Annotated in this window: 53 protein-coding genes (1 of these 53 only partly in view); 46 read left to right on the forward strand and 7 right to left on the reverse strand. The window is 67.6% G+C overall.

What is annotated here, in order from left to right; genetic code table 11:
- The 4 genes in view from ACFFQA_RS15280 to ACFFQA_RS15295 are tightly spaced (at most 30 nt apart) and all read left to right on the forward strand, a layout consistent with a single transcriptional unit that may run on beyond the window.
- Nucleotides 1-275: the 3' portion of an MCE family protein gene (locus ACFFQA_RS15280; RefSeq protein WP_377852596.1), read on the forward strand. Its footprint begins 943 nt before the window's first position; only the last 275 of its 1,218 coding nucleotides appear in the window; its start codon lies beyond the left edge, outside the window; it ends in the stop codon at nucleotides 273-275.
- A complete protein-coding gene (locus tag ACFFQA_RS15285; RefSeq protein ID WP_377852597.1) occupies nucleotides 276-1,538 on the forward strand; it encodes an MCE family protein in 1,263 nt (420 codons plus the stop codon).
- 30 nt (nucleotides 1,539-1,568) lie between these two features.
- Nucleotides 1,569-2,132, forward strand: a complete 564-nt coding sequence (locus ACFFQA_RS15290; RefSeq protein ID WP_377852598.1) for an Rv1363c family protein — start codon at nucleotides 1,569-1,571, stop codon at nucleotides 2,130-2,132.
- The gene (locus ACFFQA_RS15295) at nucleotides 2,129-2,959 is read left to right on the forward strand and encodes a hypothetical protein (RefSeq protein WP_377852599.1); all 831 of its coding nucleotides are present in this window, start codon (nucleotides 2,129-2,131) and stop codon (nucleotides 2,957-2,959) included. Before ACFFQA_RS15290 ends, ACFFQA_RS15295 begins: the two co-directional genes overlap by 4 nt.
- 6 nt (nucleotides 2,960-2,965) lie before the next feature.
- Here ACFFQA_RS15295 and ACFFQA_RS15300 read toward each other — a convergent pair whose 3' ends face one another.
- Nucleotides 2,966-3,277 (reverse strand): hypothetical protein, encoded by a 312-nt coding sequence (locus ACFFQA_RS15300; RefSeq protein ID WP_377852600.1) that lies wholly within the window; start codon nucleotides 3,275-3,277, stop codon nucleotides 2,966-2,968.
- A 531-nt stretch (nucleotides 3,278-3,808) separates the two neighbouring features.
- Here ACFFQA_RS15300 and ACFFQA_RS15305 point away from each other — a divergent pair.
- The 4 genes from ACFFQA_RS15305 to ACFFQA_RS15320 all read left to right on the forward strand — a co-directional run bounded on the left by ACFFQA_RS15305 (nucleotide 3,809) and on the right by ACFFQA_RS15320 (nucleotide 12,587).
- On the forward strand, nucleotides 3,809-4,249 hold the full coding sequence (locus ACFFQA_RS15305; RefSeq protein WP_377852601.1) for a hypothetical protein: 441 nt from the start codon (nucleotides 3,809-3,811) through the stop codon (nucleotides 4,247-4,249).
- Between the two features lies 1 nt (nucleotide 4,250).
- The gene (locus ACFFQA_RS15310; protein WP_377852602.1) at nucleotides 4,251-4,640 is read left to right on the forward strand and encodes a hypothetical protein; all 390 of its coding nucleotides are present in this window, start codon (nucleotides 4,251-4,253) and stop codon (nucleotides 4,638-4,640) included.
- A gap of 447 nt (nucleotides 4,641-5,087) precedes the next feature.
- Entirely contained in the window at nucleotides 5,088-8,579 is a 3,492-nt protein-coding gene (gene rpoB / locus ACFFQA_RS15315; RefSeq protein ID WP_377852603.1) for a DNA-directed RNA polymerase subunit beta, read from the forward strand.
- 96 nt (nucleotides 8,580-8,675) lie between these two features.
- Nucleotides 8,676-12,587: a DNA-directed RNA polymerase subunit beta' gene (locus ACFFQA_RS15320; RefSeq protein WP_377852604.1), complete on the forward strand. Its 3,912-nt coding sequence runs from the start codon at nucleotides 8,676-8,678 to the stop codon at nucleotides 12,585-12,587.
- Nucleotides 12,588-12,747: 160 nt separating this feature from the next.
- Here ACFFQA_RS15320 and ACFFQA_RS15325 read toward each other — a convergent pair whose 3' ends face one another.
- From ACFFQA_RS15325 to ACFFQA_RS15335, 3 genes are read right to left on the reverse strand one after another with little or no spacing between them, the layout of a single operon-like run.
- The gene (locus ACFFQA_RS15325) at nucleotides 12,748-13,860 is read right to left on the reverse strand and encodes a hypothetical protein (RefSeq protein ID WP_377852605.1); all 1,113 of its coding nucleotides are present in this window, start codon (nucleotides 13,858-13,860) and stop codon (nucleotides 12,748-12,750) included.
- Between the two features lies 1 nt (nucleotide 13,861).
- Nucleotides 13,862-14,209: a hypothetical protein gene (locus ACFFQA_RS15330; protein WP_377852606.1), complete on the reverse strand. Its 348-nt coding sequence runs from the start codon at nucleotides 14,207-14,209 to the stop codon at nucleotides 13,862-13,864.
- Nucleotides 14,206-14,667 (reverse strand): YbaB/EbfC family nucleoid-associated protein, encoded by a 462-nt coding sequence (locus tag ACFFQA_RS15335; RefSeq protein ID WP_377852607.1) that lies wholly within the window; start codon nucleotides 14,665-14,667, stop codon nucleotides 14,206-14,208. The genes ACFFQA_RS15330 and ACFFQA_RS15335 overlap by 4 nt, the downstream gene beginning before the upstream one ends.
- Nucleotides 14,668-15,181: 514 nt before the next feature.
- Here ACFFQA_RS15335 and rpsL point away from each other — a divergent pair.
- The 37 genes from rpsL to truA all read left to right on the forward strand — a co-directional run bounded on the left by rpsL (nucleotide 15,182) and on the right by truA (nucleotide 37,996).
- Nucleotides 15,182-15,556 carry a 30S ribosomal protein S12 gene (rpsL, locus tag ACFFQA_RS15340; protein WP_030427388.1) on the forward strand — a complete coding sequence of 125 codons (375 nt, stop codon included), beginning with the start codon at nucleotides 15,182-15,184 and terminating at the stop codon, nucleotides 15,554-15,556.
- The gene (gene rpsG, locus ACFFQA_RS15345; RefSeq protein ID WP_030427389.1) at nucleotides 15,556-16,026 is read left to right on the forward strand and encodes a 30S ribosomal protein S7; all 471 of its coding nucleotides are present in this window, start codon (nucleotides 15,556-15,558) and stop codon (nucleotides 16,024-16,026) included. Before rpsL ends, rpsG begins: the two co-directional genes overlap by 1 nt.
- Before the next feature lie 142 nt (nucleotides 16,027-16,168).
- Nucleotides 16,169-18,268, forward strand: a complete 2,100-nt coding sequence (fusA, locus tag ACFFQA_RS15350; RefSeq protein ID WP_377852608.1) for an elongation factor G — start codon at nucleotides 16,169-16,171, stop codon at nucleotides 18,266-18,268.
- 127 nt (nucleotides 18,269-18,395) lie between these two features.
- Entirely contained in the window at nucleotides 18,396-19,589 is a 1,194-nt protein-coding gene (gene tuf / locus ACFFQA_RS15355; protein ID WP_377852609.1) for an elongation factor Tu, read from the forward strand.
- Between the two features lie 405 nt (nucleotides 19,590-19,994).
- Nucleotides 19,995-20,300, forward strand: coding sequence for a 30S ribosomal protein S10 (gene rpsJ, locus ACFFQA_RS15360; protein ID WP_003938093.1), 306 nt, complete (start codon nucleotides 19,995-19,997; stop codon nucleotides 20,298-20,300).
- Nucleotides 20,301-20,329: 29 nt separating this feature from the next.
- A complete protein-coding gene (rplC, locus tag ACFFQA_RS15365; RefSeq protein ID WP_377852610.1) occupies nucleotides 20,330-20,980 on the forward strand; it encodes a 50S ribosomal protein L3 in 651 nt (216 codons plus the stop codon).
- Nucleotides 20,980-21,666, forward strand: coding sequence for a 50S ribosomal protein L4 (gene rplD / locus ACFFQA_RS15370; RefSeq protein WP_377852611.1), 687 nt, complete (start codon nucleotides 20,980-20,982; stop codon nucleotides 21,664-21,666). Before rplC ends, rplD begins: the two co-directional genes overlap by 1 nt.
- On the forward strand, nucleotides 21,663-21,962 hold the full coding sequence (rplW, locus tag ACFFQA_RS15375) for a 50S ribosomal protein L23 (RefSeq protein ID WP_030427394.1): 300 nt from the start codon (nucleotides 21,663-21,665) through the stop codon (nucleotides 21,960-21,962). Before rplD ends, rplW begins: the two co-directional genes overlap by 4 nt.
- A gap of 21 nt (nucleotides 21,963-21,983) precedes the next feature.
- Nucleotides 21,984-22,817 carry a 50S ribosomal protein L2 gene (gene rplB / locus ACFFQA_RS15380; protein WP_377852612.1) on the forward strand — a complete coding sequence of 278 codons (834 nt, stop codon included), beginning with the start codon at nucleotides 21,984-21,986 and terminating at the stop codon, nucleotides 22,815-22,817.
- An 18-nt stretch (nucleotides 22,818-22,835) separates the two neighbouring features.
- On the forward strand, nucleotides 22,836-23,117 hold the full coding sequence (gene rpsS / locus ACFFQA_RS15385) for a 30S ribosomal protein S19 (RefSeq protein WP_033384221.1): 282 nt from the start codon (nucleotides 22,836-22,838) through the stop codon (nucleotides 23,115-23,117).
- A gap of 35 nt (nucleotides 23,118-23,152) precedes the next feature.
- Entirely contained in the window at nucleotides 23,153-23,575 is a 423-nt protein-coding gene (gene rplV, locus ACFFQA_RS15390; RefSeq protein WP_086827456.1) for a 50S ribosomal protein L22, read from the forward strand.
- Nucleotides 23,575-24,417 (forward strand): 30S ribosomal protein S3, encoded by an 843-nt coding sequence (gene rpsC / locus ACFFQA_RS15395; RefSeq protein ID WP_377852613.1) that lies wholly within the window; start codon nucleotides 23,575-23,577, stop codon nucleotides 24,415-24,417. Before rplV ends, rpsC begins: the two co-directional genes overlap by 1 nt.
- A gap of 3 nt (nucleotides 24,418-24,420) precedes the next feature.
- Nucleotides 24,421-24,840 carry a 50S ribosomal protein L16 gene (gene rplP / locus ACFFQA_RS15400; protein WP_030427398.1) on the forward strand — a complete coding sequence of 140 codons (420 nt, stop codon included), beginning with the start codon at nucleotides 24,421-24,423 and terminating at the stop codon, nucleotides 24,838-24,840.
- Nucleotides 24,840-25,091 (forward strand): 50S ribosomal protein L29, encoded by a 252-nt coding sequence (gene rpmC, locus ACFFQA_RS15405; protein WP_377852614.1) that lies wholly within the window; start codon nucleotides 24,840-24,842, stop codon nucleotides 25,089-25,091. The genes rplP and rpmC overlap by 1 nt, the downstream gene beginning before the upstream one ends.
- Entirely contained in the window at nucleotides 25,088-25,360 is a 273-nt protein-coding gene (rpsQ, locus tag ACFFQA_RS15410) for a 30S ribosomal protein S17 (protein WP_254233919.1), read from the forward strand. The genes rpmC and rpsQ overlap by 4 nt, the downstream gene beginning before the upstream one ends.
- A 113-nt stretch (nucleotides 25,361-25,473) precedes the next feature.
- The gene (rplN, locus tag ACFFQA_RS15415; protein WP_086827450.1) at nucleotides 25,474-25,842 is read left to right on the forward strand and encodes a 50S ribosomal protein L14; all 369 of its coding nucleotides are present in this window, start codon (nucleotides 25,474-25,476) and stop codon (nucleotides 25,840-25,842) included.
- A gap of 2 nt (nucleotides 25,843-25,844) precedes the next feature.
- On the forward strand, nucleotides 25,845-26,159 hold the full coding sequence (gene rplX, locus ACFFQA_RS15420; RefSeq protein WP_377852615.1) for a 50S ribosomal protein L24: 315 nt from the start codon (nucleotides 25,845-25,847) through the stop codon (nucleotides 26,157-26,159).
- 2 nt (nucleotides 26,160-26,161) lie between these two features.
- A complete protein-coding gene (gene rplE, locus ACFFQA_RS15425) occupies nucleotides 26,162-26,725 on the forward strand; it encodes a 50S ribosomal protein L5 (RefSeq protein WP_344873335.1) in 564 nt (187 codons plus the stop codon).
- Nucleotides 26,726-26,727: 2 nt separating this feature from the next.
- Nucleotides 26,728-26,913, forward strand: coding sequence for a type Z 30S ribosomal protein S14 (locus tag ACFFQA_RS15430; RefSeq protein WP_030427404.1), 186 nt, complete (start codon nucleotides 26,728-26,730; stop codon nucleotides 26,911-26,913).
- A 113-nt stretch (nucleotides 26,914-27,026) separates the two neighbouring features.
- Nucleotides 27,027-27,425 carry a 30S ribosomal protein S8 gene (rpsH, locus tag ACFFQA_RS15435; protein ID WP_377852616.1) on the forward strand — a complete coding sequence of 133 codons (399 nt, stop codon included), beginning with the start codon at nucleotides 27,027-27,029 and terminating at the stop codon, nucleotides 27,423-27,425.
- Between the two features lie 18 nt (nucleotides 27,426-27,443).
- A complete protein-coding gene (gene rplF / locus ACFFQA_RS15440; protein WP_377852617.1) occupies nucleotides 27,444-27,983 on the forward strand; it encodes a 50S ribosomal protein L6 in 540 nt (179 codons plus the stop codon).
- Nucleotides 27,980-28,384, forward strand: coding sequence for a 50S ribosomal protein L18 (rplR, locus tag ACFFQA_RS15445; protein ID WP_377852618.1), 405 nt, complete (start codon nucleotides 27,980-27,982; stop codon nucleotides 28,382-28,384). The genes rplF and rplR overlap by 4 nt, the downstream gene beginning before the upstream one ends.
- A 49-nt stretch (nucleotides 28,385-28,433) precedes the next feature.
- The gene (gene rpsE, locus ACFFQA_RS15450; RefSeq protein ID WP_377852619.1) at nucleotides 28,434-29,078 is read left to right on the forward strand and encodes a 30S ribosomal protein S5; all 645 of its coding nucleotides are present in this window, start codon (nucleotides 28,434-28,436) and stop codon (nucleotides 29,076-29,078) included.
- Between the two features lie 4 nt (nucleotides 29,079-29,082).
- A complete protein-coding gene (gene rpmD, locus ACFFQA_RS15455) occupies nucleotides 29,083-29,265 on the forward strand; it encodes a 50S ribosomal protein L30 (protein ID WP_030427409.1) in 183 nt (60 codons plus the stop codon).
- Between the two features lie 2 nt (nucleotides 29,266-29,267).
- Entirely contained in the window at nucleotides 29,268-29,711 is a 444-nt protein-coding gene (rplO, locus tag ACFFQA_RS15460; protein ID WP_377852620.1) for a 50S ribosomal protein L15, read from the forward strand.
- A gap of 292 nt (nucleotides 29,712-30,003) precedes the next feature.
- Nucleotides 30,004-31,323, forward strand: coding sequence for a preprotein translocase subunit SecY (gene secY, locus ACFFQA_RS15465; protein WP_377852621.1), 1,320 nt, complete (start codon nucleotides 30,004-30,006; stop codon nucleotides 31,321-31,323).
- Nucleotides 31,323-31,874 carry an adenylate kinase gene (locus ACFFQA_RS15470; protein ID WP_377852622.1) on the forward strand — a complete coding sequence of 184 codons (552 nt, stop codon included), beginning with the start codon at nucleotides 31,323-31,325 and terminating at the stop codon, nucleotides 31,872-31,874. The genes secY and ACFFQA_RS15470 overlap by 1 nt, the downstream gene beginning before the upstream one ends.
- 5 nt (nucleotides 31,875-31,879) lie before the next feature.
- Nucleotides 31,880-32,671 carry a type I methionyl aminopeptidase gene (map, locus tag ACFFQA_RS15475; RefSeq protein WP_377852623.1) on the forward strand — a complete coding sequence of 264 codons (792 nt, stop codon included), beginning with the start codon at nucleotides 31,880-31,882 and terminating at the stop codon, nucleotides 32,669-32,671.
- A 230-nt stretch (nucleotides 32,672-32,901) separates the two neighbouring features.
- The gene (locus ACFFQA_RS15480) at nucleotides 32,902-33,078 is read left to right on the forward strand and encodes a hypothetical protein (RefSeq protein WP_377852624.1); all 177 of its coding nucleotides are present in this window, start codon (nucleotides 32,902-32,904) and stop codon (nucleotides 33,076-33,078) included.
- Between the two features lie 232 nt (nucleotides 33,079-33,310).
- Nucleotides 33,311-33,532, forward strand: a complete 222-nt coding sequence (gene infA, locus ACFFQA_RS15485) for a translation initiation factor IF-1 (RefSeq protein WP_005166804.1) — start codon at nucleotides 33,311-33,313, stop codon at nucleotides 33,530-33,532.
- A gap of 55 nt (nucleotides 33,533-33,587) precedes the next feature.
- Complete coding sequence (gene rpmJ, locus ACFFQA_RS15490) at nucleotides 33,588-33,701, forward strand: 50S ribosomal protein L36 (RefSeq protein WP_010148647.1); 114 nt, start codon at nucleotides 33,588-33,590, stop codon at nucleotides 33,699-33,701.
- A gap of 165 nt (nucleotides 33,702-33,866) precedes the next feature.
- A complete protein-coding gene (gene rpsM, locus ACFFQA_RS15495) occupies nucleotides 33,867-34,247 on the forward strand; it encodes a 30S ribosomal protein S13 (RefSeq protein WP_377852625.1) in 381 nt (126 codons plus the stop codon).
- A 31-nt stretch (nucleotides 34,248-34,278) separates the two neighbouring features.
- Nucleotides 34,279-34,686 (forward strand): 30S ribosomal protein S11, encoded by a 408-nt coding sequence (rpsK, locus tag ACFFQA_RS15500; RefSeq protein WP_030427415.1) that lies wholly within the window; start codon nucleotides 34,279-34,281, stop codon nucleotides 34,684-34,686.
- 23 nt (nucleotides 34,687-34,709) lie between these two features.
- Nucleotides 34,710-35,315 carry a 30S ribosomal protein S4 gene (gene rpsD / locus ACFFQA_RS15505; protein WP_030427416.1) on the forward strand — a complete coding sequence of 202 codons (606 nt, stop codon included), beginning with the start codon at nucleotides 34,710-34,712 and terminating at the stop codon, nucleotides 35,313-35,315.
- A 170-nt stretch (nucleotides 35,316-35,485) separates the two neighbouring features.
- Nucleotides 35,486-36,535, forward strand: coding sequence for a DNA-directed RNA polymerase subunit alpha (locus tag ACFFQA_RS15510; protein WP_377852626.1), 1,050 nt, complete (start codon nucleotides 35,486-35,488; stop codon nucleotides 36,533-36,535).
- Between the two features lie 67 nt (nucleotides 36,536-36,602).
- The gene (gene rplQ, locus ACFFQA_RS15515) at nucleotides 36,603-37,124 is read left to right on the forward strand and encodes a 50S ribosomal protein L17 (RefSeq protein ID WP_377852627.1); all 522 of its coding nucleotides are present in this window, start codon (nucleotides 36,603-36,605) and stop codon (nucleotides 37,122-37,124) included.
- A complete protein-coding gene (gene truA, locus ACFFQA_RS15520; RefSeq protein ID WP_377852628.1) occupies nucleotides 37,121-37,996 on the forward strand; it encodes a tRNA pseudouridine(38-40) synthase TruA in 876 nt (291 codons plus the stop codon). Before rplQ ends, truA begins: the two co-directional genes overlap by 4 nt.
- 21 nt (nucleotides 37,997-38,017) lie before the next feature.
- On the opposite strand, the gene ACFFQA_RS15525 is transcribed toward truA, so the two are convergent.
- The 3 genes from ACFFQA_RS15525 to eccE form a co-directional block, all read right to left on the reverse strand.
- Nucleotides 38,018-38,350 carry a DUF6355 family natural product biosynthesis protein gene (locus ACFFQA_RS15525; RefSeq protein WP_377852629.1) on the reverse strand — a complete coding sequence of 111 codons (333 nt, stop codon included), beginning with the start codon at nucleotides 38,348-38,350 and terminating at the stop codon, nucleotides 38,018-38,020.
- A gap of 146 nt (nucleotides 38,351-38,496) precedes the next feature.
- Complete coding sequence (locus ACFFQA_RS15530; protein WP_377852652.1) at nucleotides 38,497-39,210, reverse strand: hypothetical protein; 714 nt, start codon at nucleotides 39,208-39,210, stop codon at nucleotides 38,497-38,499.
- A gap of 14 nt (nucleotides 39,211-39,224) precedes the next feature.
- Entirely contained in the window at nucleotides 39,225-40,454 is a 1,230-nt protein-coding gene (gene eccE, locus ACFFQA_RS15535; protein ID WP_377852653.1) for a type VII secretion protein EccE, read from the reverse strand.
- A 142-nt stretch (nucleotides 40,455-40,596) separates the two neighbouring features.
- Here eccE and eccB point away from each other — a divergent pair, with 142 nt between their 5' ends.
- The gene (gene eccB / locus ACFFQA_RS15540; RefSeq protein WP_377852630.1) at nucleotides 40,597-42,135 is read left to right on the forward strand and encodes a type VII secretion protein EccB; all 1,539 of its coding nucleotides are present in this window, start codon (nucleotides 40,597-40,599) and stop codon (nucleotides 42,133-42,135) included.
- The last annotated feature ends 263 nt before the right edge of the window (nucleotides 42,136-42,398 follow it).

Here is a 42,398-nt window from a genome sequence, read left to right on the forward strand (position 1 = left end):
GCGACTACACCAACCTCTACGCCAAGCTCGACCTGGACCTCGGCAACATCCTGGACAACCTGGGCAGATCGCGGCAGCCGCTGATCCAGCTGCCGATCCCCGGGCTCAACGGCCAGCAGCAGACCGACCCCAACCCGCTGCCCAGGCTGCCCTTGCAGCTGCCGGGGCTCGGCGGGCAACAGCAGAGCACCCCGCAGCCCGGCCAGGGCGGTCAGCCCGGCGGCGGCGGGATCCTGGGCGGCCTGCTCGGCGGACTCCTCGGAGGTGGACGCTAGATGCTGACCCGCAGAGCAAGGTTGCAGCTCATCGGCTTCGTGCTCATCGCGCTGGTGGGCGTGAGCTACGCGGGCGCGCGCTACGCCGGGCTGGACCGGCTCTTCGGTCCGCGCGGCTACGTCGTGACCATGGAGCTGGCCGACTCCGGCGGCATCTTCACCAACGCCGAGGTCACCTACCGGGGCGTCGCGGTCGGCCGGGTCGGTCCGCTGCGGCTGACCGCGGAAGGCGTCGAGGTCCAGCTCGACATCGACTCCTCGGCCGCGAAGATCCCGACCGACGTCGAGGCCGTGGTGACCAACCGGTCCGCGGTCGGCGAGCAGTACGTCGACCTGCGCCCGAGGTCCGACGAGGGGCCGTTCCTCGCGGAGGGCTCGGTGATCCGCCGCGAGCAGAGCAAGACCCCGCTGCCGGTGCAGACGCTCCTCGGCAACCTGGACAGCCTGGCCTCGTCGGTCCCGACGGAGTCGCTGCGCACCGTCGTCGACCAGCTCGGCACCGCCTTCGACGGCCGGGGCCCGGACCTCCAGCGGCTGCTCGACACCGCGCGCTCCTTCACCGGCGATGCGGTCAAGCACCTCCCGCAGACGCTGCAGCTGCTCCGCGACGGCCGTACGGTGCTGGACACCCAGAGCGCCAAGGGCTCGGCGATCACCGACTTCAGCCGTGACCTGCGCCTGCTCGCCGACCAGCTGAAGACCTCCGACCCCGACCTGCGCAACCTGATCACCACCGCCCCCGGTGCGGCGGAGCAGGTCAGCGGTGTCGTGCGGGAGTCCGGCCAGGGCCTGTCGGAGACCATCGCGAACCTGCTCACCACGGCCAACGTGGCGCTGCCCCGCAAGAACGGCATCGAGCAACTGCTCGTGACCTACCCGCTGGTGGTCGGTGGCGCGTTCACCGTCGCGCCGGGCGACGGCACCGCCCACTTCGGCCTCGCGCTGAACTTCTTCGACCCGCCCGCCTGCGTGAAGGGCTACGAGACCACGAAGCGCCGCACCGGCGCGGACACCGGTGCGGCCCCGCTCAACACGCAGGCGTACTGCGCGGAGGGGCCTGGCAGCCCGGTCACCGTGCGCGGCGCGCAGAACGCGCCGTACGGCGGCAAACCGGTCAGCCCACCGCCCGTCCCGGGCGTCGGCACCGGCGGAACCCCGTCGACCCAGGTCGTCCAGCAGCCCGGTGGCCTGCTCGACCTGCTCAAGACGACCGGGCTGAACGGCCCGTCGAGCCTCGGCCAGCTGTTCGGCCTGCCGGGCTGAGACCGGTTCATCCCCCTACCCTGGAGCGCCATGGACGACCGCGAACCGACTCGCGAAGCCGACCCCGGCCCACCGCAGCACCGGCGGATCGTGCTGTGGATCAGCGCGGGCCTCGCCGCGGCGTCGGTGCTGGCCGCCGCCTGGTTCGGGGTGTCGTGGCTGCGGCTCTCCGGCGACGAGTCGGTGGAGTTCGCCCAGCAGCGCGAAGAGGTGTCCACGGTCGGCCAGCAGGCGATCGTCAACTTCAACACCCTCGACTACCGCAACTTCGACGCGATGATCGCCCGCTGGCAGGAGGCGTCCACCGGCGCGCTCCAGGAGGGCGTCGTCGCGGACAAGGACAGAGCCCGCAAGGAGCTCGAACAGCTCAAGCAGGTCACCACCGCCAAGGTGCTCGACGCGGCCGTGACCTCACTGGACACCCGCGCGGGCAAGGCGACGATCATGACCGTGGTCGAGCGCATGGTGACCCTGGCAGATCAGCCGGCGGTCCCGCTGCGCTTCCGCTTCCTCGCGGAGCTGACCAAGACCGACACCGGCTGGAAGCTCAACGCGCTCGCCCCGGTCAAGGTGCAGGCCGGAGGTGCCTCATGACCCCGCCCCGTCGCTCCCGCCCCACTCCCGCCCCGCGCAAGCGCCACGTCGCGGGTACCCGGAGCCGCCCGGCGGCCGCGCCCCGCCCGGAGCCCGCCCAGGCACCGGAGGAGCCGCGCGACGAACCCGTCGCCGAGAACGCCCAGGTCGTCGAGGTCGAGGCCGCCGAGACTGTCGAACCCGTCGAGACCGTCGCTCCCGCGGTGATCGAGTCCGCGCCCGAGTCCAAGCCCCGCGCGAAGCACGCGGCACCCGAGCCGGAGCCGGAACAGCCCGAATCAGAGCCGGAGACGTCCGAGCCCGCACCGGCGGGGGAGGAACGCCCCTGGTGGATGCTGCCCGCGGCCCTGGTCGCCGTGGCCGTGGTCTTCGCCGCGCTCGCGGTGTGGTTCGCGGCGGGCGCGGCCAACGAGCGCGCGGCGAGCGGGGTCGACAACCGGGCACTGGTCGACACCGGCGTCACCACCGAGGTGGCCGGCCAGGTCACGACGGCGGTCCAGTCGGTGTTCTCGCTGGACTACGCGGACATGGGCAAGGCGGAGCGCACCGCGAAGGACGTGCTCACCGGCAAGGCGGTGGAGCAGTACAACGCCCTCTTCGCCGAGGTCCGCAAGCTCGCGCCCGAGCAGAAGATCGTGCTCACCACGACGACGAGACAGGTCGGCGTGAAGTCGGTCGAAGGCGATCGCGCGCTGGTCCTGGTCTTCGCCGACCAGCACGTCGAACGCACCGCCGACGGTCGCCGCGAGGACGTCCCGGTCCAGGTCACCCTCACCACCGAGCGCATCGACGGCCGCTGGCGCATCAGCGACATCGTCCTGCGCTGACCGGGGTCATCTGAGCAACCACTCCATCAGTACGCCCACCGCGATACCGGACAGGGTGATGACTCCTGCGATCGCCGAATTCCTGGAGAGGTCCTGCGTCGTTTCGCCCCATCGGGCAAGGACACCGAAGTAGCCACCCACGACCCATATCGCTCCCATGGTGACGCCGGTGATCGTGGCTGCGATGTTCTCCAGGTCGGTGAGAGCCAGCACGATCAGAAAAATGCCGTAGATGCCGAAGATTATCGATCCTACGGCTGAGGTCTTGTTAAGACCGTCCCCTTCGGAATCTTGGCGGTTTGAGCGCTGCGGGGTCATGGCGTGATAGTACGTGTGCCGCACGTATGCCTAAGGGGGAAACTGAATTTTTGGGTAGACCCCGGACAGGTCGCTTCCTACGGCTCTCAGGTGGGTCGGGCGGCTGAACACGCCAAAGCGGCGAAAGACTACGCGAACAAGAACTGCGACCTCACCGGCGTGACATCCTGGCCAGCTGCTTTCTTCCAGAAGGCCTTGGTGGGGCGCAACGCGATCCTTCCCCGGGTCCGAGCGAACCTCGAGCGAGGGGAACAGGTGCTCGCTGCTGCCAATTCCGGCCTGGGCGCGGCGGCGGCCTCTACCGACGCCTCGACCGGGCAAGCGCCGAGCGGCTGGACGCCACCTATCCGGACGCATCGGTGCAACCACGGTCAAAGCCTGGGGATCCGAACGCCCAGGGGCCGATAGCCCCCTGCGCCGACCGCGAGGATCCGAGGCGGCACCTCGTTCCTCCCGCCAAGCCGAAGGAGTTCACCGATCCACTCAAGCTCTACAACGACTGCTGGCAACCTGAGGTGGGGATTGCAGCCCGTGGATGCCAGGTGGGACGGGAAAGCAGCCGAATCCGCGTTCGGCTACTTCGACTACACGATCCGTGCACTGGAGTCGCAGGCAGCGGCACTTCAGAAGCTCCACGAGGAGTACCTGCTCGTCGCTGAGACCGTGTGGCATTGTGCCAAAGCTACGGCCGATATCCTGAAGGGTATCCTTGATCGTCTCGTCGTGCTGGGTCTCACATTGATGGTTGCCCCGTTTATCGCTTCAAGTGGAGCTGGGGTTTTTGTCAGCTTGGGGCTGGGTGCCTTCCAATGCGCCAAAATCATCAGCTTGTGGGGAGAAGCGACACAGTTGATGACCAAAGTGCAGAACGTTCTCCACAGCTCCATCGGCGTCATGCAGAGCATGGCGAACGACCCAGCCTTCACCACGATGAAGATGCCCGTCATCGACTATCGGCATCCGGGAGCGTGACATGAGCCAGCACGACCCTTTGGCAGGTCTCGCGGACGACCCCGCACTGGCCAAGCTCCTCCGGAATGGTCTGGAGCAGATGGCGACCGGTGCGGCCGGGCCGGAACTGAGGGACCTGGCGACCGGCGTGCTTGCGGGGAGGGGAGACCTTCGGAAGCTGATGACCTCATCCGCCTACGAGGAAGCCATCAACACCAGGGCGGCCGACTTCATGCAGTGGTACGGCCAGCTGTCCGACGTGGAACGCGAGAAGCACTCCGCCCGTGGCGAGGCGTACCTGGGCGAGGTCCGCGCCGAGGACGTCCGACCGCGGCGGCCGCGTCCGCCGGTCCGCCAGGAGCCCGATCCGATGGACGATGACGACTGGCCGCCCACGACATACCTGCGCTGACCGACCGTTCGGCGCTGGAAAAACGTGACTTGGGCCATTTGTAAAGACCCCCGGTTGGCGATGTCGGTGTGGCGTTCGCCATACTCGTCCGTGACGCTCCTGGCCAGGTGGCGAGAGGCCGCTCATCGTGTGTTTCCGCCGGTGATCGCGGTCCGCCCCGGTTACGGCTGGTGAGAGCGCTTTGCGCCAGGGGAGTGATCAACGCGTGGCACCTTGACGGATGGCCGCGCTGAGGTCACTCTGTCCGTGAGCAGTGGGCGGTTCTTCTGGCCGGCCCCACTCGACAGTCGCCGTTCGCGTGGCTAGACTGCCCCTTTGCGCTGCCCTCTTTCTCCGCGCCCTACCCCGGGGCTTAGGATCTCAGGGCACTACCGCACCTCTTGACAACTGTGCTAGATCGGCTGCTCGCGCAGCTCAAGCTAGCAACAGTCCCTGGAAGGACGCATCTTGGCAGTCTCCCGCGCGACCAAGGCCACTGCGACCAACTCCACGTCGGGGATCCCTGGAGCGCCCAAGAGGGTCTCGTTCGCGAAGATTCGTGAGCCGCTGGAGGTTCCCGACCTCCTGGCTCTGCAAACCCAGTCTTTCGAGTGGCTCATCGGCGCCGACGCGTGGTTCCAGCGACGCATCGACGCCGGCGACGAGATCCCCGTCGGCGGTCTTGAGGAGGTCCTCAACGAGATCTCCCCGATCGAGGACTTCTCCGGCTCGATGTCGCTGTCCTTCTCCGACCCGCGCTTCGACGAGGTCAAGGCCTCCGTCGAGGAGTGCAAGGACAAGGACATGACCTACGCGGCGCCCTTGTTCGTCACCGCGGAGTTCACCAACCACACCACCGGCGAGATCAAGAGCCAGACGGTGTTCATGGGTGACTTCCCGCGGATGACCGACAAGGGCACCTTCGTCATCAACGGCACCGAGCGGGTCGTGGTCTCCCAGCTCGTGCGCTCCCCGGGCGTCTACTTCGATCACGCGATCGACAAGACGACCGAGAAGGACGTCTACAGCGTCAAGATCATCCCCAGTCGGGGTGCCTGGCTGGAGTTCGACGTCGACAAGCGCGACACCGTCGGTGTGCGCATCGACCGCAAGCGCCGTCAGCCGGTCACCGTGCTGCTCAAGGCGCTCGGGTGGACCACCGAGGCCATCCGTGAGCGGTTCGGTTTCAGCGAGACGCTGATGCAGACGCTGGAGAAGGACCACACCGCGGGCCAGGACGAGGCCCTGCTGGACATCTACCGCAAGCTCCGTCCCGGCGAGCCGCCGACCAAGGAGAGCGCGCAGACCCTGCTGGAGAACCTGTTCTTCAAGGAGAAGCGCTACGACCTGGCCAAGGTCGGTCGCTACAAGGTGAACAAGAAGATCGGCACCGCCGCTCCGTTCACCACCGGCGTGCTGACCGAGGACGACATCGTCACCACCATCGAGTACCTCGTGCGCCTGCACGCGGGCGAGGTGCAGATGACGGTCGGCGAGGGTGAGGAGGCCGTCGAGGTCCCCGTCGAGGTCGACGACATCGACCACTTCGGCAACCGCCGCCTGCGCACCGTCGGTGAGCTCATCCAGAACCAGATCCGCGTGGGTCTGTCCCGGATGGAGCGCGTGGTCCGGGAGCGGATGACCACTCAGGACGTCGAGGCGATCACGCCGCAGACCCTGATCAACATCCGTCCGGTCGTCGCCGCGATCAAGGAGTTCTTCGGAACCTCCCAGCTGTCGCAGTTCATGGACCAGACCAACCCGCTCGCGGGTCTGACCCACAAGCGCCGCCTCTCGGCGCTGGGTCCCGGTGGTCTCTCCCGTGAGCGCGCCGGCTTCGAGGTCCGCGACGTGCACCCCTCGCACTACGGCCGCATGTGCCCGATCGAGACGCCGGAAGGCCCGAACATCGGCCTGATCGGCTCGCTCGCGTCGTTCGGGCGGGTCAACCCGTTCGGTTTCATCGAGACGCCGTACCGCAAGGTCATCGACGGTCAGGTCACCGACCAGATCGACTACCTGACCGCGGATGAAGAGGACCGCCACGTCATCGCGCAGGCCAACGCCGTGCTCGACGCCGACGGCAACTTCACCGAGGACCGCGTCCTCATCCGCCGCAAGGGTGGCGACATCGACCTGGTGTCCCCGCAGGTCGTCGACTACATGGACGTGTCGCCGCGGCAGATGGTCTCCGTCGCGACCGCGATGATCCCCTTCCTCGAGCACGACGACGCCAACCGCGCCCTGATGGGCGCGAACATGCAGCGCCAGGCGGTGCCGCTGCTGCGCAGCGAGTCCCCGCTGGTCGGCACCGGCATGGAGCTGCGCGCCGCGGTCGACGCCGGTGACGTGGTCGTCGCGGAGAAGGCCGGTGTGGTCGAGGAGCTGTGCGCCGACTACGCCACCGTGATGGCCGACGACGGCACCCGGCAGACCTACCGCCTGCACAAGTTCCGCCGCTCCAACCAGGGCACCTGCATCAACCAGAAGCCCATCGTGAACGAGGGCGACCGGGTCGAGGTGGGCCAGGTCATCGCGGACGGTCCGTGCACCCAGAACGGCGAGATGGCGCTGGGCAAGAACCTGCTCGTCGCGATCATGCCGTGGGAAGGCCACAACTACGAGGACGCGATCATCCTGTCGCAGCGCCTCGTGCAGGACGACGTGCTCACCTCGATCCACATCGAGGAGCACGAGATCGACGCCCGTGACACCAAGCTCGGCGCGGAGGAGATCACCCGGGACATCCCGAACGTCTCCGAGGACGTGCTCGCCGACCTCGACGAGCGCGGCATCATCCGGATCGGCGCGGAGGTCCGCGACGGCGACATCCTCGTCGGCAAGGTCACGCCCAAGGGCGAGACCGAGCTGACCCCCGAGGAGCGCCTGCTGCGTGCCATCTTCGGCGAGAAGGCCCGCGAGGTGCGCGACACCTCGCTGAAGGTCCCGCACGGCGAGACCGGCAAGGTCATCGGCATCCGGGTCTTCAGCCGCGAGGACGACGACGAACTGCCCCCCGGCGTCAACGAGCTGGTCCGGGTCTACGTCGCCCAGAAGCGCAAGATCCAGGACGGCGACAAGCTCGCAGGCCGCCACGGCAACAAGGGCGTCATCGGCAAGATCCTGCCCGTCGAGGACATGCCCTTCACCGCGGACGGCACCCCGGTCGACGTCGTGCTCAACACCCACGGTGTCCCGCGTCGTATGAACATCGGCCAGATCCTGGAGATCCACCTCGGGTGGATCGCCCAGCAGGGCTGGAGCATCAACGGCGACCCGGACTGGGCCAAGCGCATGCCCGAGGAGCTGCTCCAGGTCGAGCCCGGCACGAACACCGCCACCCCGGTGTTCGACGGTGCTCGCGAGGAGGAGATCACCGGCCTGCTGTCCTCGACCCGCCCCAACCGGGACGGCGAGCGGATGGTCGGCGGCGACGGCAAGGCGCAGCTGTTCGATGGCCGCAGCGGCGAGCCGTACCCGTACCCGACCTCCATCGGGTACATGTACATCCTCAAGCTGCTGCACCTGGTCGACGACAAGATCCACGCCCGGTCGACCGGTCCGTACTCCATGATCACCCAGCAGCCGCTCGGCGGTAAGGCCCAGTTCGGTGGCCAGCGCTTCGGTGAGATGGAGTGCTGGGCGATGCAGGCCTACGGAGCCGCGTACACGCTCCAGGAGCTGCTGACGATCAAGTCCGACGACGTGATCGGCCGCGTGAAGGTCTACGAGGCCATCGTCAAGGGCGACAACATTCCCGAGCCGGGTATCCCGGAGTCCTTCAAGGTGCTCCTCAAGGAGCTCCAGTCGCTGTGCCTGAACGTCGAGGTGCTCTCCAGCGACGGTGCCGCCATCGAGATGCGCGACACCGACGACGAGGACCTCGAGCGCGCCGCGGCGAACCTCGGGATCAACCTGTCCAGGGTCGAGTCGCCGTCCGTCGACGACGTCATGAACTGACCTCGCTGCCGGAGGCGGGGAAGGGCCTCGCGCCCACCCGCCTCCGGTCAGTCACCTGCCCCTAAATCCCGAATGTAAAAGGGGAGAAGAGCCGACGTGCTTGACGTCAACTTCTTCGACGAGCTCCGCATCGGCCTCGCGACGGCCGACGACATCCGTCAGTGGTCCTACGGCGAGGTCAAGAAGCCCGAGACCATCAACTACCGCACCCTCAAGCCCGAGAAGGACGGACTCTTCTGCGAGAAGATCTTCGGTCCGACCCGGGACTGGGAGTGCTACTGCGGCAAGTACAAGCGAGTCCGCTTCAAGGGCATCATCTGTGAGCGCTGCGGCGTCGAGGTGACCCGCGCCAAGGTGCGCCGTGAGCGGATGGGCCACATCGAGCTGGCCGCCCCGGTCACCCACATCTGGTACTTCAAGGGCGTCCCGAGCCGGTTGGGCTACCTGCTCGACCTGGCCCCCAAGGACCTCGAGAAGATCATCTACTTCGCCGCCTACGTGATCACCACGGTGAACACGGAGATGCGCCACAACGACCAGGCCACCCTCGAGAACGAGATCCAGGTCGAGCGCAAGCGCGTCGAGGACAAGCGCGACGCCGACATCGAGGCCCGCGCCCAGAAGCTCGAGACCGACCTGGCCGAGCTGGAGGCCGAGGGCGCCAAGAGCGATGTCCGCCGCAAGGTCAAGGAGGGCGGCGAGCGTGAGATGCGCCAGCTCCGTGACCGGGCGCAGCGCGAGATCGACCGTCTCGACGAGATCTGGGACACCTTCGTCAAGCTGGCGCCGCAGCAGCTGATCGCCGACGAGCTGCTCTACCGCGAGCTCGTCGACCGCTACGGCGACTACTTCACCGGCGCCATGGGCGCGGAGTCGATCCAGAAGCTGCTGGCCAACTTCGACGTCGACGCCGAGGGCGAGAACCTCCGCGAGACCATCCGCTCTGGCAAGGGGCAGAAGAAGCTCCGCGCGCTCAAGCGGCTCAAGGTCGTCGCGGCGTTCCAGGCGACCCGCAACAACCCGCAGGGCATGGTGCTGGACTGCGTTCCGGTCATCCCGCCGGACCTGCGTCCGATGGTGCAGCTCGACGGTGGCCGCTTCGCGACCTCCGACCTCAACGACCTGTACCGCCGCGTGATCAACCGCAACAACCGCCTCAAGCGACTGATCGACCTCGGCGCGCCCGAGATCATCGTCAACAACGAGAAGCGGATGCTGCAGGAGGCCGTCGACGCGCTGTTCGACAACGGCCGCCGTGGTCGCCCGGTCACCGGTCCCGGCAACCGCCCGCTGAAGTCGCTGTCCGACCTCCTCAAGGGCAAGCAGGGCCGGTTCCGCCAGAACCTGCTCGGCAAGCGCGTCGACTACTCCGGCCGTTCGGTCATCGTGGTCGGCCCGCAGCTGAAGCTGCACCAGTGCGGTCTGCCCAAGCAGATGGCCCTGGAGCTGTTCAAGCCCTTCGTGATGAAGCGGCTGGTCGACCTCAACCACGCGCAGAACATCAAGTCCGCCAAGCGGATGGTGGAGCGCTCGCGCCCCGCCGTGTGGGACGTGCTGGAAGAGGTCATCACCGAGCACCCGGTGCTGCTCAACCGTGCTCCGACGCTGCACCGCCTGGGTATCCAGGCGTTCGAGCCGCAGCTGGTCGAGGGCAAGGCGATCCAGCTGCACCCGCTGGTGTGTGAGGCCTTCAACGCCGACTTCGACGGCGACCAGATGGCGGTGCACCTGCCGCTGTCGGCCGAGGCGCAGGCCGAGGCCCGCATCCTGATGCTGTCCAGCAACAACATCCTCTCGCCCGCCTCCGGGCGGCCGCTGGCGATGCCGCGTCTGGACATGGTCACCGGCCTCTACCACCTGACCAAGGGGGTGGAGAACGCCGAGGGCGAGGGCCGCGCGTTCACCTCGCCTGCCGAGGCCATCATGGCCTTCGACCGCGGCGTGATCGACCTGCAGGCGCAGATCAAGATCCGCCTCACCGACCAGGTGCCGCCGCGTGGCGCGCAGCCGGAGGGCTGGGAGCCCGGTCAGCCGTGGCTGGCCGAGACCACCCTGGGCCGGGTGCTGTTCAACGAGCTGCTGCCGTCGGACTACCCGTTCATCAACGAGGTGCTGCCCAAGAAGCGGCAGTCGGAGATCGTCAACGACCTCGCAGAGCGCTACCCGATGGTGACCGTCGCCCAGACGCTGGACAGGCTGAAGGACGCCGGTTTCTACTGGGCCACCCGCTCCGGCGTGACCATCGCGATCGCCGACGTGCTCGTGCCGGAGGCCAAGCAGGGCATCCTGGACGAGCACGAGGACAAGGCCGCCCAGGTCGAGAAGCGCTACCAGCGCGGTCTGCTCTCGCGCACCGAGCGCAACAACGAGCTGGTCAAGATCTGGACCAACGCGACCAACGAGGTCGCCGCGATCATGGAAGACGCCTTCCCGGACAACAACCCGATCAAGGTGATCGTCAAGTCCGGCGCGGCGGGCAACATGACCCAGGTCCGGTCGCTGGCCGGTATGCGTGGCCTGGTGACGAACCCGAAGGGTGAGTACATCCCTCGGCCGATCAAGAACAGCTTCCGCGAGGGGCTGTCCGTGGTCGAGTACTTCATCGCCACCCACGGTGCGCGCAAGGGCCTCGCCGACACCGCGCTGCGTACCGCCGACTCGGGTTACCTGACCCGTCGTCTGGTGGACGTCTCGCAGGACGTCATCGTGCGCGAGATCGACTGCGGCACCGAGCGCGGCATCGTGATGCCGCTGACCGAGCCCGGCGCGGACGGCACCCCGGTCAAGCACCGCTACGTGCAGACCAGCGTCTACGCCCGTGCGGCCGCCGAGGACATCACCGACGCCGAGGGCAACCTGCTCGTCGGCAAGGGTGGCGACCTGGGTGACCCGGCCATCGACGCGCTGTTCGCCGGTGGCGTGCAGAAGGTCAAGGTCCGCAGCGTCCTGACCTGTGAGTCCAAGGTCGGCGTCTGCGCGACCTGCTACGGCCGCTCGATGGCCACCGGCCAGCTGGTGGACGTCGGCGAGGCCGTCGGCATCGTGGCCGCGCAGTCCATCGGTGAGCCCGGCACGCAGCTGACGATGCGCACCTTCCACCAGGGTGGTGTGGCCGGCGACGACATCACCACCGGTCTGCCCCGTGTCACCGAGCTCTTCGAGGCCCGCGTCCCCAAGGGCAAGGCGCCGATCGCCGACACCGACGGTCGCGTGCAGATCGAGGAGGGCGACCGCTTCCGGAAGATCACCATCACTCCGGACGACGGTTCCGAGGAGATCGTCTACGAGAAGCTGTCGCGCAGGCAGTGGCTCGCGACGATCAAGGCGGACGGCTCCGAGCGCCCGCTGCAGGACGGCGACCACGTCACCGTCGGTCAGCAGCTGCTCGAGGGTGCTGTCGACCCGCACGAGGTGCTGCGCGTCATGGGTCCGCGCGAGGCCCAGCTGCACCTGGTCCGCGAGGTCCAGAAGGTGTACCGCACCCAGAGCGTGTCGATCCACGACAAGCACATCGAGGTCATCGTCCGGCAGATGCTGCGCCGGGTGACGATCATCGACTCGGGTGCCGCGGAGTTCCTGCCCGGTGCGCTGATCGAGCGCGCCGACTTCGAGGCGGAGAACCGCCGCGTCGTGGCGGAGGGCCGCGAGGCCGCCTCCGGCCGCCCGGTGCTGATGGGTATCACCAAGGCGTCGCTGGCCACCGAGTCGTGGCTGTCGGCGGCCTCCTTCCAGGAGACCACGCGAGTCCTCACCGACGCCGCCATCAACGGCAAGAGCGACAAGCTGATCGGCCTGAAGGAGAACGTGATCATCGGTAAGTTGATCCCGGCCGGTACGGGCATCAACAGGTACCGCAACATCCAGGTCCAGCCGACGGAGGAAGCGCGGGCCGCGGCCTACGCCATCCCGTCCTACGACGACGGCTACTACACGCCGGACGTCTTCGGCACGGGCACTGGTGCGGCGGTCCCGCTGGACGACTACGACTTCGGCCGCGACTTCCGCTGAAGCCCTAGTCAGTAACGCAAGAAGCCCCCGGCACCCGGAGTGCCGGGGGCTTCTTCGTGGTGTGCCGCTTGCCAGGCTTCCTTGCCCCCAAAGACATTCCGGTAGCAGAGGAAGCGCATCTGCATGGACGAGATCGCGCGGCGAACTGTGGCGAGTCCAGCTAGATGTCGAGTCCCTTCTTCATCTCGGCGTTCGAGACATCCTCTCCTTCGGTACCGTACTTGGCTGCGAGGTAGACCCCTTTCGCGTAGCCCGCAGCCTTGCTGGCAATCTTAAGCGGGTCGGTGTACTCGACTTTTTCGTCTGCCTTCCCCGTTTCTTCCCAGACTTTTGTCTTGTCCATGCCGACCAGCTTCTTCCCCTGGCCGGCCACTGACTCCCTCAGTGCGCCGCCGAGTCCGCTCGCGGCCTTCGCTGCCTTGCCTGTCCCTTCGGTGAGGAACTTTCTCTCCCATTCGGACCCGCTCAGCTTCGACCGAATGTTCTGCATGAACTTCGTGTTGAGCCCGAGGAACTTCTGCAGTCTCTTCACGAGCGCGGACGCTTCTATGGCCTTCTGGCCCGCTTTGGCGGCGGTCAAGCTGCCTGCAACGGCGGTCGAGCCGCCAAGGGTGACCGGTGCTGACGCGACCGCGGCGATCCACGTGACGATCAGCCACTCGACAAGGTCGACCAACAGGCCCTTGAGGAAGTCCTCCGCGATCTTCATGACCATGCTGTTGCACTGCAACACGGTCGCGACGTCGCCGTTCTGACCTGCGACGCCTTGGACGGCGATGTCGAAATCGCGCAGTCGTTCCCGTGCTTTCTCGGCAGTCGCGCCGTCCCAGTCCTTGAGTTCTTCGTCAAGAGCCGTTGAGAAGTCCTTGCTGAGCGCGAGAAGGTCCTTGCTCACCTCGTGGAGCTTCGTGGCGGAGGCGCTCAACGCGTCCGGGTTTCCGCTGACGAGGTCGATTGCCTGCTTGATCGGCGTGCACACGTTGATGAGGAATGAGAGGCCCTGGTTGATGAGGAAGCCGAGGGGGTCGACCCGCAAGCTGGCCGCCATACCCGCGCATGATGTGATCAGCGAGCTCGCATCGCCGATGATGGCAGCGAAGTCGGCTGCCTGAGTGCCGTCCTTGCCGTAGGTGGCACCGCCTTTGATGAGTTTTGCGGCAGAGCCGAGTGGGCCCGGAAGGTTTGTCGCGACATTCTCACCGAACTTTGACCAGCCAGGAAAGGCGTTGTCGTGGACCGATTGGAGATTCCGGTCCAAGAAGTTCTCGGCCATCTCAGTCTCCCTGCGGTCGGTTCATCGTCTCCAGCTCTTTGACGAGCTTCAGAACCGCGTCGCGGGTGTTGGTGTCGGAATCCCGATAAGCCGCGCCGCAGCTCTTGAGCTTGTCTCCGGCGCGCGTCACGCCTTCGGTGGTCCGCTTCATGCAGTCGTGGAGGTCGGAGATCAACGCGGAATAGCAGGCCGACTGCATCGTGATGGTGCCCAGCAGTCCCCACGCGATCATGGGGACATCCGCCTCCGTCAGCTTCTTCCTGGCGCCGTCCGCCTTCGCGCGCAGCGCGCCGACCCGCTTCGAGGCGCGGTCAAGGGCGTCCGGGTCTACCCGGAACCCGCCGCTCACTGGTCGTCCTCGTTGTAGAGGCCGCGCAGGTACTCCGACCTCGGCGCGCCGGAGCCCGGGAGGTCCGAGGTGAGCTGATCCACTGGTACGCCAAGCATTTCCGACTGCGTCTGGAGCACCTGGTCGAGCACGTTCATGTCGTCGCCGACGAACTCCTGCACGACCGCTGCCTGCTGGCGGGCAGCGGCGGCGACCGCGGTGCGCAGCGTCGTCATCACGGTGGCGCTCAGCGCCTGGGGGCTCTGTTGCAACGCGCGGTCGGTGAACTCGATGTTCGTCACCGCCCCGCCCGGACCCGCGGTCACCGTCACCTCGCGGCCGGGGGAGTGGGCGGTCGCCTCCAGCGCGGCGATCTGCTGCTGCATCCCGTCGTAGCGCGCGAGCCGGTCCTCAGCCCGTCTGCTGTCTTCCTGGAAGCGCTCGAACTGCTCGACCAGCCGGTCGAATTCCTCGGTCACGTCGTCCCCCTCGCTCTGATCGCGCTGCGTGTCGAGTGTCTCGCTTCGCGTGTCCGGGCACGGCGGGATCGAGCGAACCGGACGGGTGGTCCGAGACGTCACGCTCGTCACACTCCGGGGTCGAGTCACCCCGGGCGCAGGGGCGCGGACCTGGCGCGATAGCCTTGGTTCAGCGGCGTCGGCGCCACTGACCGGCCGCGTCGCGCGGATAACAGCCCCCCGTTTTGACCCGGGCGAGCACGCGAAGGTATCTTTGCTGCTCGTGCCCGACTAGCGTCGGGCCGCTCCGTCTGCCTCTGGGCAGGTGCCGTGCGTGTTTCGTGCACCAGGCCCGGGGCGAGAGCACGGAACTCCTTCTCATCTCTGATGGGCGCTCCATGGATTTTCGTGGTCGCCAGGAGGACCCAGGAGCGGGCGACACGCCCGACCTCGGGGTACGGAGGAACCCAAGTACACAGTGCCTGCGGCGCCCGGCTGGGTGCCCGAAGACGCGAACGCTACAGAAAGACGGTCCATGCCCACGATCCAGCAGCTGGTCCGCAAGGGCCGCCAGGACAAGGTCACCAAGACCAAGACCGCGGCGCTCAAGGCGTGTCCGCAGCGGCGCGGTGTGTGCACCCGCGTTTACACCACCACGCCCAAGAAGCCGAACTCCGCCCTCCGCAAGGTCGCTCGCGTGAAGCTGACCAGCGGCATCGAGGTCACCGCATACATCCCCGGTGAGGGCCACAACCTGCAGGAGCACTCGATGGTGCTCGTGCGTGGCGGTCGTGTGAAGGACCTCCCCGGCGTGCGCTACAAGATCATCCGTGGGTCGCTGGACACCCAGGGCGTCAAGAACCGCAAGCAGGCCCGCAGCCGCTACGGCGCCAAGAAGGAGAAGAGCTAATGCCTCGCAAGGGCCCGGCCCCGAAGCGGCCGCTCATCGCGGACCCGGTGTACCAGTCGCCGCTGGTCACCCAGCTGATCAACAAGGTCCTGGTCGACGGCAAGCGGTCCATCGCCGAGCGCATCGTCTACGGCGCCCTCGAAGGCTGCCGTGAGAAGAACCAGGCCGACCCGGTCGTGACGCTCAAGCGCGCGCTGGACAACGTGAAGCCGACCATCGAGGTCAAGAGCCGTCGCGTCGGTGGCGCCACCTACCAGGTGCCGGTCGAGGTCAAGGCCGGCCGCTCCACCACGCTGGCGCTGCGCTGGCTGGTCAGCTTCTCCCGCGCCCGTCGCGAGAAGACCATGATCGACCGCCTGGCGAACGAGCTGCTCGACGCGAGCAACGGCCTCGGCGCGAGCGTCAAGCGCCGCGAGGACACGCACAAGATGGCCGAGTCCAACAAGGCCTTCGCGCACTACCGCTGGTGAGTCCGGCGGGCGCCGGGCTCGAGGGGCCTGCTCGCAGGTCGAGCGGCGATCCACCGCACGGCCTGCCGGCAGGACCTTTCAGCTCAGTTTTCACCGCCCGCCCCACCGCGCCTTTTGCAAACACGAAACGAGGACGAGACCCGTGGCACTCGACGTGCTGACTGACCTGGCCAAGGTCCGCAACATCGGGATCATGGCCCACATCGACGCGGGCAAGACCACCACGACCGAGCGGATCCTGTTCTACACCGGGATTAGCTACAAGATCGGCGAGGTGCACGACGGCGCCGCCGTGATGGACTGGATGGAGCAGGAGCAGGAGCGCGGCATCACGATCACGTCCGCCGCGACGACCTGCTACTGGAAGAACCACCAGATCAACATCATCGACACGCCGGGCCACGTCGACTTCACCGTCGAGGTGGAGCGCAACCTGCGCGTGCTCGACGGCGCCGTTGCCGTGTTCGACGGCAAGGAAGGCGTCGAGCCGCAGTCCGAGCAGGTCTGGCGCCAGGCCGACAAGTACGACGTGCCGCGGATCTGCTTCGTCAACAAGATGGACAAGCTCGGCGCGGACTTCTACTTCACCGTGAAGACGATCATTGAGCGCCTCGGCGCCAAGCCGGTCGTCATCCAGCTCCCGATCGGTTCCGAGTCCGACTTCATCGGCCTCGTCGACCTGGTCGAGATGCGCGCGCTGACCTGGCGCGGTGAGGTCCAGAAGGGCGAGGACTACACGGTTGAGGAGATCCCGGCCGACATGGCCGACGTGGTCGCCGAGTACCGCGAGAAGCTGGTCGAGGCCGTCGCCGAGACCGACGACGAGCTCATGGAGCTCTACCTCGGTGGCGAGGAGCTGACCGTCGAGCAGATCAAGGCGGGTATCCGCAAGATCGTGGTCGACCGCTCCGGCTTCCCGGTGATGTGTGGTTCCGCGTTCAAGAACAAGGGCGTCCAGCCCATGCTCGACGCGGTCATCGACTACCTGCCGTCGCCGAACGACCTCCCGCCGGTCGAGGGCACCCTGCAGGACGGCGAGACTCCTGCCTCCCGCAAGCCCTCCTTCGAGGAGCCGTTCTCCGCGCTGGCGTTCAAGATCGCCGCGCACCCGTTCTTCGGCAAGCTGACCTACATCCGGGTCTACTCGGGCAAGGTCGCCTCCGGCACCCAGGTCATCAACTCGACCAAGGGCCGCAAGGAGCGCATCGGGAAGATCTTCCAGATGCACGCCAACAAGGAGAACCCGGTCGACGAGGCCATCGCGGGCCACATCTACGCGGTGATCGGTCTCAAGGACACCACCACCGGTGAGACGCTCTGCGACCCGCAGGCGCCCATCGTGCTGGAGTCCATGACCTTCCCCGAGCCGGTCATCCAGGTGGCGATCGAGCCCAAGACCAAGGCCGACCAGGAGAAGCTGGGCACCGCGATCCAGAAGCTCGCCGAGGAGGACCCGACCTTCCGGGTCAACCTCGACGACGAGACCGGGCAGACCATCATCGCCGGCATGGGCGAGCTGCACCTGGACATCCTGGTCGACCGGATGCGCCGCGAGTTCAAGGTCGAGGCCAACATCGGTAAGCCGCAGGTGGCCTACCGTGAGTCCATCCGTCGCACGGTGGACAAGCACGAGTACACGCACAAGAAGCAGACCGGTGGCTCCGGTCAGTTCGCGCGGGTCGTCATCGCGCTGGAGCCGCTGCAGTCCGACGAGGGTGCGACGTACGAGTTCCAGAACAAGGTGACCGGTGGTCGTGTCCCGCGGGAGTACATCCCGTCGGTCGACGCCGGTGCCCAGGACGCCATGCAGTACGGCGTGCTCGCCGGCTACCCGCTGGTGGGTCTCAAGGTCAGCCTGCTGGACGGCGCCTACCACGAGGTCGACTCCTCGGAAATGGCGTTCAAGATCGCCGGATCGATGGCCCTCAAGGAGGCCGCGCGCAAGGCCGATCCGGTAATCCTGGAGCCGATGATGGCCGTTGAGGTCACCACGCCCGAGGACTACATGGGCGACGTCATCGGTGACCTTAACTCTCGCCGTGGGCAGATCCAGTCCATGGACGAGCGCAGTGGTTCTCGCGTCGTCAAGGCGCTCGTTCCGCTGTCGGAGATGTTCGGCTACGTCGGTGACCTGCGGTCCAAGACCCAGGGACGTGCGAACTACTCGATGCAGTTCGACTCCTACGCCGAGGTTCCGGTGAACGTGGCGAAGGAGATCATCGCGAAGGCGACGGGCGAGTAAGTCCCGAGCAACGCACATTCGGTGCGCGGGAGGCGGGGGAGACCCCGGCTCCCGCGATACACCGGCCCTGACAGGGACGCCGTTCGATCGGCGAACACTCAAGAACTAAGTCCAGGAGGACAATCCAGTGGCGAAGGCGAAGTTCGAGCGGACCAAGCCGCACGTCAACATCGGGACCATCGGTCACATCGACCACGGAAAGACCACGCTGACCGCGGCGATTTCCAAGGTTCTGCACGACGCGTACCCGGACCTGAACCCCTTCACGCCGTTCGACGAGATCGACAAGGCGCCTGAGGAGAAGGCCCGCGGCATCACCATCTCGATCGCCCACATCGAGTACCAGACCGACGCGCGCCACTACGCGCACGTCGACTGCCCCGGTCACGCCGACTACATCAAGAACATGATCACCGGTGCCGCGCAGATGGACGGCGCGATCCTGGTGGTCGCGGCGACCGACGGCCCGATGCCGCAGACCCGCGAGCACGTGCTGCTGGCCCGTCAGGTCGGTGTGCCCTACATCGTCGTCGCGCTGAACAAGGCCGACATGGTCGACGACGAGGAGATCCTGGAGCTCGTCGAGCTCGAGGTCCGCGAGCTGCTGTCCTCGCAGGAGTACCCGGGCGACGACCTGCCGGTCGTGCGCGTGTCCGCGCTCAAGGCTCTTGAGGGCGACAAGGAGTGGGGCGCCAAGCTCCTCGACCTGATGAAGGCCGTGGACGAGAACATCCCCGAGCCGGTTCGCGACATCGACAAGACCTTCCTCATGCCCGTTGAGGACGTGTTCACGATCACCGGTCGTGGCACCGTCGTCACCGGTCGTATCGAGCGTGGCGTCATCAACGTGAACGAGGAGGTGGAGATCATCGGCATCAAGGAGAAGTCGATGAAGACCACCGTCACCGGCGTTGAGATGTTCCGCAAGCTGCTCGACCAGGGCCAGGCCGGCGACAACGTGGGTCTGCTCGTTCGCGGTATCAAGCGCGAAGAGGTCGAGCGCGGCATGGTGCTGTGCAAGCCGGGCAGCGTCACCCCGCACACCGAGTTCGAGGGCCGTGCCTACATCCTGTCCAAGGACGAGGGTGGCCGTCACACGCCGTTCTTCAACAACTACCGTCCGCAGTTCTACTTCCGCACCACGGACGTGACCGGCGTTGTGACCCTGCCCGAGGGCACCGAGATGGTCATGCCGGGCGACAACACCGACATGTCGGTTCAGCTGATCCAGCCGATCGCCATGGAGGAGGGCCTGAAGTTCGCCATCCGCGAGGGTGGTCGGACCGTCGGCGCCGGCCAGGTCACCAAGGTCATCAAGTAGTACCCGGTGGGGGAGGTCGCGAGTGACCTCCCCCACGGCGTTCAGCAGAACGCCTGCCCCGATTTGGAAGCCCACGTCCGCGTGTGGCATCCTGTTTGGGTTGCTCGGCGAGGCGGTCGGGGACATCTGCGATCCGGCCGCCTCTGCACGAGCGCCTAGCGCCCTGGTTCTCCCTCGCGGGAGCTGGGGGCGCTAAGGCCGATGGGCCACCCCACAGACGTTGTCAGTGGGGCCGATCCATGCCCACGGGCGCAACACGCCCGACCGCGTGGACCGGGCACCGTGACACCTGAACAGGGGCGCAAGCCGCGGCCTGAATGCCTCCCGGGCGACAAGAGTCCAGGGCAGATGGGCAACGAGGAACCCGCAGCAGCGGTACGAGAAGACGAGGAACGGCAAGCCACCATGGCGGGACAAAAGATCCGCATTCGGCTCAAGGCCTACGACCACGAGGCGATCGACGCGTCCGCGCGCAAGATCGTCGAGACCGTGACGCGCACCGGCGCTCGGGTCGTCGGGCCGGTGCCGCTGCCCACTGAGAAGAACGTTTACTGCGTCATCCGATCGCCGCACAAGTACAAGGACTCGCGCGAGCACTTCGAGATGCGTACGCACAAGCGTCTGATCGACATCCTCGACCCCACGCCGAAGACGGTTGACGCGCTCATGCGTATCGACCTGCCGGCCAGCGTCGACGTCAACATTCAGTGAGCTAGGCGCGGCGGAGAGTAACGAGACCCATGTCTGACAAGCAGGTTAAGGGGATCCTGGGCACCAAGCTCGGTATGACCCAGGTCTTCGACGAGAACAACCGGGTTGTCCCGGTGACCGTCGTGAAGGCCGGGCCGTGCGTGGTTACCCAGGTCCGCACCGATGAGAAAGACGGCTACAAGGCCGTGCAGCTCGCCTTCGGCGCCATTGACCCCCGCAAGGTCAACAAGCCCCGTGGCGGTCACTTCACCAAGGCGGGCGTGACCCCCCGCCGCCACCTGGTGGAGCTGCGCACGCCCGACGCCGACACCTACGAGGTCGGCCAGGAGCTGACCGCCGAGGTCTTCGAGACCGGCGCGGTCGTCGACGTGGTCGGCACCAGCAAGGGCAAGGGCTTCGCGGGCGTCATGAAGCGGCACGGCTTCTCGGGCCTCGGCGCGAGCCACGGTGCCGAGAAGGTGCACCGCTCGCCCGGTTCGATCGGTGGCTGCGCCACCCCGGGCCGCGTGTTCAAGGGCGTCCGCATGGCCGGCCGGATGGGCCACGTGCGGGTGACCACCCAGAACGTGACCGTGCACAAGGTCGACTCCGACGCCGGGCTGCTGCTCATCAAGGGCGCCGTCCCCGGTCCCAAGGGTGGCCTGGTGTTCGTCAAGAGCGCCGCGAAGGGTGGTGCGTGATGAGCAAGACCCTCGACGTCCGTACCCCGGACGGCAAGACCGACGGCACCGTCGAGCTTCCCGCTGAGATCTTCGACGTGCAGGCGAACATCCCGCTGATGCACCAGGTCGTCGTCGCTCAGCTCGCGGCCGCCCGTCAGGGCACCGCGGCCACCAAGACCCGGGGCGCCGTCTCCGGTGGTGGCAAGAAGCCGTACCGGCAGAAGGGCACCGGCCGCGCCCGTCAGGGCTCGACCCGCGCGCCGCACTTCTCCGGCGGTGGTGTCTCGCACGGCCCGCAGCCGCGCGACTACGACCAGCGGACCCCGAAGAAGATGAAGGCCGCCGCTCTGCGCGGTGCCCTCTCCGACCGGGCTCGCAACGACAAGGTGCACGTGTTCACCGGCCTCGTCGCCGGCGACGCCCCCTCCACCAAGGACGCTCGCAAGGTCCTGGCCCTGGCCAGCGAGTCGAGCAAGGTCCTCGTGGTCGTGGGACGTGGCGACGACTCCGCCTGGCTGAGCCTGCGCAACCTGCCCAACGTGCACGCCATCGCGCCCGACCAGCTCAACACCTACGACGTGCTGGTCAACGACGACGTCGTGTTCACCAAGGACGCGTTCGACGTCTTCGTCGCCGGCCCGATCAAGGGCAAGTCGGCCACGGCGGTCGCGCGCTCCAGCGAGCTGGAGGAGGTCGCGAAGTGATCCCCGACCCGCGCGACATCCTCGTCGCACCGGTGATCTCCGAGAAGTCCTACGGGCTGCTCGAGGAGAACAAGTACACGTTCTTGGTGCGTCCGGACGCCAACAAGACCGAGATCAAGATCGCGGTCGAGAAGGTCTTCGGCGTCAAGGTCGTCAGCGTCAACACGCTGAACCGGCAGGGAAAGCGCAAGCGGACCCGCACCGGTTTCGGTAAGCGCAAGGACACCAAGCGCGCCATCGTGACGCTGTCCGCCGAGAGCAAGCCGATCGAGATCTTCGGCGGCCCGGCCGCCTGATGAACGAGGACTGCTGACGAGATGGGCATTCGCAAGTACAAGCCGACGACCCCCGGTCGTCGAGGCTCCAGCGTGTCCGACTTCGCCGAGATCACTCGGTCGACGCCGGAGAAGTCGCTGATTCGTCCCCTGCACGGCCGTGGCGGCCGCAACGCATCGGGAAAGATCACCACGCGGCACAAGGGTGGTGGCCACAAGCGCGCCTACCGTCTGATCGACTTCCGTCGGTTCGACAAGGACGGCGTGCCGGCCAAGGTCGCTCATATCGAGTACGACCCCAACCGCACCGCCCGCATCGCCCTGCTGCACTACGTCGACGGCGAGAAGCGCTACATCGTGGCGCCGAGCAAGCTTCGCCAGGGCGACATGGTGGAGAACGGCCCCAAGGCCGACATCAAGCCGGGCAACAACCTGCCGCTCCGTAACATCCCGGTCGGCACCGTGGTGCACGCCATCGAGCTCCGCCCGGGTGGCGGCGCGAAGATGGCCCGTTCGGCGGGCGCGAGCGTTCAGCTCGTCGCCAAGGACGGCCCGTACGCGCAGCTCCGGCTGCCCTCGGGCGAGATTCGCAACGTCGACGTGCGCTGCCGCGCCACCATCGGCGAGGTCGGTAACTCCGAGCACGCCAACATCAACTGGGGCAAGGCCGGCCGTATGCGGTGGAAGGGCAAGCGCCCGACCGTCCGTGGTGTCGCCATGAACCCCGTCGACCACCCGCACGGTGGTGGTGAGGGTAAGACCTCCGGTGGTCGCCACCCGGTCAACCCCGCCGGTAAGCCCGAGGGGCGTACCCGTCGGAGCAAGCCCAGCGACAAGCTCATCGTCCGGCGTCGTCGCACCGGTAAGAAGCGCTGAGCAGGGAGGGAGTGAAGGATGCCACGCAGCCTGAAGAAGGGCCCCTTCGTTGACGACCACCTGCTCAAGAAGGTGGACGCGCTCAACGAGTCGGGCAAGAAGACGGTGATCAAGACCTGGTCCCGTCGTTCGACGATCATTCCAGACATGTTGGGGCACACCATCGCGGTGCACGACGGCCGCAAGCACGTCCCGGTGTTCGTCTCCGAGGCCATGGTCGGGCACAAGCTGGGCGAGTTCGCCCCTACCCGCACCTTCAAGGGCCACATCAAGGACGACCGCAAGTCGCGTCGCCGCTAGGCCAGTGACCGAACGCAGAGCAAGGGGTAGCAGCAATGGGTAACGATGCCGCAAGCGCGGAGGAATTCCCGCGCGCCGTGGCGCGGGCCCGCTACGTCCACATGTCGCCCATGAAGGTGCGGCGCGTGGTCGAGCTGATCAGGGGCCGCAACGCCCAGGAGGCCCTGGCAGTGCTCCAGTTCGCGCCGCAGGCCGCCAGCGGTCCGGTGTCGAAGGTGCTTGCCAGTGCCATGGCCAACGCCGAGAACAACCTCGACCTCGACCCTGACACCCTCTGGGTGAGCACGGTGTACGTGGACGAGGGCCCGACGGCCAAGCGGATCCGTCCGCGGGCCCAGGGCCGTGCGTACCGAATTCGGAAGCGCACCAGCCACATCACCGTCGAGGTCGAGTCGCGCCCGAAGGCCGTGAAGGCCGCCTCGGGCCGCAAGACCAGCGCGAAGGGGAGTGCCCGGTAGTGGGTCAGAAAATCAACCCGCACGGCTTCCGGCTGGGGATCACCACTGACTGGAAGTCCCGCTGGTATGCCGACAAGCAGTACGCGGAGTACGTGGCGGAGGACGTCAAGATCCGCCGCCTGCTCTCCAAGGGCATGGAGCGTGCCGGTATCTCCAAGGTGGAGATCGAGCGGACCCGGGACCGGGTTCGCGTCGACATCCACACCGCCCGGCCGGGCATCGTCATCGGCCGTCGCGGCGCGGAGGCCGACCGCATCCGCAGCGAGCTGGAGAAGCTGACCAAGAAGCAGGTCCAGCTGAACATCCTCGAGGTCAAGAACCCCGAGGCCGACGCCCAGCTCGTCGCCCAGGTCGTCGCGGAGCAGCTGTCCAACCGCGTGTCCTTCCGTCGTGCGATGCGCAAGGGCATTCAGTCCTCGATGCGCTCCCCGCAGGTCAAGGGCATCCGGGTGCAGTGCTCGGGCCGTCTCGGCGGCGCCGAGATGTCCCGCTCGGAGTTCTACCGCGAGGGTCGCGTCCCGCTGCACACGCTGCGCGCGGACGTGGACTACGGCCTGTTCGAGGCCCGCACCACCTTCGGCCGCATCGGCGTGAAGGTGTGGATCTACAAGGGTGACGTCGTCGGCGGCCGTCGGCCGAGCGAGTCCGTCGCCCCCGAGTCCCGCGCACCGCGTCGCGAGCGTCCGACCCGCCGTCGTTCCGGTGCCTCCGGCACCACCGCGACGAGCACCGAGGCCGGACGTGCCGCTGCCGAGGCTCCGGCCGAGGCCAAGGCGTCGGCTGCGACCGAGTCGACCGCGCCGGTCAACAACGGCAGCGCGGCCGAGAAGAGTGAGGGCTGAGACGTGCTCATCCCACGCAAGGTCAAGCACCGCAAGCAGCACCACCCGAGTCGCTCGGGCGCTGCCAAGGGTGGCACCAAGGTGGTCTTCGGTGAGTTCGGCATCCAGGCGCTGGAGCCGGCCTACGTGACCAACCGGCAGATCGAGTCCGCGCGTATCGCCATCACCCGGCACATCCGCCGTGGTGGCAAGGTGTGGATCAACATCTTCCCGGACCGCCCGCTCACCAAGAAGCCTGCCGAGACCCGCATGGGTTCCGGTAAGGGTTCGCCCGAGTACTGGGTGGCCAACGTCAAGCCCGGTCGGGTCATGTTCGAGATGAACTACCCGAACGAGGCCACGGCTCGCGAGGCCCTGCGCCGCGCGATCCACAAGCTCCCCATGAAGTGCCGCATCGTTACGCGAGAGGGTGGTGAGTTCTGATGGCAGCGGCGACCACCGCTTCCGAGCTGCGTGAGCTCACCGACGAGGAGCTCGTCCTGCGCCTGCGGGAAGCCAAGGAGGAGCTGTTCAACCTCCGCTTCCAGATGGCGACCGGTCAGCTCGACAACAACCGTCGGCTCCGTGCCATCCGTCACGACATCGCCCGGATCTACACCGTCATGCGCGAGCGTGAGCTGGGCCTGTCCGTGTCCCCGGACGGGACCTCCTCTCAGGATGAGGGTGCGGCATGAGCGACGAGAAGAGCACCGTGCGTAACAACCGTAAGGTCCGCGAGGGCTACGTCGTCTCGGACAAGATGGACAAGACCATCGTGGTCTCCCTTGAGGACCGCAAGAAGCACCCGCGGTACTCCAAGGTCCTGCGCTCCACCACCAAGGTGAAGGTGCACGACGAGGAGAACAGCGCCGGCGTCGGCGACCGCGTCCTCCTCATGGAGACCCGGCCGCTGTCGGCGACCAAGCGCTGGCGCCTCGTGGAGATCCTCGAGAAGGCCAAGTAAGTTCGCCAGGGCCCCGCACCCGAATCCCGGGTGCGGGGCACTGGTCGGAAATCAGACCGCGTGCATCAGGTCGGAAATCTGGTGTGCCACACAGGGTCAGGGAGTAAAGAGAAGTGATCCAGCAGGAGTCGCGGCTGCGCGTCGCCGACAACACGGGTGCGAAGGAAATCCTCTGCATCCGCGTTCTCGGTGGCTCCGGTCGCCGCTACGCCGGCATCGGCGACGTGATCGTCGCGACCGTCAAGGACGCGATGCCCGGCGCCGGCGTGAAGAAGGGCGATGTGGTCAAGGCCGTCATCGTCCGCACCCTCAAGGAGCGTCGTCGTCCGGATGGTTCCTACATCCGCTTCGACGAGAACGCCGCCGTTCTGATCAAGAACGACACCGAGCCCCGCGGCACCCGCATCTTCGGGCCTGTCGGCCGTGAGCTTCGCGACAAGAAGTTCATGAAGATCATCTCGCTCGCGCCGGAGGTGCTCTGACCATGAAGGTCAAGAAGGGCGACACGGTCGTCGTCATCGCCGGCAAGGACAAGGGCGCCAAGGGCAAGGTCATCCAGGCCTACCCGGACCGCAACCGCGTCCTGGTCGAGGGTGTCAACCGGATCAAGAAGCACACCAAGGTCTCGCAGACCCAGCGTGGTGCCTCCTCCGGCGGCATCGTCACCCAGGAAGCCCCGATCCACGTGAGCAACGTGATGGTCGTCGACTCGGACGGCAAGCCGACCCGCGTCGGCACCCGCACGACCGACGAGGGTCGCCGCGTCCGTGTGTCGCGCCGGAACGGTAAGGACATCTGAGCATGACCACCACCGAGAAGACTCTGCCGCGACTGAAGTCCCGGTACCGCGAGGAGATCGTCGCCAAGCTCAAGAGCGACTTCTCCTACGCGAACCCGATGCAGGTCCCCGGCATCGTGAAGATCGTCGTGAACATGGGCGTCGGCGACGCCGCCCGTGACGGCAAGCTGATCGAGGGCGCGGTCCGCGACCTGTCCACGATCACCGGCCAGCGCCCCGAGGTCCGCAAGGCCCGCAAGTCCATCGCGCAGTTCAAGCTCCGCGAGGGCATGCCGATCGGCGCCCGCGCTACCCTGCGTGGCGACCGCATGTGGGAGTTCCTGGACCGGCTGCTGACGATCGCCCTGCCGCGTATCCGTGACTTCCGCGGTCTGTCGCCGAAGCAGTTCGACGGCAACGGCAACTACACCTTCGGTCTGAACGAGCAGTCGATGTTCCACGAGATCGACCCCGACTCGATCGACCGCCAGCGTGGCATGGACATCACCGTCGTCACGACTGCCCAGACCGACGAGGAGGGCCGGGCGCTGCTGAAGCACCTGGGCTTCCCGTTCAAGGAGAGCTGACGATGGCCAAGAAGGCTCTGATCAACAAGGCCGCGCGCAAGCCGAAGTTCAAGGTGCGCGCCTACACCCGCTGCAACCGCTGCGGCCGTCCGCACTCGGTCTTCCGCAAGTTCGGTCTGTGCCGTATCTGCCTGCGGCAGATGGCGCACCGCGGCGAGCTGCCTGGCGTGAGCAAGTCCAGCTGGTAGTCCAGCTCCTGCTCGTGCCTCACTGATTCCCACTTCGCCACAGGCCGCTCTGTATATCCGGGACACCCGGACCCAGGCGTGGAACCGGGGCGAGAAAGGTTGACAAGGTCACCATGACGATGACCGACCCGATCGCAGACATGCTCACTCGTCTGCGCAATGCGAACTCGGCCTATCACGACGAGGTCGTGATGCCGCACTCCAAGCTCAAGGCCAGCATCGCTGAGATCCTGCAGCGTGAGGGCTACATCGCCGGCTTCCGCGATGAGCAGGGTGAGAAGTGCAAGAACCTGATCGTCACGCTGAAGTACGGCCCGAACCGTGAGCGCAGCATCGCTGGTGTGCGCCGGGTCTCCAAGCCGGGTCTTCGGGTTTACGCCAAGTCCACCAACCTGCCCAAGGTTCTCGGTGGCCTCGGCGTCGCGATCATTTCCACGTCGTCCGGTCTGCTGACCGACCGACAGGCCAACAAGCAGGCAGTGGGCGGGGAAGTCCTCGCCTACGTCTGGTAGCGGAAGGGGGATTACGGCATGTCACGCATCGGTAAGTTGCCGGTCTCCGTTCCGGCTGGCGTCGACGTCACCATCGACGGTCAGCTCGTGACGGTGAAGGGGCCCAAGGGCACCCTCAACCACACGGTCGCCGAGCCCATCACCGTGAAGCGCGCCGAGGACGGCACGCTTGAGGTGTCGCGGCCCGACGACGAGCGCAAGAGCCGCTCGCTGCACGGTCTGTCTCGCACCCTGGTCAACAACATGATCGTCGGTGTGACCCAGGGCTACGAGAAGAAGCTCGAGATCCACGGCGTTGGTTACCGTGTGCTGGCCAAGGGCTCCGACCTGGAGTTCTCCCTCGGCTTCAGCCACCCGGTGAAGGTGACCCCGCCCGCTGGCATCAGCTTCGCGGTGGAGAGCGCCACCAAGTTCTCCGTCCAGGGCATCGACAAGCAGCAGGTTGGCGAGGTCGCTGCCAACATTCGCAAGCTGCGCAAGCCGGAGCCGTACAAGGGCAAGGGTGTGCGGTACGCGGGCGAGAACGTTCGCCGCAAGGTCGGAAAGACGGGTAAGTGAGCATGAGCGAGACTGCTACGAAGCGCAAGCGGGTGGGCAAGGACGTCTCCACTGTGCGTCGCATTGCCCGTGCACGCCGGCACTTCCGGCTCCGCAAGAAGATCAGCGGCACCGCCGAGCGTCCGCGCCTGGTGGTCACCCGCTCCTCGCGGCACATCGTCGCGCAGGTGATCGACGACCTGGCCGGTCACACCGTGGTCTCGGCTTCCACGCTGGAAGCCGACGTCCGCGCGCTGGACGGCGACAAGAAGGCGCGTGCGGCCAAGGTCGGCGAGCTCGTCGCCGCCAGGGCCAAGGACGCCGGCATCGCGCAGGTCGTCTTCGACCGTGGTGGGCACAACTACCACGGCCGGATCGCCGCGCTCGCCGACGCCGCCCGCGAGGCTGGGTTGGAGTTCTGATCATGCGGAACAACGAGATCTGGGTTCGTCGAAACGGAAGGAACGCCTGATGCCGGGACGTACACGGCAATTCGGCGGCGGTGGCCCCGGCGGGAACGCCGGTGGCGGCAACGAGCGCGGCGAGCGTCGCGACCGTAGGGACCGTCGCGACAGCGGCCGCGGCGGGGCGGCCCAGGAGAAGACCCCCCACATCGAGCGCGTCGTCGCGATCAACCGCGTCGCCAAGGTCGTCAAGGGTGGTCGTCGCTTCAGCTTCACCGCGCTGGTCATCGTCGGTGACGGCGACGGCATGGTCGGTGTCGGCTACGGCAAGGCCAAGGAGGTGCCGGCCGCCATCGCCAAGGGCGTTGAGGAGGCCAAGAAGCACTTCTTCAAGGTGCCTCGCATCGCCGGCACCATCCCGCACCCCGTGCAGGGTGAGGAGGCCGCGGGTGTCGTCCTGCTGCGTCCCGCCAGCCCCGGTACCGGTGTCATCGCCGGTGGCCCGGTGCGCGCGGTGCTGGAGTGCGCCGGTGTGCACGACGTGCTGAGCAAGTCGCTGGGCAGCGACAACCCCATCAACATCGTGCACGCCACCGTTGCCGCGCTGAAGATGCTGCAGCGGCCGGAGGAAGTCGCCGCGCGTCGCGGCCTGCCGCTCGAGGACGTCGCTCCCGCCGGCATGCTGCGCGCCCGTGCTGGACAGGGGGTGTGATCCGATGGCGAACCTGAAGGTCACCCAGCTGCGTAGCACGATTGGCACGAAGCGCAACCACCGGGAGTCCCTGAGGACTCTCGGGCTGCGCAAGATCCGCCAGTCAGTTGTCCGCGAGGACACGCCGCAGGTCCGTGGTCTGATCCACACCGTGCGGCACCTGGTGGCGGTCGAGGAGGTCGACTGACCATGACTATCAAGGTTCACCACCTGCGTCCGGCCCCCGGCGCCAAGACCGCGAAGACCCGTGTCGGTCGCGGTGAGGGCTCCAAGGGCAAGACGGCGGGTCGCGGTACCAAGGGCACCAAGGCGCGCAAGAACGTGCCTGCCGCTTTCGAGGGTGGGCAGATGCCGATCCACATGCGGCTGCCCAAGCTGAAGGGGTTCAAGAACCCGTTCCGCGTCGAGTACCAGGTCGTCAACCTGTCGGCGCTGGCCAAGCTGTTCCCGCAGGGCGGCACGGTCGGTATCGCCGAGCTGGTGCAGGCCGGTGCTGTTCGCAAGAACAGCCTGGTCAAGGTGCTGGGTGACGGTGACCTGGGTGGCGTGAAGCTGGACGTGAGCGCGAACGCGTTCTCCGGCAGCGCCGTCGAGAAGATCACCGCCGCTGGTGGTAGCACCACCAAGGTGTGATGTCAGGGCGTCGGGGCCGGGGAGCGCGGTTTGCTCTCCGGCCCCGACGTCTGTCCGGCGCCAGGTCCGTTCGCACGGAACCTGTTCGCGACCAGCTGAATGCGGTGTTTTGTCCAGCGCCACAAGGACTCCGGACGGGGGCACCGCGCCAGAACCGGCGACTGTTACAGTCGTCAGCACGCTTCGGCCACGCGCACGGAGCGGTTGAAGCCTGCAATTGATCCCGCCGGCAGGACGTGCCGGCCCCAGCCAGTAGTCGGCGGTCACGCCGGCCACGCCGAGGAGGTCTCGGGTGCTCAGCGCCTTCCGCTCGGCTCTTACGACGCCCGACCTGCGTCGCAAGATCCTTTTCACTCTCGGAATCGTTGCGCTGTACCGGCTGGGCGCCACCCTGCCGTCTCCGGGAGTGTCCTACGTGAACATCCAGGAGTGCATCGCCCAGACGGAGAGGAGTGGTCAGAGCTTCTACCAGCTGATCAACCTCTTCAGCGGTGGCGCGCTGCTGAAGCTCTCGATCTTCGCGCTGGGCATCATGCCCTACATCACGGCGAGCATCATCGTGCAGTTGCTCACCGTGGTGATCCCGCGCTTCGAGCAGCTGAAGAAGGAAGGGCAGTCGGGTCAGAACAAGCTGACCCAGTACACCCGCTACCTGACCATCGCGCTCGCGATCCTGCAGTCCACCGGCATCGTGGCGCTCGCGGTCCAGGGCCAGCTGTTCCAGAACTGCGACAAGCCGGTCATCCCGGACAACAGCGTGTTCAACCTGGTCGTCATCGTGATCACGATGACCGCGGGTACCGCCGTCATCATGTGGCTGGGTGAGCTGATCACCGAGCGCGGTGTCGGCAACGGCATGTCGCTGCTGATCTTCACCTCGATCGCGGCCCGGATCATCCCCGAGGGTGGCGCGATCCTGCAGCAGCCCAACGGCGGCATCATCTTCCCGGTCGTCTGCGTCTTCGCGCTGGCGATCATCGTCAGCGTCGTCTTCGTCGAGCAGGGCCAGCGCCGCATCCCGGTCCAGTACGCCAAGCGCATGATCGGCCGCAGGATGTACGGCGGCACCTCGACCTACCTGCCGCTGAAGGTCAACCAGGCCGGTGTCATCCCGCTGATCTTCGCGTCCTCGCTGCTGTACCTGCCGGACCTGATCTCGAAGCTGACCGCGGGCTCCTCGACCGAGCCCAGCTGGTGGCAGCAGTTCATCGCAACGCACATCGTGCGCCAGGCCAGCCCGGTGCACATCGGGCTGTACTTCGTGCTGATCATCTTCTTCACGTACTTCTACGTGGCGATCACCTTCAACCCGGACGAGCGCGCCGACGAGATGAAGAAGTTCGGCGGCTTCATCCCGGGTATCCGCCCAGGGCGCCCGACCGCCGAGTACCTCCGCTTCGTCCTCGGCCGGATCACGCTGCCCGGCTCGCTCTACCTCGGCATCGTCGCCGTGTTGCCCAACTTCTTCCTGTCGGTCACCCAGGAGGGCAACAACCAGAACTTCCCGTTCGGCGGCACGGCCGTGCTGATCATGGTGGGCGTCGGTCTCGACACCGTGAAGCAGATCGAGAGCCAGCTCATGCAGCGCAACTACGAAGGGTTCCTCCGGTAGTGAGACTCGTCCTCGTCGGCCCGCCAGGAGCGGGCAAGGGAACACAGGCCACGGTGCTGAGCGAGAAGCTCGGCGTGCCCCACATCTCCACCGGTGACCTGTTCAGGGCGAACATCGGCCAGCTCACCCCGCTCGGCCAGGAGGCCAAGCGCTACCTGGACACCGGCGAACTGGTCCCGGACTCGGTCACCAACGCGATGGTCGAGGACCGGCTCGCGCAGCCGGACGCGGCCAACGGCTTCCTGCTCGACGGCTTCCCGCGCAACACCGTCCAGGCGGAGGTGCTCGGCGAGCTGCTCTCGGCAAAGGGCACCAAGCTCGACGCGGTGCTGCAGTTCGACATCGCCGAGGACATCGTGGTGGAGCGGTTGCTGGCCCGTGGCCGCGCCGACGACACCGAGGAGATCATCCGCAGGCGGCAGCAGATCTACCGCTCGGAGACCGCTCCGCTGCTCGACCACTACCGCGGCATCCTGATCACCATCGACGCCGTCGGCTCGGTCGAGGACATCTCCGAGCGCGCTCTCAAGGCGCTTCGCGCGGACGGGTGAGCCGAGTGCTGAAGCGTGGGCGCGGTATCGAGCTGAAGACCCGTGGCGAGCTGGAGGCCATGCGGGCCGCCGGTCTCGTGGTGGCCAGAGCGCTGGCGGCGGTCAGTGCCGCGGCCAAGCCCGGTGTCAGCACGCTCGAACTCGACGAGCTGGCCGAGCAGACCATCCGGGACGCGGGTGCGGTGCCCTCCTTCAAGGGTTACCACGGCTTCCCCGGGAGCATCTGCGCGTCGGTGAACGAGCAGGTCGTGCACGGCATCCCGAACCGGGCCCAGGTCCTGGTCGAGGGCGACCTGCTCTCGGTGGACTGCGGCGCGATCCTGGACAACTGGCACGGTGACTCCGCGGTCACGCTGGCCATCGGTGCCATCACCCAGGCCGAGCAGGAGCTCTCCGACGCCACGCGTGCCTCGATGTGGGCCGGGATCGAGCAGGTCCGCGCCGACAACCGGCTGACCGACATCTCCTTCGCGATCGAGAGCTCGGTCAACGCCTCGGAGGAGAAGGACGGCAGGAGCTACGGCATCGTCGACGGCTACGGCGGTCACGGCATCGGCTCCCAGATGCACATGGAGCCGTTCCTGCCCAACATGGGCAAGCCGGGCAAGGGGCCGAGGCTGCGCGTGGGCATGGCGCTCGCGGTCGAGCCGATGCTGACCCTGGGCACCGACCGCACCGAGGAGCTCTCCGACGGCTGGACGGTGATCACCACCGACGGCACGCGCGCCGCGCACTGGGAGCACACCGTCGCGGTCACCGAAGACGGCCCCTGGGTGCTCACCGCCCCCGAGAGCTAGTACGCGAAGGCTTTCCGCTCGCCCCCGCACCGGTTTCCGGTGCGGGGGCGAGCGCGTTCGCGCCTTCTCCGGGCGGCGTCGAGGTGGCGGCGGCCCGACCAGCGCCGTGCGTGGGCGGCGCCCGCTCAGGTGCTGGTCCGCGCGGCCGTGCGGCTACCTCCCACGGGGGTGTTCCGGAATACACATCGCGGATGACGACTGTGTCCTTCGCCAACTGAAACTCTGCAGACGTGGGCGAATCCATGCGGACGTGGCTGGGGGCCAGCCTCGTCATGATCGCGGTGTGGTCGGTTACCGGCCTGGTCACCGGCGGTTTGGGGTATCCGTGGTTCGTCTGGCCGGTGGGGGTCTGGGGCGCGCTGGAGGTGCTGTCCTGGGCCGGTGAACGGCACCGCGAGCGCTCCTGACCAGGGGTCGGTTTGGCCTGCCAGTGCGGGGCGCTTACACTATTGGGACGGCGCGTCCGTCGCGCTGGCTCTTATTGCGCCTGACTCCATAGTGGTATGCGGGTTCTCACCCCTCCCTCCGTGATCGGGCTCGACAGGATCCTCACGTTGCGGACGTCCGCGCCCGGCCACCGGCTCGCGCCGGAACCCGGGCACGTCAGATGATCTGTCACCGTCACGAAACGCGGAGGACATGGGCAAGAAGGACGGGGCCATTGAGGTCGAGGGCCGCGTGGTCGAGCCTCTCCCCAACGCGATGTTTCGCGTTGAGCTGGAGAACGGTCACAAGGTCCTCGCGCACATCAGCGGCAAGATGCGGCAGCACTACATCCGCATCCTGCCCGAGGACCGGGTAGTCGTGGAGCTCTCGCCCTACGACCTGTCCCGCGGCCGCATCGTCTACCGCTACAAGTGACCTCCACGGTGTCCGGACGCGATCCGGACACGCGGCCAAGCAGGAGTGCACGACCGTGAAGGTCCAGCCGAGCGTCAAGAAGATCTGCGACAAGTGCAAGGTGATCCGCCGTCACGGCCGGGTCATGGTGATCTGCGAGAACCTGCGCCACAAGCAGCGTCAGGGCTGATCACTCGCTCGTCGCGGTTAGACGACACAACACAAGCCTCCTCGTACCTGTTCGCGCCGTAGCTGGCGCGGGACACACCCCCGGACTTCAGGCCGGGGCCCGGGACCACGGTTCCGGGACGGGCGGGGAGAAGACCTGAAGCGATCACAGGAGCTAGAGAGCCGTATGGCACGTCTTTCTGGCGTCGATCTCCCCCGCGAGAAGCGGATGGAGATCGCGCTGACCTACATCTTCGGCATCGGCCGAACCCGCTCCAAGGAGATCCTTGCCGCGACGGGCGTCAGCCCGGACCTGCGCGCCAAGGACCTCGGCGACGACGAGCTCGTCAAGCTGCGGGACTACATCGAGAACAACTTCAAGGTCGAGGGTGATCTCCGCCGCGAGGTCGCGGCCGACATTCGCCGCAAGGTCGAAATCGGCTGCTACGAGGGTCTGCGGCACCGTCGCAACCTGCCCGTGCGTGGTCAGCGGACCAAGACCAACGCCCGCACCCGCAAGGGCCCGAAGAAGACGGTCGCCGGCAAGAAGAAGGCCGGTAAGAAGTAAGACCCCGCGTAGCTAGGAGATCAGAAGCACCATGCCTCCCAAGTCCCGCCAGGGCGCCGGGGTCAAGAAGATCCGGCGTAAGGAAAAGAAGAACGTCTCTCATGGGCACGCCCACATCAAGAGCACGTTCAACAACACCATCGTCTCCATCACGGACCCGAACGGCGCCGTGATCTCCTGGGCCTCCGCCGGCCACGTCGGCTTCAAGGGCTCCAGGAAGTCCACCCCGTTCGCCGCCCAGATGGCCGCCGAGAACGCCGCCCGCAAGGCCGCCGAGCACGGCATGCGCAAGGTGGACGTGTTCGTCAAGGGTCCCGGCTCCGGCCGTGAGACCGCGATCCGTTCGCTGCAGGCCGCCGGCCTGGAGGTCGGCACCATCCAGGACGTGACCCCGCAGCCGCACAACGGTTGCCGCCCGCCCAAGCGGCGTCGGGTCTGAGCGCGGGAGAGGAGTAAAAAAAGATGGCACGCTACACCGGTCCCGCGACTCGCAAGTCCCGTCGGCTCAAGGTCGACCTCATCGGGGGCGACAAGGCCTTCGAGCGCCGTCCTTACCCGCCCGGCCAGCACGGCCGCACGCGGATCAAGGAGAGCGAGTACCTGCTCCAGACGCAGGAGAAGCAGAAGGCTCGCTTCACCTACAACGTCCTGGAGCGGCAGTTCCGCCGCTACTACGAGGAAGCCGTTCGTCTCCCCGGCAAGACCGGTGAGAACCTGCTGCGCATCCTCGAGTCGCGCCTGGACAACGTGGTCTACCGCGCCGGCCTGGCCCGCACGCGGCGTCAGGCTCGTCAGCTGGTGGCGCACGGTCACTTCCTGGTCAACGGCCAGAAGGTGAACATCCCCAGCTTCCGCGTCTCGCAGTACGACATCATCGACGTGAAGCCGAAGTCCCTCCCGACGCTGCCGTTCCTGGCCGCGAAGGAAGCCCTCGGCGACCGTCCGGTGCCGGCCTGGCTCCAGGTCGTCCCGTCGAACCTGCGGGTGCTCGTGCACCAGCTCCCGGAGCGCGCACAGATCGATGTGCCGGTCCAGGAGCAGCTCATCGTCGAGCTCTACTCGAAGTGACGTGTTCCGGGGCGGTCGTTGCGGCGACCGCCCCGGACCCGCGTCCAGCCCAGGTGGCGGCACTTCAGGGTGTGCCGTCGCCTTGCCGGTTCTCAGGCCCCGCGCCTGTCTCCGGTGCGTCGTTTCTCGCGGTGTCAAATAGCGGGCATCGCTAGGAAGGGAACAGCTCAGTGCTTATCTCTCAGCGTCCGTCGCTGGCCGAGGACTCGGTCAACGACACGCGGTCCCACTTCGTCATCGAGCCGCTGGAGCCGGGTTTCGGCTACACGCTCGGCAACTCCCTCCGCAGGACCCTCCTGTCGTCCATCCCGGGCGCCGCGGTGACCAGCATCCGCATCGACGGTGTGCTGCACGAGTTCACCACGGTTCCGGGCGTCAAGGAGGACGTCACCGACATCATCCTCAACCTCAAGGAGCTGGTCGTCAGCTCCGAGGAGGACGAGCCGGTGACCATGTACCTGCGCAAGCAGGGCCCCGGTGAGGTGACCGCTGGTGACATCGTCCCGCCTGCCGGCGTGACGGTGCACAACCCGGACCTGCACATCGCCACCCTCAACGGCAAGGGCAAGCTGGAGATCGAGCTCGTCGTCGAGCGCGGTCGCGGCTACGTCCCGGCGATGCAGAACAAGCAGGCGGGCGCCGAGATCGGCCGGATCCCGGTCGACTCGATCTACTCGCCCGTGCTGAAGGTGACGTACAAGGTCGAGGCCACCCGTGTCGAGCAGCGCACGGACTTCGACAAGCTGATCCTGGACGTGGAGACCAAGCCCTCGATCACCCCGAGGGACGCGGTGGCCTCCGCCGGCAAGACCCTCGTCGAGCTGTTCGGGCTCGCCCGTGAGCTCAACGTGGACGCCGAGGGCATCGAGATCGGCCCGTCTCCCGCGGAGGCGGACACCATCGCCGCGTTCGCGATGCCGATCGAGGACCTCGACCTCACTGTCCGGTCCTACAACTGCCTCAAGCGCGAGGGCATCCACACCGTGGGTGAGCTCGTCTCGCGCAGTGAGGCGGACCTGCTGGACATCCGGAACTTCGGCGCCAAGTCGATCGACGAGGTCAAGCTGAAGCTGGCAGGCCTCGGGCTCGCGCTCAAGGACAGCCCGCCCGGATTCGACCCGTCGGCCGCCGCCGCGGACTACTCCTCCGAGGGCTGGTCCGCTGGGGTTGACCACGGTAACGACGATGGCCACGACTACGCCGAGACTGAGCAGCTCTGACGCTGCCGTCGCGCACTGTGGACGCTGACGGCAGCGTCGCGCAGCTTGATCTCAAGAGGAGCAAGAGATGCCCACCCCCACCAAGGGAGCCCGGCTCGGTGGGTCGCCGGCCCACGAGCGGTTGATGCTGGCCAACCTGGCCACCTCGCTGTTCGAGCACGGCCGGATCAAGACCACCGAGGCGAAGGCCCGTCGGCTGCGTCCGTACGCGGAGCGGCTGATCACCAAGGCCAAGCGCGGTGACCTGCACAACCGTCGCGAGATCATGAAGCTGATCCGCGACAAGGACATCGTGCACAAGCTGATGGCCGAGATCGGCCCGCACTTCGCGGAGCGCGCCGGCGGCTACACCCGCATCACCAAGACGGTGCCGCGCAAGGGCGACAACGCGGCCATGGCCGTGATCGAGCTCATCACCGAGCGCACCGTCACCGCCGAGGCGAACGCCGCTCGCGGCACCAAGTTCGCCAAGGACGAGAACAAGGTCGAGGCGGCCCCGGCCGCCGAGGAGGCCAAGGCCGAGGAGACCACCGAGGTCGAGGCCACCGAGGCCAAGGCCGAGGCGGCCGAGGACAAGACCGAGAAGTGACGACTGGTTCCCAGTCCGGCGAGCCCGCCGCTTCCTCTTCGGAGGGCGGCGGGCTCGTCCGCGTCCCAGGGCCTTACCGGTTCCGGCTGGACCTGGGCTACGACGGCACGGACTTCTCCGGTTGGGCGCGGCAGCCCGGCAGGCGCACGGTGTGCGGGGTGCTGGAGGACGCGTTGTCGTTGCTGGCGCGCCGTGATGTCCAGCTGACGGTGGCGGGCCGTACCGATGCCGGGGTGCACGCCACCGGCCAGGTCGCCCACCTCGACGTGCCTGATCCGTCCGAAGTGGACGGTCTGGTGCGCAGGCTCGCGCGGCTGCTGCCGCCGGACGTGCGGGTCTACTCGATCCGTCAGGTGCCGCTCGCGTTCGACGCGCGGTTCGGCGCGTTGCGGCGGCACTACGAGTACCGCGTGACCACCGCCGAGTACGGCGCGGCGCCGCTGCGGGCCCGTGAGGTCGTCGCGTGGCCGCGTGCGCTCGACGTGGACGCGATGAACGAGGCTTCCCGGTTGTTGCTGGGGGAGCACGACTTCGCGGCGTTCTGCAAGCGTCGCGAGGGCGCGACGACGGTGCGGCAGTTGCAGCGCCTGGAATGGGTTTCCGCGCCAGGCGGGGAACTGGTCGCGCACGTCTCCGCCGACGCCTTCTGCCATTCGATGGTGCGCAGCCTGGTCGGCGCGCTACTGGCGGTGGGGGACAGGCGCAAGGGGCCGGAGTGGCCCGCGTCGCTGCTGCGCTCCACGGAGCGGGCGAGTTCGGTCGTCGTCGCCCCCGCGCACGGGCTTTCCCTTGTGGGGGTTGACTATCCGGCCGACGACCAGCTGGCCGAACGCGCCGAGGTCACCCGCCGGGTGCGTGTGCTCGGCGGGTGACCTCGGCGGTGTCGCGCGTGCTTACGGGTAGCTGGGCTGACCGGTGCGGCAGATCTCCTGGCCCGCCGCGTTGATCATCGTCGCGGGCTTCTTCGGCACGTAGTACGCGTTGACGCGCTGGTGCGGGCCGTCCGGGTAGAACGGGATGATGCCGGGACCCTGGCACGTGGTGCCGGTGTTTCCGTTGCTCCAGTGGTACTTCACCAGGATCAGGCCCGTGCCGCAGTGGTTGTGGTAGCCGGTGTCGCCGATCTTGTACCACCCGCACGGCGCCGCCGAGGCGCTCGGCGCGGCGATCGCGGTCATGCCCAGCACCGCGAACAGCGGCAGCGCCAGGCCGAGGATCTTGCGCATCAAGTCATTCCCCTCAGAATGTGATCAATGACGGGGCGACCCTACTGTCACGAGGGTTCAGACCAGGCCGAAATCAATGATCTTCGTCCGAAGGGCTGATTGACAAAATCCGGGAAGTGTTCTGGAACCCTTCACGTTCTGAAACGTCAGTCGCCCCTGCGGATCGGGCCGAGCAGCTGCTGCTCGCCGGGTGTGGTGATCAACCGGATCGGCAGCCACAGGTTTGGGCCGACCGCGATCGCCATGTCGTCGCTGAGCGAGCTCAGCTGCTGCACCAGGTGCGGCCGCAGCCGCCACATCCGCCCGGCGAGCTGCGCCTGGCCGACCGGCAGCCGCTGGATGAGGGCCAGGTCCGCCCCGGTCACCGTGGACGCGGCCTGCGGATGCAGGTACGGGAGCACGTAGAGCGTTGTCTGCCAAGGGGATCGCGGCGGGAACAGCTCCTGCGGGACCGCCGTGCCGTCGTGCACCACCAGCAGCGGGCCGTCCTCGGAGCCGCGCGGCAGCTCCACCGGGGTGAGCCTGCGGATCTGCACCAGCGGCACCGGCCGTCCGTCAGGGCCCTGGCCCGCTGCCCTCGTCAGCGCGTGCCACGCGGCGGGCCTGCCCGTCGCCACGACCACCCAGGCGCCCGTTGCCATCGCCCGCATCGCCAGCTGCCGCGCCAGGTACAGGCCACCGACGAGGGCGATCCTGGTCGGCGCGTTGCGCAGGACCGAAACCGACAGCGGTTCGCCGTGCGCACCGCAGCCGAGCACCATGCCACCGCGGTCGCCTGAAGGACTGATCTCGTCGAGCATCTCGGGGGAGACGGTGAACTCCGGCGCGACGCCGAGGTCGGCCGCCTTGTTCTCCAGCATCCGGCTGCGACCGCTCACGTGTTCCCCCCGAGCGGGAGCGAGGCCGCGAACCCGGCGAGCTGCACGCCGCGCAACGGGGTCAACGACAGCCCGAGCCGCCCGCTGATCGTCTGCAGGCGCTCGTCGGCCTGCTCCAGTTCCTTCGGCGTGCGGGCGCTGACCCGCACCAGGCCGCGCAGGCCCACGCTGCCGTCCTCGTCGCTCGGCGAGATCGCCACCGACACCGTCGCCGACAGCGCGCGCACGCCGGTCAGCGCGTTCAGGCTGGCCTGTCCTCCCTTGGCCGGCCAGCCGGTCACCGCATAGCTGGCGTGGCCGATCCCGGCGGTGGTCACCCCCGTCCACCGCTCTCGCAGCTGCACGTCGGCCGCTGTGCCGACGACGGTGGTGAGCTCGGCGGCGGAGATCCCGGCGCGCAGCAGTTCGTCGGTGTCCAGTGGGCGGGTCTGAACGCCCTTTGCCTCCAACGCGTTCCCGACTCGCGACAACGCTCCGAGCAACGCGCGGTGCGCGCCGACCACCCCGCCGCCGCGTTCACGGATCGCGGAGAGGCAGCGCTGCGGGTCCAGCCGCACGGCCACCCACGTGGTGCGGCGCGAGGCTGCCGGAAGCGGGCCGAGAACCTCCAGATAGGAGGTCAGCGCGGGCGAGGTCGGCGGCAGCGCCGCGCTCCCCGGGTAGCAGTGGCAGATCACCTGGATGGAGTCCAGCACCACGCCGCGGTCCTCAAGGCAGGGCGCGAGCGCGGACAGCGGCAGGTTGGGCGCGCCGCCGACCTTGGTGATCAGTCCGGGGGCCGGGTCGACCAGCAGCACGGCCGTCCAGGTGCCCTCGTGCCAGGCCAGGCCGATCGGGTTGCGGTCGTGGTCGGTGGCCTGCGCGACCACCAGGTCCGGCACGGCCAGCCGCAGCAGCGCGACCCTGCGGTCCTCGGCGCCCAGCGTCGCCGAGCCGGTCTCGTCGGTCGCGGCGCGGTCGGATGTGGGCAGTTGCCTGGCCGTGCGCATGTGGGAGCGCAGGGCGTAGCGAGTGGTGAGGGCGATCCACTGGGTCAGCCAGCGGCCGTGCCACCGGGCCGCGGCGACCAGCAGGCCGAGCCCCGCGAGCCCCGCGGCGGCGGGCAGCAGCGCGCTGTTCACCGTGAGCAGGAGCAGGCCGAGCCCGGCGCCGACCTGGAAGACGACGAGGTTGGCGACGGGCAGTGCGCCGAGGCTCGCGCCCACCGTGCGCCGTCGAGCCCGCATCGAGACGGGTGCCGCGGTTGGGTTCGTGGTCACGGACATTCCGGTTCGGTCTCTCCCCGCGCTGGCTGCCAGTAAGGTGCCCGAAGGCGGATTCGTCAGTCGGCCCGTAACGCTACCGCGCAGTGGAGAGCAGCAAACGAGAATGCCCTCAACTCCCACAACCAAGTCACAGGTACAGGCGTATCGATTCGTCGTTCGCCGCATGGAGTCCGCCTTGGTGCGCAAGGACTCTGTGATGGTCCATGAACCCGCGCGGACCCAAATGCGGGCCACGGCCGCCGGTGCGGTCGTCGCCGTCGCGGTCATTCTCGGATTCCTGGTCTACGGGCTGATCAAGCCGAAAGGCACCCTGCCGGATAACGGCATCGTGATCAGCGAGCAAACCGGGGCGGTTTTCGTCGCGACCTCGAACCCGAGGCAGCTGATCCCGGTGGCGAACATGGCGTCGGCGCGCTTGTTGCTGATGAGCACCGGGAACGGGGGGACCGGAGAGCCCTCCCGGGTCGACGAATCGAAGCTCACCGACGTGCCGAGAGGGGCATTCACCGGAATTCCGGGTGCTCCCGAGCTTCTTCCCGACAAAGACCTGAGAGTTTCACCCGAATGGGCCGTCTGCGACGAGCTCCGCCGTCGGCCCGAACTGCCGGACCCGGACGAGCGGCCGGAGCTGAGCACCACGGTGCTCGCCGGGACCCCCGCGCCGGGCAAACGTCTCGGCCGCGGTGACGGCCTCCTGCTGGCCGCGCCGAACGGGCAGACCTACCTGGTCTTCGCCTCCGATGACGACAAGGGCATGCCGGGAACCGCGACCGTGCGCGCGAAGGTCGATCTCGGCAACGCCGCGGTGCGCGAGGTGTTCCGGCTGAACGGGCAGAAGCCGCGCAAGGTCAGCAGCGGCCTGCTCAACGCCATCCCGGAGGTCGCCGAGCTGCGTGCGCCGGAGATCCCCAACCGCGGCGAGGCTCCCGACTACACCTTCGCCAACCACCGCGTCGGCACCGTGGTCCGGTTGCAGCGGGCCAACCGCGAGATGGACTTCTACGTGCTGCTCAAGGACGGCAGGCAGCAGATCTCCGAGGCGGTCGCCGAGCTGATCCGATCCGCGACCCCGACCGCGTCGAACTGGGTGGAGCTGAACAACCCCGCCGAGCTGATCCGCATCCGTGAGGCCGCGAATCGCCTGCCGGTCAAGGACTTCCCCCGGGTCGCGCCGACCGTGCTGAGCATCGAGAAGGCCCCGACCACCTGCCTGTCCTGGTCGCCGGAAGACGGCAGGCAGAACTCCGCGGTGACCGTGGGCGACGGCCTCGGCCCGACGGTGCGGCCGGTGCAGCTGGCCCAGGCCGACGGCAACGGCGACGCGCTCGACGGCTTCTACCTGCCGCCAGGGCGCGGGGCCGTGGTGCGGGCGACGATCTCGGAGCACGACTTCGACAGCGGCCCGATCCAGCTCGTCTCCGACCGTGGCGTGAAGTTCGGCATCCCGGACGTGCGCACGGCGGAGGGCCTCGGCCTCGCGTTGCCCTTCTCGCCCGCGCCGGAGAGCATCCTGCGGCTGCTGCCGGAGGGCCCGAGGCTGGATCAGCGGGAGGCCCGCCGGGTGTTCGACGCGGTGCCACTGGACGACTCGAAGATCCTGCGCCGCAAGGACCCGCGCGAAGGCCAGCAGGCCGGAGGCTAGGCCACGCGGCTTCAAGCGGTATCCGGCCGGATCGCCACCCCGTCGGCGCCGTACGGCCCTGGCGCCGCGCCGCGCCGCGCCGCGCCGCGCGGCACCGCGCCGCGCCGCGCCGCGCCGCACCGCACCGCGCCGCGCTGCGCTGCGCCGTGCCGCGCTGCGGTGTGCGCGTGGGCTGGCGTGGTCGGGGTTTTCGCGTTTTGTCACCTTAGAGGGCGTTTAATCCCGGGAGTTCTGTTTTGTTCGGGTTCACGTGCCGCGCCAGG

It is taken from the genome of Allokutzneria oryzae, assembly GCF_042429765.1.
In the GTDB taxonomy this organism is placed as follows: Bacteria; Actinomycetota; Actinomycetes; order Mycobacteriales; family Pseudonocardiaceae; genus Allokutzneria; species Allokutzneria oryzae.

Excerpts from the sequence above, each read along its gene's own strand:
- ACFFQA_RS15285 (WP_377852597.1), top strand. The coding sequence starts at position 276 with ATGCTGACCCGCAGAGCAAGGTTGCAGCTCATCGGCTTCGTGCTCATC.
- ACFFQA_RS15290 (WP_377852598.1), top strand. The coding sequence starts at position 1,569 with ATGGACGACCGCGAACCGACTCGCGAAGCCGACCCCGGCCCACCGCAG.
- ACFFQA_RS15295 (WP_377852599.1), top strand. The coding sequence starts at position 2,129 with ATGACCCCGCCCCGTCGCTCCCGCCCCACTCCCGCCCCGCGCAAGCGC.
- ACFFQA_RS15300 (WP_377852600.1), bottom strand. The coding sequence starts at position 3,277 with ATGACCCCGCAGCGCTCAAACCGCCAAGATTCCGAAGGGGACGGTCTT.
- ACFFQA_RS15310 (WP_377852602.1), top strand. The coding sequence starts at position 4,251 with ATGAGCCAGCACGACCCTTTGGCAGGTCTCGCGGACGACCCCGCACTG.
- ACFFQA_RS15325 (WP_377852605.1), bottom strand. The coding sequence starts at position 13,860 with ATGGCCGAGAACTTCTTGGACCGGAATCTCCAATCGGTCCACGACAAC.
- rpsL (WP_030427388.1), top strand. The coding sequence starts at position 15,182 with ATGCCCACGATCCAGCAGCTGGTCCGCAAGGGCCGCCAGGACAAGGTC.
- rpsG (WP_030427389.1), top strand. The coding sequence starts at position 15,556 with ATGCCTCGCAAGGGCCCGGCCCCGAAGCGGCCGCTCATCGCGGACCCG.
- rpsJ (WP_003938093.1), top strand. The coding sequence starts at position 19,995 with ATGGCGGGACAAAAGATCCGCATTCGGCTCAAGGCCTACGACCACGAG.
- rplC (WP_377852610.1), top strand. The coding sequence starts at position 20,330 with ATGTCTGACAAGCAGGTTAAGGGGATCCTGGGCACCAAGCTCGGTATG.
- rplD (WP_377852611.1), top strand. The coding sequence starts at position 20,980 with ATGAGCAAGACCCTCGACGTCCGTACCCCGGACGGCAAGACCGACGGC.
- rplB (WP_377852612.1), top strand. The coding sequence starts at position 21,984 with ATGGGCATTCGCAAGTACAAGCCGACGACCCCCGGTCGTCGAGGCTCC.
- rpsS (WP_033384221.1), top strand. The coding sequence starts at position 22,836 with ATGCCACGCAGCCTGAAGAAGGGCCCCTTCGTTGACGACCACCTGCTC.
- rplV (WP_086827456.1), top strand. The coding sequence starts at position 23,153 with ATGGGTAACGATGCCGCAAGCGCGGAGGAATTCCCGCGCGCCGTGGCG.
- rpmC (WP_377852614.1), top strand. The coding sequence starts at position 24,840 with ATGGCAGCGGCGACCACCGCTTCCGAGCTGCGTGAGCTCACCGACGAG.
- rpsQ (WP_254233919.1), top strand. The coding sequence starts at position 25,088 with ATGAGCGACGAGAAGAGCACCGTGCGTAACAACCGTAAGGTCCGCGAG.
- rplX (WP_377852615.1), top strand. The coding sequence starts at position 25,845 with ATGAAGGTCAAGAAGGGCGACACGGTCGTCGTCATCGCCGGCAAGGAC.
- rplE (WP_344873335.1), top strand. The coding sequence starts at position 26,162 with ATGACCACCACCGAGAAGACTCTGCCGCGACTGAAGTCCCGGTACCGC.
- ACFFQA_RS15430 (WP_030427404.1), top strand. The coding sequence starts at position 26,728 with ATGGCCAAGAAGGCTCTGATCAACAAGGCCGCGCGCAAGCCGAAGTTC.
- rpsH (WP_377852616.1), top strand. The coding sequence starts at position 27,027 with ATGACGATGACCGACCCGATCGCAGACATGCTCACTCGTCTGCGCAAT.
- rplF (WP_377852617.1), top strand. The coding sequence starts at position 27,444 with ATGTCACGCATCGGTAAGTTGCCGGTCTCCGTTCCGGCTGGCGTCGAC.
- rpsE (WP_377852619.1), top strand. The coding sequence starts at position 28,434 with ATGCCGGGACGTACACGGCAATTCGGCGGCGGTGGCCCCGGCGGGAAC.
- rpmD (WP_030427409.1), top strand. The coding sequence starts at position 29,083 with ATGGCGAACCTGAAGGTCACCCAGCTGCGTAGCACGATTGGCACGAAG.
- rplO (WP_377852620.1), top strand. The coding sequence starts at position 29,268 with ATGACTATCAAGGTTCACCACCTGCGTCCGGCCCCCGGCGCCAAGACC.
- infA (WP_005166804.1), top strand. The coding sequence starts at position 33,311 with ATGGGCAAGAAGGACGGGGCCATTGAGGTCGAGGGCCGCGTGGTCGAG.
- rpsM (WP_377852625.1), top strand. The coding sequence starts at position 33,867 with ATGGCACGTCTTTCTGGCGTCGATCTCCCCCGCGAGAAGCGGATGGAG.
- rpsK (WP_030427415.1), top strand. The coding sequence starts at position 34,279 with ATGCCTCCCAAGTCCCGCCAGGGCGCCGGGGTCAAGAAGATCCGGCGT.
- rpsD (WP_030427416.1), top strand. The coding sequence starts at position 34,710 with ATGGCACGCTACACCGGTCCCGCGACTCGCAAGTCCCGTCGGCTCAAG.
- rplQ (WP_377852627.1), top strand. The coding sequence starts at position 36,603 with ATGCCCACCCCCACCAAGGGAGCCCGGCTCGGTGGGTCGCCGGCCCAC.
- ACFFQA_RS15525 (WP_377852629.1), bottom strand. The coding sequence starts at position 38,350 with ATGCGCAAGATCCTCGGCCTGGCGCTGCCGCTGTTCGCGGTGCTGGGC.
- ACFFQA_RS15530 (WP_377852652.1), bottom strand. The coding sequence starts at position 39,210 with ATGCTGGAGAACAAGGCGGCCGACCTCGGCGTCGCGCCGGAGTTCACC.
- eccE (WP_377852653.1), bottom strand. The coding sequence starts at position 40,454 with ATGCGGGCTCGACGGCGCACGGTGGGCGCGAGCCTCGGCGCACTGCCC.
- eccB (WP_377852630.1), top strand. The coding sequence starts at position 40,597 with ATGCCCTCAACTCCCACAACCAAGTCACAGGTACAGGCGTATCGATTC.